The sequence below is a fragment of the Paenibacillus sp. PvR098 genome (assembly GCF_017833255.1).
Classification (GTDB): Bacteria; Bacillota; Bacilli; order Paenibacillales; family NBRC-103111; genus Paenibacillus_G.
Genome location: NZ_JAFIBU010000001.1, coordinates 3,215,515 through 3,257,500 on the forward strand (window position 1 = coordinate 3,215,515; position 41,986 = coordinate 3,257,500).

Annotated in this window: 47 protein-coding genes and 1 tRNA gene (2 of these 48 running past the window's edge); 12 read left to right on the top strand and 36 right to left on the bottom strand. The window is 46.9% G+C overall.

Going from position 1 to position 41,986, the window contains the following annotated elements:
• The 5 genes from yycI to JOE45_RS15980 all read right to left on the bottom strand — a co-directional run.
• Positions 1–4, bottom strand: the beginning of a protein-coding gene (gene yycI, locus JOE45_RS15960; protein WP_210019308.1) for a two-component system regulatory protein YycI. Its footprint begins 737 nt before the window's first position; only the first 4 of its 741 coding nucleotides appear in the window; it begins with the start codon at positions 2–4; its stop codon lies beyond the left edge, outside the window.
• 13 nt (positions 5–17) lie between these two features.
• Positions 18–1,304: a YycH family regulatory protein gene (locus tag JOE45_RS15965; RefSeq protein ID WP_210019307.1), complete on the bottom strand. Its 1,287-nt coding sequence runs from the start codon at positions 1,302–1,304 to the stop codon at positions 18–20.
• Positions 1,301–3,151: a cell wall metabolism sensor histidine kinase WalK gene (gene walK / locus JOE45_RS15970; RefSeq protein ID WP_210019306.1), complete on the bottom strand. Its 1,851-nt coding sequence runs from the start codon at positions 3,149–3,151 to the stop codon at positions 1,301–1,303. The genes JOE45_RS15965 and walK overlap by 4 nt, the downstream gene beginning before the upstream one ends.
• A 15-nt stretch (positions 3,152–3,166) precedes the next feature.
• The gene (gene yycF, locus JOE45_RS15975) at positions 3,167–3,901 is read right to left on the bottom strand and encodes a response regulator YycF (RefSeq protein ID WP_210019305.1); all 735 of its coding nucleotides are present in this window, start codon (positions 3,899–3,901) and stop codon (positions 3,167–3,169) included.
• A gap of 152 nt (positions 3,902–4,053) precedes the next feature.
• On the bottom strand, positions 4,054–5,625 hold the full coding sequence (locus JOE45_RS15980) for a LysM peptidoglycan-binding domain-containing M23 family metallopeptidase (protein ID WP_210019304.1): 1,572 nt from the start codon (positions 5,623–5,625) through the stop codon (positions 4,054–4,056).
• A gap of 234 nt (positions 5,626–5,859) precedes the next feature.
• Between JOE45_RS15980 and JOE45_RS15985 the strand changes: the two genes are divergently transcribed.
• Positions 5,860–6,120: a hypothetical protein gene (locus JOE45_RS15985; protein ID WP_210019303.1), complete on the top strand. Its 261-nt coding sequence runs from the start codon at positions 5,860–5,862 to the stop codon at positions 6,118–6,120.
• A gap of 95 nt (positions 6,121–6,215) precedes the next feature.
• Here JOE45_RS15985 and JOE45_RS15990 read toward each other — a convergent pair whose 3' ends face one another.
• The 11 genes from JOE45_RS15990 to rpsF form a co-directional block, all read right to left on the bottom strand.
• Positions 6,216–6,860 carry a hypothetical protein gene (locus tag JOE45_RS15990; RefSeq protein ID WP_210019302.1) on the bottom strand — a complete coding sequence of 215 codons (645 nt, stop codon included), beginning with the start codon at positions 6,858–6,860 and terminating at the stop codon, positions 6,216–6,218.
• Between the two features lie 153 nt (positions 6,861–7,013).
• Complete coding sequence (locus JOE45_RS15995; RefSeq protein WP_210019301.1) at positions 7,014–8,297, bottom strand: adenylosuccinate synthase; 1,284 nt, start codon at positions 8,295–8,297, stop codon at positions 7,014–7,016.
• Positions 8,298–8,563: 266 nt separating this feature from the next.
• Complete coding sequence (gene dnaB / locus JOE45_RS16000; protein WP_210019300.1) at positions 8,564–9,922, bottom strand: replicative DNA helicase; 1,359 nt, start codon at positions 9,920–9,922, stop codon at positions 8,564–8,566.
• Between the two features lie 90 nt (positions 9,923–10,012).
• Positions 10,013–10,456, bottom strand: a complete 444-nt coding sequence (rplI, locus tag JOE45_RS16005; protein WP_210019299.1) for a 50S ribosomal protein L9 — start codon at positions 10,454–10,456, stop codon at positions 10,013–10,015.
• A complete protein-coding gene (locus tag JOE45_RS16010) occupies positions 10,453–12,414 on the bottom strand; it encodes a DHH family phosphoesterase (RefSeq protein ID WP_210019298.1) in 1,962 nt (653 codons plus the stop codon). The genes rplI and JOE45_RS16010 overlap by 4 nt, the downstream gene beginning before the upstream one ends.
• Before the next feature lie 26 nt (positions 12,415–12,440).
• Positions 12,441–13,379, bottom strand: coding sequence for a DUF2232 domain-containing protein (locus JOE45_RS16015; protein ID WP_461480189.1), 939 nt, complete (start codon positions 13,377–13,379; stop codon positions 12,441–12,443).
• Complete coding sequence (locus JOE45_RS16020; RefSeq protein WP_210023269.1) at positions 13,376–13,678, bottom strand: MazG-like family protein; 303 nt, start codon at positions 13,676–13,678, stop codon at positions 13,376–13,378. The genes JOE45_RS16015 and JOE45_RS16020 overlap by 4 nt, the downstream gene beginning before the upstream one ends.
• 56 nt (positions 13,679–13,734) lie before the next feature.
• On the bottom strand, positions 13,735–14,151 hold the full coding sequence (locus JOE45_RS16025; protein ID WP_210019297.1) for a CBS domain-containing protein: 417 nt from the start codon (positions 14,149–14,151) through the stop codon (positions 13,735–13,737).
• A 203-nt stretch (positions 14,152–14,354) separates the two neighbouring features.
• Positions 14,355–14,645, bottom strand: coding sequence for a 30S ribosomal protein S18 (rpsR, locus tag JOE45_RS16030; protein ID WP_072334001.1), 291 nt, complete (start codon positions 14,643–14,645; stop codon positions 14,355–14,357).
• A gap of 43 nt (positions 14,646–14,688) precedes the next feature.
• Positions 14,689–15,171: a single-stranded DNA-binding protein gene (gene ssb, locus JOE45_RS16035; protein ID WP_210019296.1), complete on the bottom strand. Its 483-nt coding sequence runs from the start codon at positions 15,169–15,171 to the stop codon at positions 14,689–14,691.
• A gap of 87 nt (positions 15,172–15,258) precedes the next feature.
• Complete coding sequence (rpsF, locus tag JOE45_RS16040; RefSeq protein WP_210019295.1) at positions 15,259–15,543, bottom strand: 30S ribosomal protein S6; 285 nt, start codon at positions 15,541–15,543, stop codon at positions 15,259–15,261.
• Positions 15,544–15,787: 244 nt separating this feature from the next.
• Here rpsF and JOE45_RS16045 point away from each other — a divergent pair, with 244 nt between their 5' ends.
• Complete coding sequence (locus JOE45_RS16045; protein WP_210019294.1) at positions 15,788–15,973, top strand: YjzC family protein; 186 nt, start codon at positions 15,788–15,790, stop codon at positions 15,971–15,973.
• 80 nt (positions 15,974–16,053) lie between these two features.
• Positions 16,054–16,305, top strand: a complete 252-nt coding sequence (locus tag JOE45_RS16050) for a hypothetical protein (protein ID WP_210019293.1) — start codon at positions 16,054–16,056, stop codon at positions 16,303–16,305.
• A gap of 329 nt (positions 16,306–16,634) precedes the next feature.
• Here JOE45_RS16050 and JOE45_RS16055 read toward each other — a convergent pair whose 3' ends face one another.
• From JOE45_RS16055 to JOE45_RS16080, 8 genes are all read right to left on the bottom strand, one after another.
• Positions 16,635–16,799, bottom strand: a complete 165-nt coding sequence (locus JOE45_RS16055) for a hypothetical protein (RefSeq protein WP_210019292.1) — start codon at positions 16,797–16,799, stop codon at positions 16,635–16,637.
• Positions 16,800–17,065: 266 nt separating this feature from the next.
• Positions 17,066–17,155, bottom strand: a complete 90-nt coding sequence (locus tag JOE45_RS24030; RefSeq protein WP_280873781.1) for a hypothetical protein — start codon at positions 17,153–17,155, stop codon at positions 17,066–17,068.
• 10 nt (positions 17,156–17,165) lie between these two features.
• A complete protein-coding gene (locus JOE45_RS23880; RefSeq protein WP_348632548.1) occupies positions 17,166–17,420 on the bottom strand; it encodes a tyrosine-type recombinase/integrase in 255 nt (84 codons plus the stop codon).
• 176 nt (positions 17,421–17,596) lie between these two features.
• Positions 17,597–17,779: a hypothetical protein gene (locus JOE45_RS23605; protein ID WP_245247036.1), complete on the bottom strand. Its 183-nt coding sequence runs from the start codon at positions 17,777–17,779 to the stop codon at positions 17,597–17,599.
• Positions 17,780–18,084: 305 nt separating this feature from the next.
• Positions 18,085–18,175, bottom strand: a tRNA-Ser gene (locus JOE45_RS16065).
• Between the two features lie 93 nt (positions 18,176–18,268).
• Positions 18,269–18,499, bottom strand: coding sequence for a DUF951 domain-containing protein (locus tag JOE45_RS16070; protein ID WP_210019291.1), 231 nt, complete (start codon positions 18,497–18,499; stop codon positions 18,269–18,271).
• Positions 18,499–19,425, bottom strand: coding sequence for a mechanosensitive ion channel family protein (locus JOE45_RS16075; protein WP_210019290.1), 927 nt, complete (start codon positions 19,423–19,425; stop codon positions 18,499–18,501). The genes JOE45_RS16070 and JOE45_RS16075 overlap by 1 nt, the downstream gene beginning before the upstream one ends.
• A gap of 18 nt (positions 19,426–19,443) precedes the next feature.
• Positions 19,444–19,686: a putative Se/S carrier protein gene (locus JOE45_RS16080; protein ID WP_461479674.1), complete on the bottom strand. Its 243-nt coding sequence runs from the start codon at positions 19,684–19,686 to the stop codon at positions 19,444–19,446.
• A gap of 111 nt (positions 19,687–19,797) precedes the next feature.
• Between JOE45_RS16080 and yyaC the strand changes: the two genes are divergently transcribed.
• Positions 19,798–20,412 carry a spore protease YyaC gene (yyaC, locus tag JOE45_RS16085; RefSeq protein ID WP_210019288.1) on the top strand — a complete coding sequence of 205 codons (615 nt, stop codon included), beginning with the start codon at positions 19,798–19,800 and terminating at the stop codon, positions 20,410–20,412.
• Here the strand turns inward: yyaC and JOE45_RS16090 are convergent.
• The 12 genes from JOE45_RS16090 to rpmH all read right to left on the bottom strand — a co-directional run bounded on the left by JOE45_RS16090 (position 20,387) and on the right by rpmH (position 31,327).
• A complete protein-coding gene (locus JOE45_RS16090; RefSeq protein ID WP_210019287.1) occupies positions 20,387–20,881 on the bottom strand; it encodes a DUF4446 family protein in 495 nt (164 codons plus the stop codon). The genes yyaC and JOE45_RS16090 overlap by 26 nt on opposite strands.
• A 25-nt stretch (positions 20,882–20,906) precedes the next feature.
• Complete coding sequence (locus JOE45_RS16095; protein ID WP_210019286.1) at positions 20,907–22,061, bottom strand: aminotransferase class V-fold PLP-dependent enzyme; 1,155 nt, start codon at positions 22,059–22,061, stop codon at positions 20,907–20,909.
• 98 nt (positions 22,062–22,159) lie between these two features.
• Positions 22,160–23,023, bottom strand: a complete 864-nt coding sequence (locus JOE45_RS16100) for a ParB/RepB/Spo0J family partition protein (protein ID WP_210019285.1) — start codon at positions 23,021–23,023, stop codon at positions 22,160–22,162.
• A complete protein-coding gene (locus JOE45_RS16105) occupies positions 23,020–23,778 on the bottom strand; it encodes a ParA family protein (RefSeq protein WP_210019284.1) in 759 nt (252 codons plus the stop codon). Before JOE45_RS16105 ends, JOE45_RS16100 begins: the two co-directional genes overlap by 4 nt.
• A 370-nt stretch (positions 23,779–24,148) precedes the next feature.
• Positions 24,149–24,967: a nucleoid occlusion protein gene (gene noc, locus JOE45_RS16110; protein WP_210019283.1), complete on the bottom strand. Its 819-nt coding sequence runs from the start codon at positions 24,965–24,967 to the stop codon at positions 24,149–24,151.
• Between the two features lie 147 nt (positions 24,968–25,114).
• The gene (rsmG, locus tag JOE45_RS16115) at positions 25,115–25,837 is read right to left on the bottom strand and encodes a 16S rRNA (guanine(527)-N(7))-methyltransferase RsmG (RefSeq protein ID WP_210019282.1); all 723 of its coding nucleotides are present in this window, start codon (positions 25,835–25,837) and stop codon (positions 25,115–25,117) included.
• A gap of 1 nt (position 25,838) precedes the next feature.
• Positions 25,839–27,728, bottom strand: coding sequence for a tRNA uridine-5-carboxymethylaminomethyl(34) synthesis enzyme MnmG (gene mnmG / locus JOE45_RS16120; RefSeq protein WP_210019281.1), 1,890 nt, complete (start codon positions 27,726–27,728; stop codon positions 25,839–25,841).
• A gap of 25 nt (positions 27,729–27,753) precedes the next feature.
• Positions 27,754–29,130: a tRNA uridine-5-carboxymethylaminomethyl(34) synthesis GTPase MnmE gene (mnmE, locus tag JOE45_RS16125; RefSeq protein WP_210019280.1), complete on the bottom strand. Its 1,377-nt coding sequence runs from the start codon at positions 29,128–29,130 to the stop codon at positions 27,754–27,756.
• An 84-nt stretch (positions 29,131–29,214) separates the two neighbouring features.
• A complete protein-coding gene (jag, locus tag JOE45_RS16130; protein ID WP_210023268.1) occupies positions 29,215–29,832 on the bottom strand; it encodes an RNA-binding cell elongation regulator Jag/EloR in 618 nt (205 codons plus the stop codon).
• A 33-nt stretch (positions 29,833–29,865) separates the two neighbouring features.
• Positions 29,866–30,645: a membrane protein insertase YidC gene (gene yidC, locus JOE45_RS16135; protein WP_245247042.1), complete on the bottom strand. Its 780-nt coding sequence runs from the start codon at positions 30,643–30,645 to the stop codon at positions 29,866–29,868.
• A gap of 65 nt (positions 30,646–30,710) precedes the next feature.
• A complete protein-coding gene (gene rnpA / locus JOE45_RS16140; protein WP_210019278.1) occupies positions 30,711–31,076 on the bottom strand; it encodes a ribonuclease P protein component in 366 nt (121 codons plus the stop codon).
• Positions 31,077–31,192: 116 nt separating this feature from the next.
• Positions 31,193–31,327 carry a 50S ribosomal protein L34 gene (rpmH, locus tag JOE45_RS16145; protein WP_028550661.1) on the bottom strand — a complete coding sequence of 45 codons (135 nt, stop codon included), beginning with the start codon at positions 31,325–31,327 and terminating at the stop codon, positions 31,193–31,195.
• Between the two features lie 553 nt (positions 31,328–31,880).
• Here rpmH and dnaA point away from each other — a divergent pair.
• The 8 genes from dnaA to JOE45_RS16185 all read left to right on the top strand — a co-directional run.
• A complete protein-coding gene (dnaA, locus tag JOE45_RS16150) occupies positions 31,881–33,251 on the top strand; it encodes a chromosomal replication initiator protein DnaA (RefSeq protein WP_210019277.1) in 1,371 nt (456 codons plus the stop codon).
• A 212-nt stretch (positions 33,252–33,463) separates the two neighbouring features.
• A complete protein-coding gene (dnaN, locus tag JOE45_RS16155) occupies positions 33,464–34,606 on the top strand; it encodes a DNA polymerase III subunit beta (RefSeq protein ID WP_210019276.1) in 1,143 nt (380 codons plus the stop codon).
• A gap of 17 nt (positions 34,607–34,623) precedes the next feature.
• Entirely contained in the window at positions 34,624–34,842 is a 219-nt protein-coding gene (gene yaaA / locus JOE45_RS16160) for a S4 domain-containing protein YaaA (protein ID WP_210019275.1), read from the top strand.
• Between the two features lie 93 nt (positions 34,843–34,935).
• Entirely contained in the window at positions 34,936–36,042 is a 1,107-nt protein-coding gene (gene recF / locus JOE45_RS16165) for a DNA replication/repair protein RecF (protein ID WP_210019274.1), read from the top strand.
• A gap of 38 nt (positions 36,043–36,080) precedes the next feature.
• Positions 36,081–36,329 carry an extracellular matrix regulator RemB gene (remB, locus tag JOE45_RS16170; RefSeq protein ID WP_210019273.1) on the top strand — a complete coding sequence of 83 codons (249 nt, stop codon included), beginning with the start codon at positions 36,081–36,083 and terminating at the stop codon, positions 36,327–36,329.
• 114 nt (positions 36,330–36,443) lie between these two features.
• Positions 36,444–38,357, top strand: a complete 1,914-nt coding sequence (gene gyrB, locus JOE45_RS16175; protein ID WP_210019272.1) for a DNA topoisomerase (ATP-hydrolyzing) subunit B — start codon at positions 36,444–36,446, stop codon at positions 38,355–38,357.
• 33 nt (positions 38,358–38,390) lie between these two features.
• Positions 38,391–40,871 (top strand): DNA gyrase subunit A, encoded by a 2,481-nt coding sequence (gene gyrA, locus JOE45_RS16180; protein ID WP_210019271.1) that lies wholly within the window; start codon positions 38,391–38,393, stop codon positions 40,869–40,871.
• Between the two features lie 237 nt (positions 40,872–41,108).
• On the top strand, positions 41,109–41,986 hold the 5' portion of the coding sequence (locus tag JOE45_RS16185; RefSeq protein ID WP_210019270.1) for an HD-GYP domain-containing protein. The gene runs 196 nt beyond the window's last position; 878 of the gene's 1,074 nt are visible here — the first part of the coding sequence; it begins with the start codon at positions 41,109–41,111; its stop codon lies beyond the right edge, outside the window.

Here is a 41,986-nt window from a genome sequence, read left to right on the forward strand (position 1 = left end):
CCATCCGTCGTACCCCCTTATTCTAAAAACTCATACGTACCGTCACGAAGCTCCACGGCCCACGCCGGAACCAGCTCTATTGTTTGCTCCCCTACGACGGGTCGATACGCAGGAAATAGCGAATATACCTGCTTATCGGCAGTGAACTTCGCAAGTTTCTGCACTAAATCCTCACCGCCGGCAAGCTGCGCCTCTTTCCGGGTGACCCCCTCCGGATCAGGCGTCATGATCGAGCGTTCATAGCTCGCTACAATCCCTTTTTGCAGCGAAATCTTCATAAAACCGATATTTTTATTGCCCATGCTGATGATCGGATACGATTCATAATACTGACGAAAAATAAACGGCTGATTGCTTGTTATGAGCTGCTGAGGCACCTTTTGCACCGCATACGTTCCGTTCCATCCCCCATGCTGGTTGATGAATTGCACCGCAGCAAGCAGATTATCAAGAATATCCATTCTGCTCTCCGCAGGCGCTACGGGGTCTGAATACGTCATCCAGTGCTGCTCATTTTTGAGCTGCAGTCCTCTTTTGCCATCGGTATAAATCTCCGAACCGTCCCGCTCCGTCAAATTCCTTGTAACCGTCGGGTCAACAAAAAACGTGCGCTTCAGCTGATCTACTGTGAATTGAGTAAAGCCCATTTGATAGCCTATCATCGGCAGCGGCTGCGTCGGCAAATAATAATCACCGGCGGCCACCTTGCGGTACGGAATAAAGTTAGGGGCGACAGTCACAAAGCGCTCAATATCCTTCACCGTAAAATCCGCCCTCGTCACCTCATACAATGTGTTCGGCGTATCGGTAAACAAGATCGTGCTAACCTCGTTCGCATCCTTGGCAAAAATCCATATCCGCGTAATCAGGTCGCTTTCACCGATCAAATCTCCTTTAAGCTGCATCACACGTTGAAGGACAGTCATAGGCAGACCGTCGCGAAAACGGATTTCTACTCCCTGGTGCTTGCTGCTTACTTCATCCCAGTTTATGCCCAGCTGTATCACATTCGTCTTACGGAACCCCTCTAAAAAACGCTGCTTTACATTATCCAACACATCGTTATACTGCTGCGTATTCGGATGGAGCACCGTATGCTGTCCATTGCCAAGGTGCAGTACCAGTTGGTCTGAAAATAACATTTCCTCCATCGATACCTGATCGCCCAGCATATCGGTCTTCACATATTCGTCCGGAGGAGTAAGCGGGTCAAATTTCGGGTAGCTGTACGCAAGTAAATAGCTTTGCAGCAGACTCATCATGATCAACAACGTCAGCGCAGCCGTCTTCATCTGCTCTATCATCCGGTCGTCTCCTCCTGTTGGTACGAGAGTGTGAACGTGACCCGCGTCCCCTGGTCGAGCTCCGAATCCAAATGAATCGTTCCGCCGTGGGCTTTTACTATTTCCCGGGCAATCGATAAACCAAGACCCGTACCACCCATGCTGCGCGACCGGGCCTTATCGACCCGGTAAAAACGCTCAAAAATTCGGCTTAAATCTTTACGCGGTATCCCTATGCCATTATCTTGCACAGAGATTTCCAGTACTGCCGGAGCCGGTCTTGTAGCATGAATGCGGATGTGCCCTTCGTCAGCCGTATATTTAATCGCATTCGATACGAGATTATCCAGTACCTGATCAATGCGATCCCGATCGAGCATAATCTCGCCAACACCAGGCTCCACTTCCAAATCAACAGCAATCGACCGCTGCTCCAGCTGAAAAGAAAATCGATCCGCCACTTCCTCCAGCATTTCAGCCACATCCGTCGTTTCCTTGCTGATAATGGCCTGTTTCGAATCGAGACGGGACAGCTGCAGCAGGTCGGTTACGAGCCGAATCATCCGCTCAGTCTCGTTACGCGCCACGCCTACGAACTTGGTCGCCAACTGCGGCTCCTCAATCGCTCCGTCCTCCAAGGCTTCCAGATAGCTTTTAATCGTCGTCAGCGGCGTTCTTAGCTCGTGAGATACATTTGCCACGAACTCCCGGCGTGACTGCTCAAGCTTCTCCTGTTCGGTTACATCCTGCAGGACGGCAATCGTTCCGGCTGCGCCTTTTCCTTTACTGTAAATCGTGGTGAACGTCACGCGCACGAACAGCGGCTCCTCCTCCGGTTCATGGTATAACTGCAGCATCATCAACCGGTCACCGTTCTCTTCCTTGATGTGAGCTGTCTCCGGAGTCAGGCTCAGCAACTCTCCAAGGTGCATGCCCAGCGTCGTATCCTCATTCACCTTCAAGATTTGCTTGGCTCTTCGGTTGATCACAATCACACGCCCATGGTCATCCGTCGCGATCAATCCGTCGTTCATGTTGGATAATATCGAGGCCAGCTTCTCCTTCTCCTCTTCGTTCAGCGATAAGGCTTCCCGAAGCCGTTCCACCATGATATTGAATGTGGTCCCGAGCTGACCGATCTCGTCTTGTCCCATGACCCGAACCTGCTCTTCAAAATCAAACCGCCCCTCCGCAACCGCCGTAGCCTGCCTCGTAATCGCCTTAATCGGTTTCGTAATCGTCGCCGACAAAATGACACCAAGCAGCGCCGTAAGCGCAAGCGCAATGAGCGTACCCGATATGAAGAAACGGTTGATCCGGTTCATCGTATCGTATACCTCTTCCATCGAAGCGATGATATACACCGCACCGAGCACCCTGACCCCGGATCCGATCGGTTTAGCGATGACCACCTTACGCACTCCGTCAAAATCCGTAAACATGCGCTGGTTATCCTTAATGCCCTGCAGCGCCCGTGTGACCTCGGTTTGCGTATTTTTGTTGCCCACCACCGATTGATTCGTCATCAACGAGGTGGTGAGGACCACGCCGCCCGCATCAATCACCTGAATTTCCGCATTGCTGATGACAAACAATCGGTTGACGAACTCGTTCAAGTCCGCATACGATCTCTTCGTGGTTTCGGTGTTCTTGTTATCTTGGCTTTCACTTAAATACGTCTCCGCATACTGAGCGAGCAGCTGCGCCTGCTTATTGCGATTATCCATAAAATCGCTTTTGAGCGAGCCTTCCAGCGTTCGAATGAAATAAACGCCGATGAGCTGCATCGCAATCAGAATCAGCAACACGTAAATAATTATCAGCTTGGCTTGAATCGATTGAAAAAAACGGATGCGTCCTTTTTGCATCAGTACCGCCCCTGCCTAATAACTGCCAGCGTTTGTTTTCGGATTGCGCATCATGTAGCCGAGCCCCCGCCGGGTGATAATATATTCCGGACGGCTCGGATCGTCCTCGAGCTTCTCCCTAAGCCGGCGGATCGTCACGTCCACCGTACGTACATCCCCGAAATATTCGAAGCCCCACACGGCTTGAAGCAGGTGCTCTCGCGTCATGACCTTTCCGCTGTTCTTGGCCATATACTGCACCAATTCAAATTCCCGGTGAGTGAGATCGAGCGGTACGCCGTCCTTATAGACCACATACATATCTGTGTCGATGAACAAGCTGAGAATTCGGAAGCCTTGCCGAGGCTGCTCCTCCTCCTGGGACTGAGCCGCAGGAGCTACCGCCGCCTTCGTCTGCCTTCGCAGATGCGCCTTCACCCGGGCGAGCAGCTCGCGCGTACCAAAAGGCTTCGTCACATAATCGTCGGCTCCGAGCTCAAGGCCCAGCACCTTATCAATCTCATTATCCTTGGCCGTCAGCATGATGATCGGCGTATTCAGCTTTACCCTTACCTCACGGCACACGTCCATGCCGTCCTTCACCGGCAGCATCAGATCCAGCAGGATTAAATCCGGTTCCTCAGCATAAGCCAATTCGACTGCCGCTCCGCCATCATAAGCGCAGATTACCTCGTGCCCTTCTTTTTCCAAGTTAAATTTCAATATATCCGCAATCGGTTGTTCGTCGTCTACAACGAGAATTTTCGCCATTTCGTTCCTTCACCGCCTGTCAAAGACTAACAGCTGTTCATGGGAAGCTATTCACCTATTTTACCACAACTTGAAGTAAAAAGAGACATGGAGACGCTGGGCGTACTGCCCTGCTTTCTCCATGTCCCATCATCTACGTGCCGATCGCCAGCTTAGCGGTTTAAAAATTTAAGAGGATTTTGCGGCGATTGATCGCGCAAAATTTCAAAGTGCAGATGCACTCCAGTGGAATCCCCGGTGCTGCCCATCGTTCCGATCTTTTCGCCTTTCTCCACGATGGCACCATTGGTCGTTTCAACCTTGCTTAGATGCGCATACAACGTACGGTATCCATTCATATGATCGATAATGACCAATTTCCCGTATCCGTCCTTCACGCCTGCAAACTCAACCTTGCCATTATCGGATGCGAGGATATTGCGGTTCCCTGTCAAATCAATCCCTTTATGGAAAGCGCCCCAACGCATACCGTATGTGCTGGAAATCGAAGCGGAAACGACCGGCCATGCGAACTTACCCGAACCTTCCCCACGTACAACCTTGGTTCCTCTCTTCACGACGGCCTTCACAGGCTGCTGGACGATTTCTTCGCTTAACACGCTCTCTTCCTCCATTAGCCCGTTTACCTTAGTCAGCTGGAGGGTCACTTTCTTCAAGCCTTGCTTACCTTCGGCAAGCACCTGCGTCTCACCGAGACGCAAACTATCGTCCTGTTTGTATTCCGTTTCGTATTGAATCTCCTGATTTTCCACAACCTTCTCTACCGTCCGCACGGACAGTGCCGGCTGCAGAACGGTGAGGTCAAGCTGTTCGCCGACTTTGATCATGTCGTTAGAGATCCAAGGGTTATTCTGATAAATGACCTGCTTCGGAATATTCAGCTTCTTGGCGATGCATGATACGCAGTCACCGTCTTCCACCGTATATTTCGTAGGCTGCACATTGCCCTTCTCCAGCTTATTCAGAAGCTCGTCCGGCTTCATGAGCTGGTCTGGCTCGATTTGTAACTCCTTCATTTCCACATTCTGCACAAAATCCGCTTTTTGCAGCTCCGTCTCAACCGGAACGCTGCTTTCAGGAGCTGCCGACAATATGCCAACCTTCCCTGGCTCTTTCTTCTGCTGTATGGAAGCAATGGCGTTCGCTTTAATCTGCTCCAGGATTTGCTTGGCGGTCGCCTGGTCCTTCACGATGCCTACCGGCTTACCATCCACCAATAGCTGTACCCCTACAGGATAAGCCGAAAAATAACGATCCAACTGCTGAAGAACGGCTTGATCGTCTGCCTTTGTTCCAAAAACCCGATCCGTGGTCAATTCGAGCCTCGGTTCCTGCACGACCATGCGGATGTCCTTACCGTTGCTTGCCAGCTGCTCCCGCTTCTGCTGCTTGAACTGCTCCACCATCGCCGGATCCGAAACGGTTCCGACTGAGTCGCCATTCGCATATACATGATAGATATCCTTCATGTTCGCTTGGACGTACTGATTCCCGCTCCAGGCTACAACAGCAATTAAACCTAATGTGGATACGGACTTGATCACTAGCCATTTATGTTCAATCATACGATTTTTGATTTGGATAAGTGCGGTTGTTCCTTGTTCCTTTGTCACCGGTTCGATCCTTAAGCCCTCAGCCAAGCTGTCGGATCCATTCTGAGCCCCAGAATTTCGAAGCTTTTTCAGCAGGCCCTTGAATTGATCCATAATCTTGAAAACTGTCATCTTCTTCTCCTTTTAAGCCGTTTTTTGCCGCATTGGAAAGCCAGCCGTGCCGTACAGCACGAACCTACTGCTTTCTTGGGACTACTGCACATAAAAACACCTAAAAATAGGGATAATAACCAAAGTGCCCAAACTACTTAATAAATTTACCATAACCAATCTATCAATTTCAACCAAACCGCATATGATCTCTCATTTTCGGAGGAAAATCTGACAGGAGTGTGAAGTAAAACTATGGAAAATATCATAGCGGCTTTCCCTAACCGGAGCGATATGGAGCATGCCGCGGAGGCACTTCGGAAGCAAGGCGTCATCAATCTCAAGCTGGAACCGGCTGCTCCGGCCCCCGTAAGTGATCTGCCTGTTATGACACTAAACGAGGTGAGGAGCGCGTCCATGGAGGCTTGCGGCAAGCTGCAGGTTCTTGTGGAATCGTCAAGGCGGAGACAAGCGATGGACACAATCAGTCGCTATGGCGGGGAATGTTCATTCTAACTCGAAGAACAAAACTGGCCTTACCGTTCATCAGGCCAGTTTTTCGCTATACTATATATGCTTCTCATATCACACCAAACGCCCCAAAACTAGGCTCAGGGCGCTCCAATCAGAGATTGCAGCTGCTGATATTCCCCCGGCTTTAAATGGGCTTGAAACAGCTGCTGCAGCTCTTTCAGCTCTGCTGCGGTAATTCCATCCTCCATAATGACTGAAATCCTCTGCATTTCCTCTTGAGGTAACCGGGAGATGAGGATAGAAAAAATCTTCGCCTTGTTCTCCTCAGACAATTGCTCCTTCTTCTCAGCAAATTCTTCGCTTGAAACGACAACCCTTCTCTCTTCCTCCGGCAATTCAGCCTGTTCCGATTGCCGGTTCCAGACGGCCACCGCGTCCTCTGGAACCCGATAAGGGTCAACAAGGTCTTGGCTGCCCGGGCTTCCGCCCCCGCTTTTATTCGTTCCGGTCGCGGAGGAGGTGGACGGGCTTTCTTTAGCAGAAACAGCCAGGTCTTTTGTTTTTTTGTCCTCCTCCTCATTCATTCCTATGCCTAATTGTGCAGTAAACCGGTTCACAAATCGGCTCCACTCCATCTTTTGATTTCCCGGACGCTGAATCTGATATTGGTCCAACAATACATTCACATACGCATTCACGGCGAGGAAAGTCATCACCACACAACATAAAGAGGTGACCACCGCGCTGATGCCCAGCTTCAGCATCCAGCTCATCCATTTCATGGCTCTGCCCATCTCCCATCGGTCCTTGTTGGTCTATTCTCAGTATTGACCTTTTTCTGGGAAATCAACCGGGCTATGAGATGCATATATGCAAAAAGCCCTGCACTCCTTCATCAGGAGAACAGGGCCCTCTTTTTCATATCATGATTAGAATTAGTAAATTGGCTTCACCAGGTTGGTTTGCTCACGGTTACGCCCAACGGAGAAAATCGCAATCGGAATCCCAGTCAGCTCGGACACTCGCTCAATGTACCGTCTTGCGTTCTCCGGCAAATCCTCAAGCTTGCGAACGTTGGACAAATCCTCGGTCCAGCCCGGCAGCTCCTCATACACCGCTTCGCATTCAGCCAACATCTTCAAGCTGGCCGGATAATGCTCGATGATTTCACCGCGGTATTTATAGGCCGTACAAATCTTCACTTTGTCCAGACCGGCCAGCACATCAAGCGAGTTCAAAGACAAGCCAGTAATCCCACTCACCCGGCGGGCATGGCGGACAACGACACTATCGAACCAGCCGACGCGGCGCGGTCTTCCGGTAACCGTACCATACTCATTGCCGCGTTCACGAATCCAGTCACCGGTTTCATTCTGTTGTTCTGTTGGGAACGGACCATCTCCGACACGCGTTGTGTAGGATTTGGCTACACCGATGATTTGCTGAATTTTGGACGGACCCACACCGGATCCGATACAAACGCCGCCCGCAGAAGGATTTGAAGATGTAACATAAGGATACGTTCCTTGGTCGATATCCAGCATGACACCCTGTGCGCCCTCGAACAGCACCTTCTTGCCATCATCGATCAGATCATTGAGAACAACCGATGTATCCGTGACGTAAGGGCGGATTTTCTCCGCATATTCGAGATATTCCTCAATGATCGAATCGGCATCGAGACCTTTGGATCCGTACACTTGTTCGATCAATACGTTTTTCTCTTCGACCATCTGACGAACCTTCCGTTCAAACTCCTCCGCATCCATCAAATCAGCGATGCGAATTCCGTTACGAGCGGCTTTATCCATGTAGCAAGGACCGATCCCCTTACGGGTCGTTCCGATCTTGTTGTCGCCCTTACGCTCTTCCTCTAAACCGTCCAGCAGAAGGTGATAAGGCATAATAACGTGGGCCCGGTCACTGATGCGCAGATTGTTCGTCGTAAAGCCGTTTTCGTTAATGTAGCGAATTTCTTCGAGCAGTGCTCCTGGATTGATGACCATACCATTACCGATGATACAAATTTTATCTTCATAAAAAATGCCCGATGGAATCATCGTAAGCTTATACTTTTTATCATTAATAAGAATCGTATGTCCTGCATTGTTGCCTCCTTGATAACGAGCAACAACTTCTGCAGACTCTGCCAGAAAGTCGGTAATCTTCCCTTTACCTTCGTCTCCCCATTGGGTTCCGACAACTACTACCGTTGACATATTCACTTACCCCCGTGAGGTGGAAACCACCTGTTATTTGCCTTTTAGACGCAATACACCACTGATTAGTTTAGCAGTACCGCTCTGTAAAGTCAATAAAACGAACAATAAACTTAACCAATTGCCCATTGTTCGGAAATCATTCATATGTAGAGAGACTACAGCGGTAACCTTCCGTTTGGTCCACTGTAGTACGCATATTCTTTTTTGGCCTGTCCATTTCATAGAAAGTGTTCCCCGTGCAACAGGAATACCGGCGCACAATCTTACCGCGCCATAGCTAGCTCCTGATGGGATCGGTCTAGGCTTACAAACTTGTTATAATTTTTCAGGAAGGCGAGCTCCACCGTCCCGACCGGACCATTCCGCTGCTTTGCGATAATGATCTCGATAATGTTCTTCTTCTCCGACTCTTTGTCGTAATAGTCGTCACGGTACAAGAATGCCACAATATCGGCATCCTGCTCGATCGATCCCGATTCCCGAAGGTCAGACATCATCGGTCGCTTATCCTGCCGCTGCTCCACACCCCGACTCAACTGAGACAGCGCGATAACCGGAACGTCTAGCTCACGCGCAATCTGTTTCAGCGTCCGGGAAATCTCCGATACCTCTTGTTGACGGTTATCACCTTTGCCGCGTCCGTGAATGAGCTGCAGATAGTCGATCAGGATCATTCCGAGCCCCTTCTCCTTCTTCAAGCGGCGGCACTTTGCCCGAATATCAGCTACCGTGACGGATGGGGAATCGTCAATATAGATATTAGCCTCAGAGAGCGAGCCGATGGCCATCGTCAGCTTCTCCCAATCGTCCGGTTCCAAGAAGCCTGTCCGCATCCGACCTGCATCGACGTTCGCCTCCGCGCAAATCATCCGCTGCACAAGCTGAGGCGCACCCATCTCCAAACTGAAGATGGCGACGGTCTCTTTCTCGCGTACCCCGACATTCTGTGCAATATTCAAAGCGAACGCCGTCTTCCCTACGGAAGGCCGTGCCGCAACGATGATCAGGTCCGACCTCTGGAAGCCCGAGGTCATCTTGTCCAAGTCAGTAAAACCGGATCGAACCCCGGTGGTGCTCCCCTTCTGATTGAAGAGGAACTCCACTTTGTCAAAGACCTCCATCAGCACATCCTTGATCGCGATGAAGCCTGAACCCGAACGAGCCTGCGAAATTTCCATAATGCGCTGTTCCGCGTCGCTCAAAAGTATTCCCACTTCATCTTCGCCGGAGTACCCGTTCGTAACAATCTGCGTAGCCGCACGGATCAAACGCCGCAGCATCGACTTCTCTTCTACAATCTGTGCATAGTAGTCGATGTTGGCTGCCGTAGGCACTGCATTGGCGAGCTCCGACAGATAGCTGATTCCCCCGACCTCCTCCAGCTGCTTCTTATCCTGCAGCCGGGCGGTCAGCGTAATAAGATCGACTGGCTCGTTTGCCTCCGCTATCTCGATCATGGCTTCGTAAATCCGCTGATGTGCACCGCGGTAGAAGTCGTCACTCGTCACCCGTTCCATCGACGTGACCAGCGCTTCGCCGTCAAGCAAAATAGCGCCGAGCACGGCCTGCTCGGCTTCTATATTCTGCGGAGGGATTCGATCCATAAACAAATTCTCGTTCATCCGTTCTCCTCCTGATATTCAAGCTTCGAATACGGACAACAAGGCAAATAACGGACCAATGTCCGTTATCCGTTGCCTAAACAGGCTCCCTTACTCTTTCACCACGTGAACTTTCAGCTTCGCAGTCACTTCCGGGTGAAGCTTCACGACGACTTCCGTCACGCCCAGCGCGCGGATCGGTTCGTCCATCACGATCTTCCGCTTATCCAGTTTAATCCCCATCTTATCAACTGCTTCGGCCACCTGCTTGTTCGAAACGGCTCCGAACAAACGGCCGTCCGCCCCTGACTTCGCCTTCAGCTGAACGGTTAGCTCTCCCAGCTTCCGCCCAACCTCCTGCGCATCGGCCTTCTCCTGTGCCTTCTTCCGGTCCTCGGCTTTCTTCTGCTGATCCAGCACCTTCATGGATCCATCGGTAGCCGGAGCCGCCAGGTTTTGTTTGAATAAAAAATTATTAGCATAGCCCTCGGAAACTTCTTTTATTTCTCCTTTTTTTCCTTGGCCCTTCACATCTTTCAGCAATATCACTTTCATTCGAGCAACCCCTCCTCTGCATGAATCTCATTTAAAACTTGCTTGAGCCGCTGTGCAGCCTCTGCCACCGTACCTTCGATCTGCGTAGCCGCATTGGTCAAATGGCCGCCTCCGCCCATCTTCTCCATGACCAGTTGGACGTTCATCTGTCCGAGCGATCTTGCACTGATCCCAATTAGACCGTCCGGTCTTTCGCTGATGACAAATGAGGCCATGATTCCCGTCATAGTTAACAATGTATCAGCAACTTGGGCTATGAGCAACTGAGAATATTTACGTCCCGACTCGTTTACCGCAAGCGCAATATGATCGAAGATGACGACTGCGTCCTTAATGACCTCGGCTTTTTGAATGAAATACTCCAAATCTTCCTTCAACAGCTGCTGGATCATAGATGAATCCGCTCCGTTCCGACGTAAGAAAGACGCCGCTTCAAACGTCCTTGCCCCCGTACGGAGACTAAAGCTTTTCGTATCCACGACAATACCCGCCAGCAAGGCCGTCGCATCAAGCACACCCATCGTGATACGCTCGTGAAAATATTGGAGCAGCTCCGTCACCAGCTCACATGTGGAAGATGCATAGGGCTCCATATAAACCAAAGTAGCGTCTTGAATGTAATCCTCACTGCGCCGGTGATGGTCCACAACCACCTTCCAAGGCGTCAACTGCAGCAGCCGTGGTTCCGGTGTCATCACCGCCCGATGCGTGTCCACGACAACGGCCAGAGATCGCGAATTCGTAATCTGCAGCGCTTGTTCCGGGGTAATAAACCACCGGTTCAGCTTTTCGTCCTCGTAGATCGTCTCCATCAGCTTCTCGATGGAAGGATTCACTCCCTCAAGCACAATATAACCTTCTTTGTTGCTGACATGCGCCATCTTCAATACGCCGATGGCTGCCCCGATCGCATCCATATCAGGATGTTTATGGCCCATGATAATGACCTTATCGCAATCCTTAATCAGGTCGCGAAGCGCATGAGAAATCACTCGAGCCCTAACCCGCGTCCGCTTCTCGAGCGCATTGGAGCGTCCCCCATAGAATGACAGCCGCTCCCCTACCTTCACAGCAGCCTGGTCTCCTCCTCGGCCGAGCGCCATATCCAAGCTCGTTTGGGCCCAGTGCCCGAGCTCGGTTATAGATGCAGTGCCTGAAGCAATACCAATACTCAGCGTCAACGGCAGCTTATGCTCAATCGTAATATCGCGAACGTCATCCAGGATCTCAAAGCGAGATTGCTCCAACGCCTTCAGTCCTCTTTGGTCCATCAGTACGAGATACCGGTCCGAGGCGGTCCGGCGAAGATAGACATGATGCTTTTGAGCCCATTCCGTAATTTCACCGGTGACTTTAGCCATCATGATGCTGCGTGTTTGGTCATCAAGCCCCTGTGTAGCTTCATCCAGATTGTCCAGCATCACGATACCCAGTGCAAGTTTCTCTTCGTCATAGCTGAGCTGAAGCGACTTCAGCTGCGTAATGTCGGTCAAATAAAGCAGCCGCTCTGCCGGATTGATCTGCACTTCATAGATGCTGCTATTCATTGAAATTTCAAGCTTAAGTTCTTTATCCTTACGATTGTTGAGCGCTGGAAACAACTCCTGGAGGGATTCACCGATGAGTGAATCCTTACCCAGCATCTGAGCTACGAAAGGGTTGTGCCACTCGATGACTTTATCCTCGTTGTAAAGCACAATGCCAAACGGTAGCCCGTGAATCACTTCGCTTCCCGCACGCTTGACCCGATGCGACAACGTGGACACATAGTGGTTTAAGTCCTCATGGAAAGCCTGCTCCGCCTTTAGTGTGTAATACCCGAGAATGCAGCACAAAATCAAGGCAATGAGAGCAATAACCCATTGGTATAGAAAAAGAGTCAAGGTCAAAGCGCTCAGCAAGACAAAAATCCATACAATATGCATCCCATGCCATCGCTTCAACAGGAACTTCGGCATTTCATTCGCTCCTAATCCCTTTAAAGTCACTTGCGGGTCAAACGATCACGGATCGGAAACGCCACATCGAATATACCAAGCAGACTAAACATAAAAGACGCCGGCGGGAATACCAAGAGCAGCAGAATCCCAACAATCGGCAGTGTCCTATTCCAGCGCTTCACATGCGCCACATAGAATAAGAAGGAAATCGCTTGAATGGAGAATACAAAAGTCAACAACGGCAGCAAGTTCAAGAGCACCGTGTATGACATCGATTTCGTGTCGCTTACGAACATTTCCATAACCAGCGCGATCAAATAAAACCAAACGAACGATTTCGGCAGCATCCAGTCTTTGACCGGCTTAAAGGCAGGAATGGATTCTCCCGAACGGACAAGCAGCCTGCGCGCCAGAGTATGGGACACGACTACGTAAAAGAGTGAAAATCCGATCATATACAGCGGCAGCATCAGTACCATCATATGCACCAGGGTGTCCGGATCGACTCCCATCATGCTCTGCAGCTCCGCAGGAAGTGTCTTCACGCTATCCACCATGAACTGCTTCAGTCTTCCCACCGGATTGAGCCCAAACATCTGAGTCATGACAAGGGTAAGCAGCAGCTGCGCCAGAAGTGTAACCGCGCCCACTGTAAGAACGGTTCGCGCTGGGGCACTTTTTTTGTACAGGTTGCCCATCTGGATGACCGGCGGTAAAAAGAAAAGCGATATCGATACGAGCAGCGCCCCAAGCCAGCCTGCCAAAAGCAGTGATGTTATTAAATAAACGATGGCCAAGCAGACCCCATAATGTACCAAAAACCGCTTAGTGCCCAGCTTCACATACATTACCAGCACGGGAACCATGAGAAGTGCTGCCGTTATCAAATTCAGCGGAGGTAAAAAAATGGTTAAAAGCAAAATGATATAAGCGATGCTCCAGCCGAGCATTCGCTTCTTTTGAGATTCTTCCAAGCCTTTCACCTCTTACGCAAATGATCTTCCAAAGCGGTAATGTCTCCGTACCATTCTTCTAGTTGATGTCCTTCTTCACGATGCTTCTTCATTTTGTCCAGAACCGCTTCATCCAAATTACGTAGAGAGATGCCGAGTCGACGTCCGAGAATATAACAGCAGGCAATCAGACTTGCCAGCCCGTCAACGATTTTGTGATGACTGCCCTCCCATATGCCTTTGAGCAGATGGGCCATCTGATCCACAAGTTCGGTTTTCAGCCATTCGATAATTTTGGCCCGCTTGGCCAAATCAACTTCTCGATCCATATTAGACAAGCTGATTCTCTCCTAACTCTGAAGCTTTAGTTAATTATACCACACTTTCAAACCCGTTGTTCGGACTGCCACAGTTTAAAGCAATAATCTATGATTTCCCTTCGGCGGATTATACCTATGAATACTTCATTGTCGTCAATCACGGGAACATAATTCTGATTCGTGGCTAGCGTAATCAAGTCCGCCATTTGCTGATCAATCCGTACCGGTTTAATCGCCATATGCTGAGGTACATCCTTCAATTGCACTTTGTGTGCGTTCTCAAATCCGATGTCAGGCGAACGCTTGAGCTTCCACAATAAATCCCCTTCGGTAATGGTTCCGACGTATTTCCCATTCTCATCAATAAGAGGAACGGCCGAAAATCGGTGATACTCCATTCGTTCGAGTGCTTGACGCATAGTGGAATGAGGAGATAAATAAATAACGTCATCCTTAGGCACCAAAAAAAATGCGATGTTCAACGCTGCTCCCTTCCTTTCTCTGTCTAAAAGGTCCTGCAAATTTCCCACCATTCCATCATATCATGATATGCCCCGGGATGAAAAACGATCACCGCTTGTTAGGTGATCGTTTTTCAGTTCGATGCGATTACATTCACATGATCTCCCTGCCCACGCAAATAAAAAGACAATCGGGTTAACCCGATTGTCTTGTTTACATAATCTTACTCCGTTGTATAAGGCAGCAAAGCGATTTGACGGGAGCGCTTGATCGCGATCGTCAATGCACGCTGATATTTAGCGGATGTACCAGTCACACGACGAGGAAGAATCTTGCCGCGCTCGCTGATAAACTTCTTGAGCGTCTCAATATCTTTATAGTCAATGTGCTTGATTTTATTTACAGTAAAGTAACAAACTTTACGGCGCTTGCCGCCTTTTTTGCCACGGCCGCTGAATTTTCTTTCGCCGCGTTCGCCGCGATCTTCAGAGCGTTCTCTTTTTTCGAATGCCATTGTTCTCCATCCTTTCTACGTGAGTTTTCCTACCATTCTACTCTTAGAACGGCAAATCATCATCAGAGATATCAATCGGTTTACCGTCATCCTGGAAAGGATCCTGCTGTTGGTTGCGTCCTCCGCCGTAACCTCCACGGGTATCGCCTCCATCACCGCCGCTTCCAGTACCCACTCCCATACCATCTTCGCGATTGCCGCCGCTGTTAGCCGACTCCAAGAAACGCACGTTGTCCGCAATGACCTCCGTCACGTAGACGCGACGTCCTTCATTGTTGTCATAGTTTCTCACTTGAATACGGCCTTCCACTGCAGCCAATCGACCTTTGCGAAGATAATTCGCACAAGTCTCTGCGAGCTGGCGCCAAGTTACAACCGGAATAAAATCCGCTTCACGTTGGCCTTGATTACTTGAGAAAGGTCGGTCTACTGCAAGCGTGAACTGGGTTACAGCCACACCTGCCGGCGTATAGCGCAATTCGGGGTCACGTGTCAGTCTTCCGATCAGAATCACACGATTCAACATCCGTACTTCCCTCCCGGATCCGTTGCAACGTACAGCCCGTTATTCACGATGCCCGTTGTCAACAAACTCAATTACGGCACTCAGGCCTTAAGCTACGTCTTTAACGATCAGGTAACGAATGATTTCGTCGGAAATCTTCATTACGCGGTCAAGCTCGCTGATTACTTCATTATTAGCGTTGAAATGAACCAACACAAAATGACCGTCACGATGCTTGTTGATCTCATACGCAAGACGGCGCTTACCCATCAGGTCGTGCTTCGTAATTTCGCCACCGTTGTTGATGATGTTTTGGAACTTCTCCACCGTAGCCTGAACCGCTTCTTGTTCCAGATCAGGACGGATGATGTACATCACTTCGTATTTGCGCATGTTGCCACCTCCTTTTGGACTAAAGGCCCCTGAATCGGCTTGTACCGTCAGAAGCAAGGAGCGAGAATTGTTTCCTAAACTCGCACCATAATACTATAGCAAAAACGTACTGCTAAAGCAAGCGAAAAAAGAAGGCACCCCCATGGTTTGGTCTTTCCTAGGCGGGTTGGTAATTATTAACCCTCATGCCTGGGGCGTAATGTGGAAAATCTAAGAGTACACCAACAACAGGAGGTGACCTGACATGGGTGAATGGTCGCAATTCCGGCCGGGCGACAGTGCTCCGAACGACGGCGAATATATGGAAGTGGGCGAAAACGCCTTCCATATGGGTATTAACAATCCTAAAATGATCACATTGAACAAAGGGGATCGATTCCCGGACACAACGAACCACAACCGAAAGTGGAAAAAAGTGTTTCGTGGATAAACCCCTCTCCCCGACCGCCTGTAAGGCGGAGGGGAACCCTCTTACTTATCTTGATCGCCAACTTAAAAGGAGATATCGATATGCGATATAAATATACGGCCATACTTACCATGATCGGTGCTGCCCTCTGTCTAATCCATTACATCGGACACGAATACGACCCGGTCTATCTACTTTTCTACTCCCTTAGTGTTCCGGCTTGGTTTTACCCTCTCTTTACTTATACGGATGTAAACCCTTTGCTGCTCTATTTTCTAACTACATTGTCCTGGACCGTTATGGGCTACATTATAGATCGCTTCTCGGTTTACCGTCGATCCCGCAGCAGCTAACGCTTCTATATGTAGAGACCTAGTCCATGATTTATAAGTGACAGGTCTCTTTATATGTTGCTACATACAACGCGATCCAAACTTCTATCCCTGGTCGTTTGGCTTTTTTGTATGGCGGAAAGAGTGGAATTCAAACACACGCACGGCTTGCGCCGCCTAGCTGATTTCGAGTCACGTATTTGCACGTTGTTTCACGTAAAACCCCGTTGTATCAACGGTCAGCTTAAATCCAGATAGCCGGAATGATTCGAACAATTCTACGCTTATTAGATTATCTCTTCCTATTATATAATCAGCACATCAGCCGTCAGACCAACGATCGCATCCGATTAGTTCCCGTTTAACATTGCGTCAAGCTCAGCGATATCCTTACGAACCTCTTCGTCTGTCTTACGTTTTGTCTCGATATGGTCACGCCGATCCTCGATGACCTCGACGTTAGTAAGCAGACCCCACCACCGCATATAAAGGTCGAGCGACTTAACGGACGACATACCGTTATTACCTCCGCGGATCGAGCCATCACCTCCCCGCCTACTTACTTTGCTTGATACCTAATATATTACTACACCACTACTTAGTAATTGTAGCAGGGGATCGGGATATGTGGATAACTCCTTCATATCTAACTAAGCGGGACTTATCAACATGTGGTTAAGTTTAATTAATGGACGATACTGACTGTTGATAACTTTATTTGCACTTTAAAACTCTTCCAACCGGACTAACCCGTTTATTCTGATCCGTTACACTCTCCGCGCTAAGCTGCACGTATTTTCTCGTAATAGATCTCCCCGTGCCCCATAAGTTTCTGCAAATGAAATACGCTCATCCCGTTCTCAGCCGCCATTGTTGCGAAATTATGACGTAATACATGGCCGCGACACAGACCTCCCGAGCTTCGCCTTCTCAGCGTACTTATCGAACGCCTTCTTTACCGTCTTTTCGCTTAGTTGCTCGCCGTAATTCGTTGTAAAAACGTACGTCGAATCGAAGTACTGTGACGATTCCGCTATAATTTGCTTCAGCAGCCGGGCAGTCTCGGTAGATAACGGTAAGATCCGTGATTTTCTGTTCTTATTTTTTAAGGCCGGCAGCGTTATTTGCTTCTTCACGCCATTGCGCTTGACTTTGATCCCGCCTTTAAAAACCGCTGCGGTTCCTCATCCATAAGTGGCTCTACCGTATCGATATCTTGGCGTCATGAGAGACACGTTTGCGGCGGGGTTTCGGTCTATAATGTCCTCTTATAGATCGGAAAAGAACGTCCTCAGAACGCGTATACAGACGTTTACGGAGGCCGGCGATAGACCGCGGCGCTCCTTATCGTACTCCGCTTTATACGGGTGACCCCCGTTAATATTCTTTCTCTTCTGCGCACCAAAAGCATGTATTCACGCAGCATAGCCGCGGTTACGTCCTGGATCAATATCTCTCCGCACCGTTCCGCTACCCAATCGATAAAATAACGCATATTTGGGACATACCGCTTATCCGCTTTTTCAAATTCTTAGCGCGTTCACCTTCATAACGAAATCGACCGCCTCCCTAACGTGTAAGACGGCAATTCCTATATCATCGATCGGCCTACGCTCCATCACCGTTTTGCGTCTCCGTTCATTTGTCCATAAACGAAAAAACCTCCTACGTATTATTACGTAGAAGGTCACGAATCAGTCAGGCGCCAGTTAATCAGCTAGCGCAAACTCGTATGTATCTCGGTCAGCTTTCGCTCACATTTCGTATCAGAAACCGCATAACAGCGGGATATTTCGTAAGTGGCGGAAAGAGTGGGATTCGAACCCACGCACGGCTTGCGCCGCCTAGCTGATTTCGAGTCAGCCCCCTTGGGCCTCTTGGGTACCTTTCCGCATTCCAAAGGGACAAGTAATATAATATCACAGCCCCTCTTACTTATGCAAGCCCTCAAAAGCCTTTTTCCAACTAATTTCTTTACTTATGTTTATGCTTCAGATCTTGCTTCATCGGTACCATCTGACACGACCGTTGTTCTCAGCACTTTTTTTAATTTACTTTCGAACTTTGCCCTAGGAACGAGCACACTGTGCTTGCAGCCGACGCATTTGATTCGGATATCCATCCCCATTCGGATGATTTCCATTTCGTTCGTACCGCAAGGGTGCGGCTTTTTCATTTGCACCACATCGCCAAGCTGATACTGTTTCTTTTCCATTAGGATTCCGCCTTTTCCGTCCGATGATAAGTGACAAGCCTCGGATAAGGGATTTCGATCCCGCGTGTTTCGAACGCCTTCTTAATTTCCGCGTTCAGTTGGCGCATGACCCCAAAATGGGTGTTGGGCTTACATTCAGCTGTCACTCTCAATGTAATCTCAGTAGCGCCCATCATATGAACGCCGAGCACCTCCGGCGCTTTGACCATATCGACGTTATGTTCATAAAAGGTCTCGGCAGCTTCCTTCAACACTCTTACAGCTTTATCTATATCTGTTTCATAGGCTACATTAACGTCTATAACAGCTAAAGAATTATTGATGGAAAAGTTCGTTACCTGGTTAATCATTCCATTAGGAATGATATGAACCTCTCCCGTCCAGCTTTTGATTCGGGTCACCCTGAGACCGATCTCTTCCACAGTTCCTTTGAAGGTTCCTGTTTCAATCACATCTCCGACGGCAAACTGATCCTCAAAAATAATAAAAAAGCCGGTAATGACATCCTTCACCAAGCTTTGAGCCCCAAACCCAATGGCAAGCCCAACTACTCCCGCGCCGGCCAACACAGGTCCCAGATTTACATTAAATTGACTCAGAATCATTAGGATCATAATAAAATTAACCACATAAGTAACGACATTCGCCGCTAGCTTACCGATGGTTTTGGTTCTTCTCTGGTCAAAATGGATCGGGCCCCGCGATTTTGGCTTCAGCACATGCTCTAACGCTTTATTAGCAATTTTAACGACCACTCGAGCGGCTATATAAATCAGCAGTACCTTCAATAAGGTAAATAACAATCCAGTCCACACTTCCGGATTAGTAATATAGTCCGTTAACTCAGATTGAAATTGTTTCCAAACCTGAGGTAAATTTTCAAGTGTTACCTCTTCTTCCTGGGGCTTGGGTATGGTTTGATTCATTTTCTTCCCCACCTCACCTTACATTTCTATCGTAACATATTTATCGTCCGTTTTAAAATAAATGCCACGGATCTCTACCTTCTCTTGATGAATAATATCTTTCACTTGATGTAATGATTCCTCAGGGAACTCCAAGGATAGGGCACAACCCGCCGTGATCTCTTTTGGGGTTGGACACATGTCATTCTCAATGTCGGCATACTCCAGCAGCATCTCTGCTCTTAACGCTTGTTGAGTTGAATCGAAAGCCATCAACAGCAACGCTCTCCCGCCTTTTCTGTTTTTTTCCGAGTTACGTATAAATCATCCCTATTAACCGTATACTAGTAGCAATCTTCTACTGCATGTTAACTCTTAATGGGAGGCGTTAATATGAAAATTCCTTTTCATAGAGATACGCAAAAGACTAAAGACACCGATAATCTTAAAGTGATGCACTCAGATTCCGACAGTATTGAACTTCTCTCCGAACGCCTTTGCACTTCTCTTCAACATGTGCCTCCCCATCAACCGATCATTCTGGTTTGTGTCGGTACGGACCGTTCCACGGGTGACTCTTTAGGCCCCCTTGTTGGTTCTCAATTGAAAAAGTATTCGATTGAAGGCCTTCATTTATACGGAACGTTGGACCACCCGATTCATGCTATGAATTTAAACGAAACACTTACGACGATATCCCAACATTTTAATAATCCCTTTATTATTGCCGTTGATGCTTGCCTCGGTCAAGTAACCAGTGTGGGCTGCATCCAGATTGGGCAAGGTCCAGTTAAGCCGGGAGCCGGTGTTAATAAAGAGCTTCCTCCGGTAGGAAATATGCACATTACTGGTATCGTTAATGTCGGAGGTTTTATGGAATATTTCGTTCTCCAAAACACTCGGCTCAGTTTAGTTATGAATATGTCCGATGTCATAGCCAAATCATTCTATGCCGCTCTAACCAGCAAGCAGAGGTGGAAGGTTACCCCTTTATTGCGCATCGATTAATGGCTTCTTTCTCTTCCGGGGACAACATATATTTAGACTGTCCTTGTTCTATTGGTTTAGCATACATATAGGTTTGTTCCCGGCTGTGAATTCCCGTAAGCACTACCCCATCCTGCTGATCGTCCAAAATAGCTACGGAAAAACTTAAATCACTTCCCCGTTCAGCAAAGGCATTATAACGGTAAAATCCAATATGCGATTTCATATGACCCATATCTTGTCTGATTTGTTTGATTTTTCGATTAATTCCGTCACTTATCTCTGCTTGTTCATTCCACTTTTGCTGTAAATCAATTAGAATTTGCTCAACATTTAATCCCTCTGCACCGTTGAGCATACTTTCATACTTTTTGCGCAGTCGATTTAACTTTACCCATAAGGAAATCATAATGATTACAAATAGTAGTAAGACAACCCCTACAGCTGCAAGTACAACTTCTAACGGAATACTTGCTTCTAGTTCCCCCATGCGCTAGTCCCCCACATCCATGATTCTATTTCATATATTTAACGACTTCCCTGATCGCATGAATCAACTGATCTACATCTTCAACCGTAGTAAAGCAGCCTACACTTGCACGGATAGCTCCTCGCTCCATAGTTCCTGCCATTTCATGAGCCATTGGTGTGCAATGATATCCTGCCCGCACAGCAATTTGAAACGATTGGTCCAAAATAAACGCGATTTCAGATGAATCAGCCTGACCTACGGTAAAGGAAACGATTCCTGTCTTATTTTGCCCAACTTCAGGGCCTAATACAGTGACCCCTTCAGTTTCCATTAGCCCTATCATCATTCTTTGGGTTAACTGCCATTCCCTTGTATGTATTTTTTCAATCGTTTCGCTCTGTATATATTTAATACCTTCGATTAATCCAGCTACACCCACTGTATTCTGAGTGCCCGCCTCATATCGATCTGGCCTTACCGTAGGCTGATCAATCGCTTCCGATTGACTTCCCGTCCCTCCGTGAAGTAATGGAACTAAATCGATATCTGGATGAATATATAAACCACCCGTGCCTTGAGGGCCAAGAAGTCCTTTATGGCCTGGAAAGGCCAACATATGAATCCCCATCTTTTCTACATCGATTTCTAAAGTTCCTGCCGTTTGTGCAGCATCTATCAAGAGCTTTATTCCTTTATCTCTACATATCTGTCCTAATTCGGCTACAGGTAATATGCTGCCAAGCAGATTAGAACTATGACTGCAAACGATCATTTTGGTATTTCCATTTATCTCTGAGACAACATCATCGATTTTAAGATTTCCTTTTTGATCTGTCTTAATATAGGAAACACTGACATTTTTTTCTTTTTTTAAATGCTCCAATGGCCTTCTGACAGAGTTGTGCTCTACAGCACTACATATAACATGGTCTCCCTCATTCAGGAATCCTTTTATTGCTAAATTAAGAGCCATTGTCGTATTCAACGCGTAGGCAATATCATTCGGGTTTTTAATATGAAAAAGCTTTGCTAGCTGTTTACGTCCTTCAAATAAAGTTCGGCTCGCTTTTACTGCCATTTCATGACTGCCTCTTCCTGGGTTTGCAGCGAGTAACTCCATATTCTCATGCATGGCTTTGAGCACCTCGGGTGGTTTTGGCCATGAAGATGCAGCATGATCCAGATATATCGTCGGCATGTATTCTTCACCTCTTCTAAACATATTCATAAAGATAGCATACCCAGATTACCCTGAGATGTTCAGGTATAACTCAGGTATGCTATCGTTTTACAAATTCATGAAGTTTTTCCCTGAAGCATTTCTAACAGACGGTCCAAATCATCTTTTGAATAATACAAAATCTCTATCTTACCTTTGTTATTACTGTGTTTTATTTTCACTGTAGTCCTATAGGTTTCTCTTAGGCTTTCTTCCAATTGATTGATATAGGGGTCCTTACGTTTCGCCTTTTGCTTCGATTTCTTGTCCGTGTTTTCTTCTAGCTTCTTAACTTCCTCTTCTAGTTGACGAACACTCCATTGTTCTTTAATAGCCGTATCCGCCAATGCTTTAACGATTTTTTTATCCTTCACGCCCGCAATTGCTTTTGCATGTCCCATAGATAATGTTCCACGTGAAACATATTGCTTCACTTCTTCCGGAAGCTGCAGTAGTCTAAGAAAGTTTGCAATATGCGAACGGCTTTTTCCTACTTTTACAGACAGCTCCTCCTGAGTCATACCAAACTGATCAATTAGAGCTTGATAAGCAACTGAAATCTCCATCGCATTCAAATCTTCTCGCTGTACATTTTCAATTAAAGCAATTTCCATAACCTGCCTGTCTGTGAACTTCTTTACAACAGCAGGTATTGTTGCTAAACCAGAAACCTGTGTTGCCCGAAATCGACGTTCACCTGCTATGATCTCGAAACCCTTTAAAACACTTCTAACAATAATCGGTTGAATTACACCGTGTTCTTTAATCGAGGCGGCCAATTCTTGAATGGACTCTTCGTTAAAATTTTTACGAGGTTGATATGGGTTCGGCCTTAGCTGAGCAAGTGGAATTTCAACCACCTTATCGTCTTCATTGATGCTGAGTGCAGGAAGTAATGCTTCTAGACCTTTTCCCAATCCAGTACCCAACCGCTTACTCACGGTGCCATCACTTCCTTTGCCAGCTCCATATACACTTCTGCGCCCTTAGACTTAGGGTCATAAGTTATGATGGACTTACCATGGCTCGGAGCTTCGCTTAGTCTTACATTGCGCGGAATAATCGTTTGATACACCTTTTGCTGAAAATACTTTTTCACTTCTTCAATAACTTGCATTCCCAAATTCGTTCTGGCATCAAACATCGTTAATAAAACACCTTCTATTTGCAGCGAAGTGTTCAGATGCTTTTGTACTAAACGAACCGTATTCAAAAGCTGGCTGAGTCCTTCTAAAGCGTAATATTCGCATTGAATTGGAATAATAACAGAATCCGCAGCCGTCAATGAATTTACCGTCAAAATACCTAGTGAAGGCGGACAATCGATGAGAATATAATCAAACATATGATTCACCAGCTGAAGCGATTTTTTCAACCGGACTTCTCTTGATATTGTCGGTACAAGTTCTATTTCCGCCCCTGCAAGCTGTATTGTAGCAGGAATGATTTTCAAATTATCAATGGCTGTATCACACATCGCATCCTTAGGATGTACATCATTAATCAGCACATCGTATATGCAATATACTGCATCTGCTTTATTGATTCCGATCCCGCTCGTTGTATTTCCTTGAGGGTCGATATCGACCAACAGAACCTTTTTTCCCAGTGAAGCCAAAGAAGCTCCCAAGTTAACGGACGTCGTTGTTTTGCCAACCCCACCCTTTTGGTTGGTTATGGCGATAATTTTAGCCAATGAGTTCACCTCATATAAATTAAAAACTGAAAAAGAATCTTCATATTGAAGATTTTTCTACCACCCAAACCAAAGACTGCGACAATAAAACCACTTCTAAACAGATTTCCTAATGACAATAAGACTTCAGAAGGCAATTATACCATTATAGTGATACAAAAAACCATTCGACTATTATTTCCTATTTGAGACGGTCAAACACAGAATCGTACAGATCATCATCGCTGTAAAAAAAAAGAATCATTAGAGAAGTGCACGACTCTCCCTAATGACAAGCCACAACAAGCGCATATAGAGAAAACAAGAGCCTCCACTCGAGGCCCAAACCTATGACGATCATTTCAATCTAACGAATATGCCATATAATAATTTAACGTTTTGGGATCCGAATGACAATTTCATAATGATCTTCATGATCTTGTTCAGTTGTATTAATCACAAGTCCGGATGAGGTAACCATATCAACAGACTGTCTTATCGTATTCAGCGCCAATCTTACATCCTTGGAATACGAAACCCGCTTGGCTTTACTTTTCACTTTTGCTGTTTCCTTTAAGAAGGCAATTCTTGCTTCTGTTTGCTTTACATTGAGCTCTTTAGTGATAATATCGTCAAGTATCTTCAACTGAAGTTCCTCTTGTTCCAAAGCGAGCAGCGCTCTGGCATGCCGTTCAGTGACTTTACGCTCAATTAATGCTTGTTTCACCGGTTCACTTAAATGCAATAATCTAATTTTATTGGCAATGGTAGACTGACTTTTTCCTAACCGTTGGGCCAAGCTCTCTTGCGTCAAACTATGCAGGTCAATAAGCTGCTGATAGGCAATGGCTTCCTCAATAGCCGTTAAACCTTCACGTTGAAGATTTTCAATTAAAGCTATTGAAGCCGCCTGTGAATCGTTAAAATCACGTATAATTGCAGGAATCGTTTCGAAGCCTAATTTTTTCACGGCTCTCAAACGACGCTCTCCTGCAATTAGCTCAAATGTATTGTTCCGCATCCGCACTACAATCGGCTGGATTACGCCATGTGTTTTAATCGTCTGACACAGTTCTTCGATCCGATCATCGTCGAATATCGTTCGAGGCTGGTATGGACTTGGAACGATCTCATGGACAGGAACATTTTTCACTTCGTCTGTTGACGCCTTATCAGCAAAACCAAACAATTTTGAGATTTGTTCCTTCATTACGATAACCACCCGATCTTTTAGCCGATATATATAATATCCCTCTTACCTAATTAATTCTCCAGAAAAGTCCAAACTCCTTCTTGAAACGATAAAGAACTTTGCCTTGTGTCTGAATATATTAAAAAAGTTCCACGTGAAACAAAACTATACTAATGGAAATTTTAAAGGTGTTCCTGCTTTTCTAGGATATTTTTTCGGTGTCGGCGCCGTCTTTTTGATGAGCACCATATGTCTGGTCGACTCTTCAACAGGAAGTTCAAACCGATGAGTCTGAACCCATTGACCTTTAAGTTCTTTTAAACTGAAAGCCGAGTCCTCAATTTCACCTTGAACCTCTTGCCCTTTCATTGCAACAAACAATCCTCCGACAGAAACAAAAGGCAAACAAAATTCGTTAAGGACGGCCATACGTGCTACTGCTCTCGCTGTAACTAAATCATACTGATCACGGTGTTCGGGTAAACGGGCCACATCTTCAGCCCGACCATGCACACAATGAACATCGGACAAATCAAGAGCTGCAGCCACATGATTTAAAAATTGAATACGTTTATTTAGAGAATCAACAATGGTAACCTGTAAATGGGGATATGCAATCTTTAGAGGAATACTTGGAAAACCGGCTCCTGAACCGATATCGGCTATCTTCGAACGGCTTGACATGGGCACAAAAAAAGAAACAGAGAGGGAGTCGTAAAAATGTTTGATATATACCTGTTCCCTCTCCGTTATGCCAGTCAAATTCATACGTTCGTTCCAATCCACAAGCTCTTTATAATATAGCTCGAATTGGTGAACCTGCTTCTCCGTAAGTTGAATTCCCTTGCCATCCAACAACTCCGTAAATTTCTGCAGCACACTGTCCATATTATCCTCTGGCCGCGAGCACTTTATTGTAATGTTCCAAGTGAACCAGCAAAATCGATATATCCGCAGGCGTTACACCGGAAATACGAGAAGCTTGCCCGATCGATATCGGCCGGATCTTGGCCAACTTCTGCTTAGCTTCCGTTGCAATACCGTGAATTTCCTCATAAATGATATCATCTGGAATTCGCTTTTTCTCCATTTTGCGCAGCCGCTCTACGTGTGCCAATTGCTTTTCAATGTATCCACTGTACTTAACTTGAATTTCGACCTGCTCTTTCATTTCATCCGTCAATTGATATGGGGCCGGCGATAGTGAATGAAGATGCTCATAAGAAACTTCTGGACGTCGAAGCAGTGACAGCATGTCAACAGAGTTATTCAGTTCAGAGCTTCCTAACGAAGAGAGAAGCTGCTGCACCTCCGGCGTTGGTTTCACCTTCGTTGTTTTGAGGCGTCCGATTTCCTCTTCAACCCTCATCACCTTTTCTTGGAATTGTTCATAACGTGTCTTTGAAATGAGACCAATATCGTATCCGATTGGAGTCAGACGAAGATCTGCATTATCATGACGAAGCAGCAGCCGGTACTCCGCACGGGATGTCAACAGACGATAAGGTTCACTTGTTCCCTTCGTCACCAAATCATCGATTAACACGCCGATATAAGCCTCAGAACGGTCAAGAATGACAGGTTCTTTACCTTGAACCTTACGCGCAGCGTTAATTCCAGCCATAATGCCTTGCCCCGCTGCTTCTTCATATCCGGATGTGCCGTTGATTTGGCCTGCAGTGAATAGCCCTTTCACAACCTTCGTTTCGAGCGAAGGCATTAACTGCGTCGGGATAACGGCATCATATTCGATTGCATAGCCCGTTCGCATCATATCTACCTTCTCTAGCCCAGGTATCGAACGAAGAATTTTCAATTGTACATCCTCCGGCATACTTGTCGAAAGACCTTGAACGTAGTACTCCTTTGTATTCCGTCCTTCCGGTTCCAGAAAGATTTGATGCTTAGGTTTATCGCTGAATCGCACAATCTTATCTTCAATCGAAGGACAGTATCTTGGACCTGTACCTTCAATCGCTCCAGAGAACATCGGAGCGCGGTGTAAGTTATCATTAATAATCTGATGTGTGTCTGCGGATGTATAGGTGAGCCAACAAGGAAGCTGATTGGGTACCTCTTTCGTTGTTTCATATGAGAAAAATTTAGGATTTTCATCTCCAGGCTGGATCTCCATCTTGGAAAAATCAAGGGTGTCCTCATGTACCCTAGGTGGTGTGCCGGTTTTGAAACGAACCAGCTCCAAGCCATTTTTGCGCAAGCTTTCTGAAAGCTTAACAGCCGGTTGTTGATTGTTGGGACCACTCTCGTACATCAGCTCGCCCATAATGATTTTGCCGCGCAGGTACGTTCCCGTCGTCAGCACTACAGCTTTACCCAGGTACTGTGCACCGGTTTTGGTGACAACTCCCTTGCATACACCGTCCTCAACAATCAGCTCCTCCACCATCCCCTGGCGAAGCGTGACCCGTTCCTGCTTTTCCAATGTTTCTTTCATCGTATGCTGGTACAGAAATTTATCAGCCTGTGCCCGTAAAGCATGCACAGCAGGACCTTTCCCGGTATTCAACATGCGCATTTGAATATAGGTTTTATCGATATTGCGTCCCATTTCTCCACCAAGGGCATCAATCTCACGCACAACGTGACCTTTCGCCGGTCCGCCTACCGATGGGTTACAAGGCATAAACGCAACCATATCCAAGTTAATCGTCAACAGCAGCGTATCACAGCCCATACGTGCTGCAGCAAGAGCGGACTCAACACCCGCATGGCCGGCACCAATAACAATAACATCATATTCACCCGCTATATAAGTCATCTATCTGACCTCCTATCATTTCATTTTACTTACCTAAACAAAATTGAGAAAAAATCTGATCTATTAAAGAATCGCTAACGGAATCCCCTATAATTTCTCCAAGATGCTCCCAAGCGTTCCGAATATCAATTTGAACCATATCGATCGGGATCAATGATTCCGTCGCCGAGTATGCCTCTGAAAGAGCTGCGCGAGCCTGCTTCAGCAGATGAATGTGTCGTGCATTGCTCACATAAGTCAGATCGTTTGATTCAACCTGACCGCTGAAGAATAACCGTGCAATGGCTTTCTCCAAATCAATGAGCCCTTGATCTGACAGCAGCGAAATTCGTACAACCCGATCTTCTCCGAACGCCTCCAGAAGTACATTTTCTTCCAACTTCTGAGGCAGATCAAGCTTGTTAATAATAGCGATGACTTGACGATCCTTAAGCTGATCGATCAACAGCAGCTCATCTGGCTGCAGAGACTCCGCCCCATTAAACACCAACAGAATGAGGTCCGCGTCGGCAAGCGCTTTGCGGGATTTCTCCACACCTATTTTTTCAACAATGTCAGACGTCTCCCGGATTCCCGCTGTGTCGAGCAGTTTAAGGGGAATGCCGCCTACATGGACGTATTCTTCCACAACATCCCTTGTTGTACCCGCAATCTCGGTAACAATGGCTCTCTCTTCTTGCGCTAGCGTATTAAGCAGCGATGACTTGCCGACATTGGGACGTCCAACGATAGCTGTAACCAGACCCTCGCGCAAAATTTTTCCCTGCTCCGCAGTATTCAGCAGCGCTTCAATATCAGCCATGGCATCCGTACACTTATTTTTAATAAAGGCATTCGTCATTTCCTCAACATCGTGTTCAGGATAATCGATATTCACTTCGATATGAGCCATCAACTCAACCAATCGGTGACGAAGCTCTTTGATTTTTTTCGATAAAGTTCCTTCCGACTGTTTCAAAGCAATTCGGAATGCCCGATCGGACTTAGCCCGGATCAAGTCAATAACCGCCTCTGCCTGAGACAAGTCTATACGCCCATTCAGAAACGCCCGCTTTGTAAATTCCCCTGGCTCCGCCAGCCGCGCACCGTTCTCAAGAAGCAGATCCAGCACTTTTCGGACGGAAACGAAACCCCCATGGCAACTAATTTCCACTACGTCTTCTTTGGTGAAGGATCTCGGGGCACGCATTACCGTCACCAGTGCTTCTTCCGTTCTCGCACCGGTTGCCGGATCAACTATATATCCGTAATGGACCGTATGCGTAGGCACCGCGGTGAGCTTCATTTTCCCGCTAAAAATACGTTCGCTTATCGGCACTGCTTCGTCCCCGCTGACGCGAATGACTGCGATCCCTCCTTCGCCCATCGGAGTGGCAATCGCCGCTATGGTATCTTGAATCATGAATGCACCTCGATTTACATATAAGCTTAAAACTAAAGAAAAAGCAATGAAGTCATACAAACATGACATCATTGCATGTGGCAATTAACGTAAAACGATAACGACTCGGCGGTTCGGTTCATCCCCTCGGCTGAACGTTCGAACTTTGGAGTGCTGTTGAAGCTGTGAGTGAATCACTTTACGCTCCTGCGGTGACATAGGTTCTAGAACGACTTCCTTCTTAGTGCGAATGACACGATCAGCCAATCGATCAGCCAGCTCTTGCAGCGTTTTCTTTCTGCGCTGGCGAAATTGTTCCGCATCCAGCACGATACGCAAGTGATGATTAGAGTAACGGTTCGCTACAATGTTAACCAGATATTGCAACGCATCAAGCGTCTGTCCGCGACGACCAATTAACATGCCAAGTTCCTTGCCGTGCAAATGCAGTTCCGTACCTTCCTTGTCCTGTTTTTGTTCAATCCGAACATCAAGCTCCATAGAACGAAACACATCCTCAAGGAACAAAACCGCTTCTTCGATCGCATCGGGACGCAAGGTTAACTCCACCTTCGCATCCTTAACCCCGAAGAGTCCGAACAATCCTTTTGCAGGCTGCTCCAACACCTCTACGTCCACTCGATTCTCTGTTGTCCCCAGCTGCTGCAGCCCGTTCTTTACAGCTTCATCGATCGTCTTACCTGTAACCACGATTTTCTTTATCATCCGATCACCCTTAATAGAAGAGTAATGAAATTATTTTTTCTTCTTGGATTTAGGTTTAGATTCAGCCGCTACAGCAGCAGTGACAGTGGCAGGAGCCGTCTTACCTGGCTTATATATGAAATAAGACTGTATAATCGTGAAAACATTACTGTAAACCCAATATAACGGAAGCGCTGATGCGAAATTCATCGCCATGACAAAAATCAGCACCGGAAAGATGAACATCAGGCTTTGCATTTGCGCAGGCATCTGTGAGGACATCATTTTTTGCTGGAAGTACGTCGTCAAAGCTGCGAGCAAAGGCAATATATAGTATGGATCTTTCGTTCCGAGCTGCATCCACAGAAAAGTATGTTCGCCGATATGTCCGTTTCGCATGATCGCGGCATAGAGCGCAATCAGGATTGGCATCTGCACCAGGATCGGGAAACAACCGGCCAGCGGATTCACGCCTTCCTTCTGGAACAGTTTCATCGTTTCTTCCTGCTGCTTTTTCGGATCGTCCTTGTACTTTTCTTTAATCTTCTTCATCTCGGGCTGCAGATCCTGCATCCGTTTCGAACTGCGGTATTGCTTTAAAGTAAGCGGTAAAATAATAAAACGAATAATAATCGTTACCACAAGAATGGATAAGCCGTATGAACCCCAAAGTATGTTGGAAAACCAATCCAATGCATCCGAGAGAGGACCGACAAACCACTTGTCCCAGAAGCTGTTATCCCGGTCAATCGGCGCATTCGCCGGGCTACATCCCGCAAGCAGTAAAAAAAACAATAAGAGCGGAATGGTTTTAAATAATCGACGCGTCAAAATCATATCCTCCCAGCTTCATCTTTTCCATTTTAAACTATATCATATCTTCGGGCACAAAGAAACTAATCGCTCTGTTTCGTCACTTCCTTACGAAGCAGGAGCGACGCGCGTTTGAGCACATGAAGCACGCTTTTCTCCATATCATGATAATCCATCTCCGCAGCGGGTTTGCGCGCGATGATGATCAGGTCGTATCCACCCGGAATTCGGGCTGCGTTGAGTCTCACAATTTCTTTCAACAAACGCCGTATTCGGTTCCGCACGACGGCATTGCCAAGCTTTTTGCTGACAGACACACCTAGACGAAAAGGTTCTTGCTTCGGCTGGACTTTATAATAAAGTACAAATTGGTGGTTCGCGGCAGATTTACCGTGACGATAAACCTTATCAAAATATTCTCTTTTCGTCAGACGGTTCTTCTTCTCCACAAACACACACTCCATTATTTGGCCTATATGCACCAAATCTTTCCTTATCCTTGGCAAAATCAGGCCATATTAGTCCAAAACGACAAAAAAGACCACCTGTCAGTGGTCTTTCGCCCTTATGCGCTCAATACTTTTCTTCCTTTTAGACGGCGAGCTGCAAGTACTTTACGACCATTCTTCGTGCTCATTCTCTTACGGAAGCCGTGTACTTTCTTGTGCTTACGGACATTCGGTTTATAAGTCGGTCTCATCTATCGTGCACCTCCTCGAAGGATTTGTTCCAATCCCCAAAAATACCTTTAAACATTAAAACATATTTTCACAACAAAAGTCAACTTCGGACTTGCAAAAACTTATGAACAAAAGTTGGAAAACATTATCACCCTATTTTTCATCAATATTATACATATATTAAATACTCCATTGAACCGGTTATCCACCTGTGAATAAAAAATATCGCATAATCACTGATTTTGTCGAATTATGAACACATTATAAACAATATATAGTGCTGTTAATAAGTTTTACACACAAGGTATAGGGTATGTGGATAAATCTGAACATTCCGTTGCTTATCAAGACCTTTTTTGATATCATGAATATGTTTTCTGTTGTGGATACTCTTGTTTTTCAACAATTTTATCAACAGCCTGTGGATATCTTTGTGAACAATTTACAAGGCTTATGTATAATTTGGTTATCGGCATTCTGCATATTGTGGATAGCTCCGACAACTTTCCGCTTTTTTCAACAGGGTCGCGGCTTACGCCACACCGGTTATTTTTTTAAGGGAGTGAATAGATTGTGGAAAGCCATCCTAACGACCAGTGGCAGCATGTACTATCCATATTGCAAAAAAGGGTGAGCAAACCGAGCTACGAAACGTGGCTTACCTCCACAAGAGCTGTCGTATTTAACGATACAACGGTCACGATCTGTACCCCGAACAATTTCGCGCGCGACTGGCTGGAAAACCGCTATACCAAGCATATTAAAGAAGCGGTTTACGATTATACCGGCAAACAAGTCGAGCTCAAATTCATCATTGAATCCGAAGAACAGCCTGAACCGCCCAGCGTGTTAGCCACACCGGCTGCTAACACGGCCAAAGCACAACAAGCCTCTGCGCCTGAGGAAACGTTCAGTCATATGATGAACCCGAAATATACGTTCGATACGTTCGTCATCGGGTCAGGAAATCGGTTTGCCCATGCGGCATCGCTAGCTGTTGCGGAAGCGCCGGCCAAAGCGTATAATCCGTTGTTTCTATACGGAGGCGTGGGGCTAGGCAAAACGCACCTCATGCATGCCATCGGCCACTATGTGCTCGAGCATAACCCCAGTGCACGCGTGCTCTACATCTCGTCTGAGAAATTCACGAACGAATTCATCAATGCCATCCGCGACAACCGCGGCGAAAGCTTTCGCAACAAATATCGCACTATCGATGTATTGCTTATAGATGATATTCAGTTCCTGGCCGGAAAAGAACAGACACAAGAAGAATTTTTCCATACGTTCAACGCTTTGCATGAAGAACGCAAGCAGATTATCATTTCCAGTGATCGGCCTCCCAAGGAAATCCCAACGCTGGAAGAACGTCTCCGCTCCAGGTTTGAATGGGGCTTGATTACAGATATTCAGCCACCGGATTTGGAGACCCGGATCGCGATTTTGCGCAAAAAAGCTAGAGCCGAAAATCTCGATATTCCGAACGAAGCCATGGTGTATATCGCCAACCAAATCGATTCGAACATTCGAGAGCTGGAAGGCGCATTAATCCGTGTTGTAGCCTTCTCTTCTTTAATTAACGAAGACATTACATCGCATTTGGCCGCTGAAGCGCTCAAAGATATCATTCCTAGCAGCCGTCCAAGAGTCATTACAATTCAGGATATCCAGCAAAAAGTCGGGGAATTCTACGGAATGAAAATCGAGGATTTCAAAGCGCGCAAACGAACCAAAACCGTTGCTTTCCCAAGGCAAATCGCCATGTATCTGGCTCGGGAGATGACGGACTTCTCACTGCCGAAGATCGGGGAAGCATTCGGCGGACGAGATCATACGACGGTCATTCATGCGCATGAGAAAATATCCCAAGCACTCAAAGTGGATCAGGAATTATTCAAAGTCATTCAGAACATTACGGAAAAAATTAAAAACGTAACATTTTAAACGGAAAACTATGCTTTGAATGTGTTATCCACAGCTGCATAAAGGAGAGCCTATGCACAATCTTATACACATGTGGATAGGCTTTCTTTTTGCCCTATTAACCGACATATCCACATATCCCGGGCCCCTACTACTATTACTAAATAAAAAAACAATGTAATATAGAGGTATATGCCCATTTGTCCCATCTTAGAACCAGTAGGAGTGACATTATGAAATTAACGGTACTCAAGCAATATTTAAACGAATCCATCGGTCACGTTTCAAAGGCCATATCGAGCAAAACAACCATTCCCATTTTAAGCGGGATCAAAATAGACGTAGATTCCAGCGGAATGACACTGACGGCCAGCGATACCGATATTTCCATCCAAAGCTTTATTCCGGCTGAGGACAATGAAATTCAAGTGATCGATCTCAAAAAATCCGGAAGCGTAGTACTCCCTTCCAAATTTTTTGTGGAAATTATTCGTAAGCTTCCCGCCCAGCAAGTTGAAATTGAGGTCAAAGACCATTTTCAAACGACGATTCGTTCAGGCTCTTCAGAAATTCAACTGGTAGGTCTTGATCCCGAGGAATATCCGATTATGCCTGGCATTGAGGAAAATAAACGGATCCAAATTCCAAGCGATCTCTTGAGAACAATGATTAAGCAAACCTCATTTGCCGTTTCCACAAACGAAGCTACTCCCGTACTGACAGGAATCTTGTGGACGATTGCTGACGGCAAGCTGAAGTTCATTGCATGCGATCGGCACCGCTTGGCCAGCAGAGAAACGAATATTAACACCGAAGAAGGAATGACGCTGGGCAACGTAACCATTTCAGGGAAAACGTTAACCGAGCTAGCGAAAATATTGCCAGACCAAAATACACTGATCGATGTCGTTTTTGCTGAAAATCAAGTACTTTTTAACATGAAGTCCATTTTGTTCTACACCCGTATTTTGGATGGTACATATCCGGATACGTCCAAGCTTATACCTCAATCGTATCAAACGGAGCTTGTCGTAAATACGAATGAATTGATTGATGCGATTGACCGCGCCTACCTCCTGTCCAGAGAAGACAAGAGCAACATCGTCAAGCTGATGATGCGTGAGGACAAATCGATCGAGATCTCATCTACCTCTTCTGAACTTGGAAAAGTTACCGAAGAGCTGATGACTTCAAGCATGACGGGAGAACTTCTGCGCATCTCCTTTAACTCCAAATATATGCTTGATGCCTTAAAGGTCATGGACAGTGAACAGATTCATATCGGCTTTACCGGTGCGATGCAGCCGATAATTATCAGGCCGGACGAGAATTCCAGCCTGCTGCAGCTGATCTTGCCCTACCGGACTACAAGCTAGAAAGAAGGATCAATCGGATGGAAAAAGTAAGCATAAGCACGGACTATATTACCCTTGGTCAATTTTTAAAGCTGGCGGATTGCATTTCTACCGGAGGACAAGCTAAAAGTTTTTTGCAGGAAACTGAAATCTTCGTTAACGGAGAGCCGGAAAATCGCCGGGGTCGCAAACTGGTTCCCAATGATATCATCAAGGTCGCAGGCTGCGGGGAGTTTCAAGTCGATACGCAAAATTAATAGTTAAGCTTTTCGAAGAAGGCTTGCTGCGCAAGGCCCAGCAGATGCTTACGAGGCCGGCTTTGCGCAGCAAAGCCCTTAGGAGGAACCGTTTTGCAGTTAAAAAGGCTGTTAGTCCAGCATTATCGCAATTACGAGCAGATCGAGTTCCAAACGGACAGCATGGTAAACATTATCGTGGGACCGAATGCTCAGGGAAAAACCAATTTGCTGGAGTCTATTTTCGTACTCGCGCTGACCAAGAGCCACCGCACCAACCAAGATAAAGAACTGATCCGTTGGAACGAGAAAACGGCCAGCTTGCATGCGGAGATTGAAAAGCGGTACGGAACTCTTCAGCTTGATCTGACCATATCCCAGCAGGGCAAACGGGCCAAAATCAACGGACTGGAGCAAAAAAAACTAAGCAATTTTATTGGATCTATGAACGTTGTCATGTTTGCACCCGAGGATCTGGAGATCGTCAAGGGGTCTCCAAGTGTCCGCCGGCGGTTTCTCGACATGGAAATCGGACAGGTTCATCCTGCCTATTTATACGATCTCTCCCAGTACAATAAAGTACTGCAGCAGCGGAACAATTACTTAAAGCAGTTGTTTTCTTCCTCCGGCGCCGCCCCCCTTCTTGAAGTTTGGAATGAGCAGCTTGCCCAATTCGGTATTAAAATTATGAAAAAACGTCAAAGCTTTATAAAGAAGCTGCAAACTTGGGCGGAGAAAATACATGCTGGCATTACGAACGGTACAGAACGACTGCGAATTGAGTACGACAGTACCTTCGCTGATTCACTCGAAGAAGAAGAAGCTGTTTTATTTGACCAATTTATGATAAAGTTATCACAGGTGAGGGATCAAGAAATACGCCGCGGCGTGACGATGGCCGGTCCGCACCGGGACGATCTCCGTTTTTATATCAATGATAAAGAGGCGCAAACGTTCGGCTCCCAAGGGCAGCAGCGAACAACGGCCTTATCCCTCAAGCTTGCCGAAATTGAGCTCATCCGGGAAGAAGTCGGGGAGTATCCCCTCCTCCTGCTCGACGATGTACTGTCAGAGCTTGACCAATATCGCCAAACCCAGCTCATTGAGACGTTCCAGCGGAAGGTTCAGACCTTTATTACGACAACCGGCATTGAAAGCATAGATTTGTCAAAACTGGAAAGCGCTTCTGTGATTCACGTTCGTGACGGAAGCTTCACATAAATTTGTTGCATCGTTTTGCCGATAAGGAGTGAGCCAGGATGTTCATCCATTTGGGCGGCGAAAAAATTATTCGCGCATCGGAGCTTGTCGCCATTTTTGACCTATCTATCGAAAAATCTTCCAAAATATCGAAGCAATTCGTCACATACGCCAATAAGGAAAAGCGCGTGGAGGTGATTGGTGATGAGGAGAGCAAGTCGCTTGTAGTCACACATACAAAAGTCTACTACTCTCCGATCTCGTCCATGACCTTGAAGAAACGTGCGCACCAGCTGTTAACGAACTAGGTTCATGTCGCTCCGCGACTCCTTCAGCAAGTTGAACATGAGCGAGATTTCCACCTTGAGAGAGCAGGTTCAGGGTAGATTTACTCTTTTTACTAAGGAAAAGTGGGTGTCTGCATGTCTGTAAATCCAGGTACAAGCTATGATGAAAGTCAAATTCAGGTGCTTGAAGGTCTAGAGGCGGTTCGCAAACGACCGGGGATGTACATCGGATCCACGAGTAGCCGAGGCCTTCATCACCTGGTATGGGAAGTAGTCGATAATAGTATCGACGAAGCATTAGCTGGATATTGCACGAAAATTGATGTGATTGTTCATCGGGACAACAGCGTTACTGTTATTGATAACGGGCGCGGCATCCCGGTCGGGGAGCATCCGAAGCTGAAGCGTCCGACCTTGGAAGTCGTGCTTACCGTGCTTCATGCCGGCGGTAAATTCGGCGGCGAGGGCTACAAAGTATCCGGTGGTTTGCACGGTGTAGGTGTATCCGTCGTTAACGCTTTGTCCAAGAAATTGATTGTTCAGGTAAAGCGGGACGGCAAAGTATATGAACAAGAGTTCAGCTGCGGTATTCCCCAGTATGACGTTAAAACGATCGGGGAAACGGAAGAAACCGGAACACAGGTGACGTTCTGGCCCGATGTAGAGATTTTCTCGGAAACGACCGAATACGATTATGATACGCTGCAGTCCCGGATCCGGGAGCTTGCGTTCCTGAATAAAGGAATCGAAATTACGCTGACAGATGAGCGTACCGATGAGTCCCATACCTTCAATTACGAAGGCGGGATCGTCTCCTTCGTGGAATATTTGAATCGCACGCGGGAAGCTGTTCACCAGCCTCCGATTTACGTTGAAGGAGATAGAGACAATATTCATGTTGAGGTGGCTCTTCAGTATAACGACAGCTATACGGAGAACATCTATTCGTTCGCGAACAACATCAACACACACGAGGGCGGTACACACGAATCCGGGTTCAAGAGCGCGCTCACACGGATTTTGAACGACTACGCCCGCAAAAACAATGCGATTAAGGACAACGACGCCAACCTGTCAGGCGATGACGTACGGGAAGGCTTGACGGCCATCATTTCGGTCAAAATACCAGATCCCCAATTTGAGGGACAAACCAAGACGAAACTAGGAAACAGCGAGGTTCGCGGGATCGTGGAGTCTCTTTTTGCAGAGAAGCTGCAGGAGTTTTTGGATGAAAATCCATCTATCGCGAAAAAAATCGTGGAAAAAGGTGTGCAGGCGCAAAGAGCGCGGGAGGCGGCAAGGAAAGCGCGTGAGCTGACGCGCCGCAAGAGCGCTCTTGAGGTGAGCTCCCTACCTGGAAAACTGGCAGACTGCTCATCAAAGGATGCTTCCATCAGCGAAGTGTATATTGTCGAAGGAGACTCTGCCGGAGGCTCGGCCAAACAAGGACGAGATCGGCATTTTCAGGCGATTCTGCCGCTTCGCGGTAAAATTCTCAACGTGGAAAAAGCGCGTCTGGACAAAATTTTATCCAACGCGGAAATTCGCGCGATCATTACCGCGCTTGGCACCGGGATTGGCGATGATTTCGATATCGCTAAAGCGCGCTACCACAAAATTATTATTATGACGGACGCTGACGTTGATGGAGCGCATATTCGGACGCTTCTTCTCACCTTCTTCTATCGCTACATGCGTAAATTAATCGAGGTTGGTTATATCTACATCGCACAGCCGCCGCTCTACAAGCTTGAGCGGAGCAAAACGGTACGTTACGCCTACAATGACAAACAGCGGGAAGCGATTATGGCTGAATTTGGGGAAGGCGCAAAAGTCAATGTGCAGCGATATAAGGGTCTTGGAGAGATGAACCCGGGCCAGCTGTGGGAGACGACGATGGACCCTGAGAGCCGCACATTGCTGCAGGTAAACATTCAGGACGCGATCGAAGCGGACCTCGTCTTCGATACGCTGATGGGCGACAACGTTGAACCCCGGCGTGAATTTATTCAGCAGCATGCGAAGTACGTCAAAAACTTGGATATTTAATTCATCGCCATGAACTGTAGGAGGTAAAAACCATTGTCGGAAGAACCCCGTTCACAGGTTAAAGAAATAGATATCGGCTCAGAAATGCGCACTTCTTTTATGGATTACGCAATGAGCATCATTGTAAGCCGCGCTTTGCCGGATGTCAGAGACGGTCTTAAGCCGGTGCATCGGCGTATTCTGTATGCTATGTCGGAACTCGGCATGTCACCGGACAAGCCTTATAAGAAATCGGCGAGAATCGTCGGGGAAGTCATTGGTAAGTACCATCCGCACGGCGACTCGGCTGTGTATGAAACGATGGTGCGTATGGCGCAGGATTTCTCTTTACGCTACATGCTCGTTGATGGCCACGGAAACTTTGGCTCGATTGATGGTGACTCTGCGGCAGCCATGCGTTATACAGAGGCGCGGTTGTCCAAAATCGCGATGGAGCTGCTCCGTGAAATCAACAAAGAAACCATCGATTTCATACCGAACTATGACGGCGAGGAGCAGGAACCTGTGGTCATGCCCGCACGCTTTCCTAACTTGCTGGTCAACGGATCGTCAGGTATCGCCGTAGGGATGGCAACCAATATCCCGCCGCATAACTTAACCGAGGTGATCAATGGCGTTCAGCAGCTGATTGAGAATCCGGACCTTACATCACTCGATCTGATGCAATCGATCAAAGGACCCGATTTTCCTACCGCGGGTTTTATTATGGGGCGTGAAGGAATTAAACATGCATACGCTACAGGCCGCGGTTCTGTGACAATGCGCGCTAGGGCGACCATCGAGGAAACCGGCGGTAAAGCACGGATCATCGTGCACGAGCTGCCTTATCAAGTCATTAAAGCTCGTTTGATTGAAAAAATCGCCGAGCTGGTTCGCGAGAAGAAAATTGACGGCATTACGGATTTGCGGGACGAATCGGACCGCAATGGTATGCGCATCGTCATTGAACTTCGCCGCGACGTCAATCCAAACGTCGTACTGAACAACTTGTACAAACAGACGGCTATGCAGTCCAATTTCGGTATCATCATGCTCGCTTTGGTGAACGGTGAACCGAAGGTGCTCAATCTTCGCGACATGCTGTTTCATTACTTGCAGCACCAGAAGGAAGTCATTCGACGCCGGACGGAATTTGACCTTCGCAAAGCGGAAGCCCGTGCACACATCTTGGAGGGTCTACGCATTGCGCTGGATCATTTGGATGAAGTTATCACTCTTATCCGTGCATCTCGTACCACCGAAGAAGCTCGTGAAGGTCTGATCAACCGTTTCGGTCTCAGCTACGATCAAGCACAGGCGATCCTCGATATGCGTTTGCAGCGCCTCACCGGCTTGGAACGCGAAAAAATCGAAGAAGAGTACGCCGAGCTTCTCAAGAAAATTGCGGAGTTCAAAGCCATTCTGGCTGACGAGCAACTGGTGCTGAAAATCATCAGCGAAGAGCTGAACGAAATTAAAGAGAAGTTCGGAGACGAACGCCGTTCGGAGATTACGATCGGTGAAGAAAGCATCGAAGACGAAGACTTGATCCCTCAAACCGAAGTCGTTATTACGATATCACATACAGGCTATATCAAGCGTTTGCCGGTGACCACCTACCGCAGCCAAAGACGCGGTGGCAGAGGTGTGATCGGCATGGACACCAAAGATAATGATTTTGTGGAGCATTTGTTCGTGACGAACTCTCACCATTACCTTATGTTCTTCACGGATAAAGGTAAGGTGTACCGTCTTAAGGCTTATGAGATTCCGGATCTTAGCCGTACGGCCCGGGGAACGCCGATCATCAACCTGATTCAGATTGAGCAAGGTGAGACGGTGAATGCGGTAATTCCTGTAGAAAGCTTTGATTCCGAGCAATATTTGTTCTTTGCTACCAAGAACGGATTGGTGAAAAAGACTTCGCTTGATGACTACTCCAATATTCGTAAAGGCGGGTTGATCGCGATTACGCTTCGTGAAGACGATGACCTGATCGGAGTCAAGCTGACGGACGGAAATCAATCAATCGTTATGGGGACGAAGCAAGGGATGTCCATCCACTTCCCAGAGCAGGATGTTCGTTCGATGGGACGAGGGGCTACCGGAGTGAAAGGTATTCACCTCGATGAAAATGATGCTGTCATTGATATGGACGTTGTTCATCCGGACAACAGCGTGCTCATCGTAACGTCTAAAGGTTACGGCAAGCGGACTCCGGTTGAAGAGTACCGGATTCAGACCCGTGGCGGCAAAGGGATAAAGACGCTTAATGTTACGTCGAAGAACGGCCCGGTTGTAGGTTTGAAGGTCGTTCAAGAAGACGAAGATCTTATGATCATCACCGCGCTGGGAACGATTATCCGTACGAGTATGTCGGGCATTTCCATGATGGGACGTAATACTCAAGGGGTTAGACTCATTCATATCCGTGATGAGGACGAGGTTTCCACCGTAGCGCGGGTTGAGAAGAGTGAAGATCAGCCTGAATTAGAAGAAGACGGCGAGGCGCCGGACATTATAGCAGAAGATTAACCGTCTTACGTATAAATGGTTGAAGAATGGGGCTTACATCCCCATTCTTTTTCGTTTAAGATATAAGAAAGAATAAGTTTTCAGAGGAGCAAAAGACTTTCTTTATCGCAAGAAAAGCTGCTGCTAAACCACGGATGGTTCTTCGCGGAAAGGGCTTCGGTCAGAAGAATGTTTTAGTAAATACAGCGCAAATAGGTTTTGTTAATACACTAACATGAGGCAAGGTGAGGGAATCCCATGGTCACAGTTCCCGTTTCCCAATTAAAGTCCGGCGAGAAAATTTCAGAAGATGTGCTGACCAAATACAACAATGTGATTTTTCCCAAAGGAAGAGTCATCTCGGATCGCGATTTGGAAATACTCCGAGCATTCTTGATTTCATCCGTTCACATCGAAGCCAAGAATGGAGAGTCTGTTAAAGTATCCGATGAAAGCGTCATTGAGAAACAAAAACATACAAGATCGGTTCTGCCTTTCTATGAGCAATATGAAAAAATGCTGCAGCTGATGCGTCGTGTATATAATATTGCAAACGCCGGCGGACAGAACCTGCCTATACTGGAGATACGTACAACCCTGGAGAAGTTGATCCAGCATGTTGACTATTACAAAGCGCTCACGTTTAGCCCAAGACATTTTCAACTGAGTGACTTTATATATCATAATGGTATTATGGTTAGTCTTACATCCTATAACTTGGCCAAGTGGCACGGTTTACCAACTAAGGACTTAATGCCGGTCGCATTGGGCGGATTATTGCATGATATCGGGAATGCGAAGGTGGACGCTGGTATTTTGTTCAAACCAAGCAAGTTGAATGCCGACGAGAGAGAGGATATGAAAAAGCACACCATTATTGGCTACAACTTGTTAAAAAGCGTACCTGCCGTTAACGATGGAGTAAGGCTTTGCGCACTACAGCATCATGAACGCGAAGACGGATCCGGCTATCCTTTGGGTGTTCGCGGTGACAAGATTCATTTGTATTCAAAAATTGTGGCCATTACGGATGTGTTTCATGCTATGAGAACCAATCGTTATCATAAGAGCGGAACTTCCCCCTACTTGGTGTTGGAACAGCTTCTGGACGAATCGTTTGGGAAATTGGATCCTGC

Bases quoted from the DNA above. Each gene is read 5' to 3' on its own strand.
- JOE45_RS15965 (WP_210019307.1), bottom strand. From the start codon at position 1,304: ATGATAGAGCAGATGAAGACGGCTGCGCTGACGTTGTTGATCATGATG.
- walK (WP_210019306.1), bottom strand. From the start codon at position 3,151: ATGCAAAAAGGACGCATCCGTTTTTTTCAATCGATTCAAGCCAAGCTG.
- yycF (WP_210019305.1), bottom strand. From the start codon at position 3,901: ATGGCGAAAATTCTCGTTGTAGACGACGAACAACCGATTGCGGATATA.
- JOE45_RS15980 (WP_210019304.1), bottom strand. From the start codon at position 5,625: ATGACAGTTTTCAAGATTATGGATCAATTCAAGGGCCTGCTGAAAAAG.
- JOE45_RS15985 (WP_210019303.1), top strand. From the start codon at position 5,860: ATGGAAAATATCATAGCGGCTTTCCCTAACCGGAGCGATATGGAGCAT.
- JOE45_RS15990 (WP_210019302.1), bottom strand. From the start codon at position 6,860: ATGAAATGGATGAGCTGGATGCTGAAGCTGGGCATCAGCGCGGTGGTC.
- JOE45_RS15995 (WP_210019301.1), bottom strand. From the start codon at position 8,297: ATGTCAACGGTAGTAGTTGTCGGAACCCAATGGGGAGACGAAGGTAAA.
- dnaB (WP_210019300.1), bottom strand. From the start codon at position 9,922: ATGAACGAGAATTTGTTTATGGATCGAATCCCTCCGCAGAATATAGAA.
- rplI (WP_210019299.1), bottom strand. From the start codon at position 10,456: ATGAAAGTGATATTGCTGAAAGATGTGAAGGGCCAAGGAAAAAAAGGA.
- JOE45_RS16010 (WP_210019298.1), bottom strand. From the start codon at position 12,414: ATGCCGAAGTTCCTGTTGAAGCGATGGCATGGGATGCATATTGTATGG.
- JOE45_RS16020 (WP_210023269.1), bottom strand. From the start codon at position 13,678: ATGGATCGAGAAGTTGATTTGGCCAAGCGGGCCAAAATTATCGAATGG.
- rpsR (WP_072334001.1), bottom strand. From the start codon at position 14,645: ATGGCATTCGAAAAAAGAGAACGCTCTGAAGATCGCGGCGAACGCGGC.
- ssb (WP_210019296.1), bottom strand. From the start codon at position 15,171: ATGTTGAATCGTGTGATTCTGATCGGAAGACTGACACGTGACCCCGAA.
- rpsF (WP_210019295.1), bottom strand. From the start codon at position 15,543: ATGCGCAAATACGAAGTGATGTACATCATCCGTCCTGATCTGGAACAA.
- JOE45_RS16045 (WP_210019294.1), top strand. From the start codon at position 15,788: ATGGGTGAATGGTCGCAATTCCGGCCGGGCGACAGTGCTCCGAACGAC.
- JOE45_RS16050 (WP_210019293.1), top strand. From the start codon at position 16,054: ATGCGATATAAATATACGGCCATACTTACCATGATCGGTGCTGCCCTC.
- JOE45_RS16055 (WP_210019292.1), bottom strand. From the start codon at position 16,799: ATGTCGTCCGTTAAGTCGCTCGACCTTTATATGCGGTGGTGGGGTCTG.
- JOE45_RS24030 (WP_280873781.1), bottom strand. From the start codon at position 17,155: ATGGCGGCTGAGAACGGGATGAGCGTATTTCATTTGCAGAAACTTATG.
- JOE45_RS23605 (WP_245247036.1), bottom strand. From the start codon at position 17,779: ATGCGTTATTTTATCGATTGGGTAGCGGAACGGTGCGGAGAGATATTG.
- JOE45_RS16070 (WP_210019291.1), bottom strand. From the start codon at position 18,499: ATGGAAAAGAAACAGTATCAGCTTGGCGATGTGGTGCAAATGAAAAAG.
- JOE45_RS16075 (WP_210019290.1), bottom strand. From the start codon at position 19,425: ATGAATCAAACCATACCCAAGCCCCAGGAAGAAGAGGTAACACTTGAA.
- yyaC (WP_210019288.1), top strand. From the start codon at position 19,798: ATGAAAATTCCTTTTCATAGAGATACGCAAAAGACTAAAGACACCGAT.
- JOE45_RS16090 (WP_210019287.1), bottom strand. From the start codon at position 20,881: ATGGGGGAACTAGAAGCAAGTATTCCGTTAGAAGTTGTACTTGCAGCT.
- JOE45_RS16095 (WP_210019286.1), bottom strand. From the start codon at position 22,061: ATGCCGACGATATATCTGGATCATGCTGCATCTTCATGGCCAAAACCA.
- noc (WP_210019283.1), bottom strand. From the start codon at position 24,967: ATGAAGGAACAAATCTCAAAATTGTTTGGTTTTGCTGATAAGGCGTCA.
- rsmG (WP_210019282.1), bottom strand. From the start codon at position 25,837: ATGGACAGTGTGCTGCAGAAATTTACGGAGTTGTTGGATGGCAAGGGA.
- mnmG (WP_210019281.1), bottom strand. From the start codon at position 27,728: ATGACTTATATAGCGGGTGAATATGATGTTATTGTTATTGGTGCCGGC.
- mnmE (WP_210019280.1), bottom strand. From the start codon at position 29,130: ATGATTCAAGATACCATAGCGGCGATTGCCACTCCGATGGGCGAAGGA.
- rpmH (WP_028550661.1), bottom strand. From the start codon at position 31,327: ATGAGACCGACTTATAAACCGAATGTCCGTAAGCACAAGAAAGTACAC.
- dnaN (WP_210019276.1), top strand. From the start codon at position 33,464: ATGAAATTAACGGTACTCAAGCAATATTTAAACGAATCCATCGGTCAC.
- yaaA (WP_210019275.1), top strand. From the start codon at position 34,624: ATGGAAAAAGTAAGCATAAGCACGGACTATATTACCCTTGGTCAATTT.
- remB (WP_210019273.1), top strand. From the start codon at position 36,081: ATGTTCATCCATTTGGGCGGCGAAAAAATTATTCGCGCATCGGAGCTT.
- gyrB (WP_210019272.1), top strand. From the start codon at position 36,444: ATGTCTGTAAATCCAGGTACAAGCTATGATGAAAGTCAAATTCAGGTG.